This is a genomic window from Alteromonas sp. IB21 (genome assembly GCF_016405965.1).
Taxonomy (GTDB): domain Bacteria; phylum Pseudomonadota; class Gammaproteobacteria; order Enterobacterales; family Alteromonadaceae; genus Alteromonas.
This window is the reverse complement of the sequence record NZ_JAEFCD010000002.1, coordinates 173,015-230,685: the sequence shown is the minus strand read 5'-3', so window position 1 is coordinate 230,685 and position 57,671 is coordinate 173,015. Positions and strand designations below refer to the sequence as shown.

The following is a 57,671-nucleotide window of genomic DNA, read 5'->3' as shown; positions in this document are numbered from 1 at the left end:
GACGCTCGGAGGCATCGATGTGACTTGTGTCACGGCGAGTATATTCCCAGTCTACACATGGAACCGCTTCTAGTGCTGCATCCCACGCAGGGCTGTTATCCATACCCGATTCCCACGGATGATAACTTACAACCAACCCTGTATTTTCAGGATCTCTCTGCTTATACCACCATAAGTGGTAATCGATAAGCTGAGGTACGATAGTGTTTATCTGAGACTCAGCAAGTGCACGATCTTTTGTCTCCTCAAACAAAACCTTGATAACGGAAGCCAGCACGGGAGGTTGTGTGATAGACGTACTATCCGGTGAGTTTTGTACGCCCCAAATATCAGGACCCGGGAAGTAAGTATCTGAATGCTTGTGGAAAACAACATGGGGCACCATTCCTGACTTCCATTGCGCGCTGAGCAATGACGTAGTTTCTTCCCAAGCTCTAGGCTCGTCAAAAGGAAGCCAGCCTAAAGCCACAATAGCTGAATCCCAGTTCCACTGAAATGGATACAGTCCGTGCGTAGGCACCGTATAGCCACCAAGGTCGTTTTTAATTAGCGTTGCTTTCGCTTCTTCAATGAGATGCGCATCACGGTTTTCTATATTCATCATTACTTTTTACCCAATATGAGTTTTAGATTTAGCAATTATTACACAAAGATTTAAAAATAAAACCCATTTTGGGTTGAAAGTGATAAATTTGTGTTTTATTGTAAATGGGAAGTTAATCATGAGGTGTTGTGTTCGGCAGTGTGTGAAGCCCTACTAAAACACTCAACATAATTAAAAACGGTTGGAGATACACAGTGAATAAACTACTTCTTGCGACGACGATTTCGTCGCTATTAGCTGGCAATGCAATCGCTCAGGACGCAGAAAAAACGGATGCTGATCAAGGCGCCAAAGCTAAAAAAGATTATGAACAAATCGTTGTTACGGGCACCAGTCGTGCTCGTTTGGTGGCGGAAACGCCGCAGTCGACTACATCTATGGACGCGCAAGAAGTAGCGAAACTCTCGATGAGTAGCCAAGCCGATGTTCTTCGCTATGTACCGGGTATAAAGGTAGAAGGCGGTGGTGGTGAAGTCGCCACTAACTTGCAAGTGCGAGGCTTACCTTCATCAGGTCAGTTCCAATTTACTCCCTTACTTTATGACGGCTCACCCACTTTGAGTGCGTTTGGTCTTAATTCATCTGCATACGATGTTTACTTTAGAAACGATTTAGGTATTGAGCGCGTTGAGTTTGTGCGCGGTGGTGTATCTAACCTGTTTGGCCAAGGCTCTGTCGCTGGGGTTATTAACTACCTTTCTAAGAAAGGAACTGAACTCTCAGAAAGTACAGTTCAGCTGGAGTTATCTGACAACAATCGCAAGCGTTTAGATTTCGCGACAAGCGGCCCTTTGAATGAAAAGGGTATGTATTACGCTATGTCTGGTTTTTATCGTTATGATGAAGGCCCTATTGACACTGGATTGCCCACCGAAGGTTACCAAGTTCGCGGTAACATTCACAAAGAGTTTGATGACGGGAGCGGTTACTTCACTATCTATGGTCAAGCCATTAACGATGAAGTGCAATTTTTTCTCCCTCTGCCGCTTGACGCTCAAAGCCGAGAGCGTGTTGCTGGCAACGACGGGCGAGAAGTAGAATCAACCCAAACCTTCTACGCATCTGGTTTGTCTTATGACACTGCAGATGGACGCTATCGCACGCCGATTGAGGAGGGCGTTGCGACAAGAGGCGGTTCAGTGTCTATGGAATTTTCAAAAGACTTGGGTAATGACTATAGCGTACTTGCTCGAGCAAAGTATGCCAGCTATGACCATCAGTTCAATTTGTTCCTAGATGGCGATGGCATTATCAATGTTCCAGAGACACAAAGCGAATATTTAGCAAACCGAGGGCTTGATGAGTTAGGTACACCAGCTTTTACTTACGCGGGAACAGACATTGCGCTACCCGAAGATGACCTATTATTTGCAAACCGCATTCTAGATAGGGACAGACCGGCGACAGATTTCTCGTCTGAGTTGAATATCGTTAAATATCTCGATATTGGTGATTTCTCCCATAGCATTACAGTTGGTACCTTTTTCTCAAGCGCTGAGGCAGAAGATAATAACGTAATTACTCGATATCTTGGTGAGTTTAACAATCAAGCACGTTTGGTCGATTTATCGATTACAGATGCTGACGATAATAACCTAATAGTCAGTCAAAATGGCGTAACAGGCCCTGGCATTAGTTTTTCTGATACGACGATTTCTGCGCGAAGAAATGCCTTTTATATTGCTGACCAAATGCAAAGTGATGATTGGATCATTGATGTTGGTCTACGCTGGGAAGAAATAGACGGCACGATTACACGAGAAGGCAGTCAAACGGTTGTCGTTAACGACGATCCTATGCTTTATCAAGACTTACAGGTGAATGTAACGGGTAGCGGTGCTTTAACTCACGGTAACGTTGATAACTCAGAACTTGCTTATTCGATAGCAGCGCTCTACAAGCTGGCCGATAACTTCAATGTTTATGCTAACTACTCAAGAGGGTTCTTCTTCCCAGAGCTTCGCGGCGTTGCGTTTAACCCTAACGGTCAACCAGGGCGTTACGAAAGTGAAATAGTGAAACAAGCAGAGGTAGGTGCCAAGTTCTTCTTAGATGATTTTGTGGGAACGGTAGCGTTGTTCAAAACTGATCTTGAAGACAGACGCTCTGTTGACTTCGTGAACGATGAAAACGGTGTGGCCATAGAAGTTCCGGTTTTCCAATCAACAGAAGCCTATGGTGTTGAAGTTGTTGGTAGCTATAACATTACCGATGACCTGATTTTCGATGCTAACTTTACTTACACAGACCATGAATTTACCGAATACGATTCTGACCCTTCTGTAATAGGTAACGAATTAAGAAGAAAGCCAAAGGTGATGTTTAACTCAGCGCTGCGCTATACGTTAGACGACTGGGATATCTCTTTTTACCATAACTACCACGGTAAAAACTTCACTAATGACGCTAATTCTGTTGAGTTAGACGACTTCCATGTATTCCGTTTAGACACGGGCTATACATGGGAACTCGGGCAGGGTGAGCGACTTCGTGCAAGTATAGCTGTATGGAATCTATTCGACTCAGATGGTATTACTGAAGGGTCTCCTCGTCTAGGTAATAGCCAAACAGCGGGTGAATCTTACTTTGTAGGCCGCCCCATATTACCGCGCCGCGTGTCGCTGCGTTTGCGTTATGATTTTTAGTCGACGTTGACACTTCCCCTTCGCTGATGGCTCTTAACGGGGGCTATCAGCTTTTTAATTCGCGACTTGAAAAATAAGAACAGCATATGAATTTTTTAGATTACATTGTAGTGATAGGCTACCTAGGCGCTTTACTGTATATGGGGTTCGCCTTAAGACAGCAAGAAGACAAAGGTGATTATTTTCTCGGTGGCAGAACGTTAGGGTGGAAGCCACTAACCCTTTCCGTAATGGCCACGCAACTCTCTGCAATTAGCTTTATTTCTGCCCCAGCTTTTGTTGGATTGCGGGATGGCGGCGGTATGATCTGGCTGTCTTACGAGCTGGGTATTCCTATTGCTATGATTCTGCTGCTAGGTACTATCCTTCCGTCTTTATATAAGTCGGGTGTGGTAAGCATATACGACTATCTAGAGCAAAGATTTGGGCGTTTAACCCGCGTTTTAATTAGTGTTGTTTTCCAATTTAGCCGTGCATTTGCTACCGGCATTATGATTTATGCGGTGTCAATTATTTTGCAAGGCACAATGGGCATTGAAGCGTGGCAGGCAGTAGTGCTTACTGGCATTATTACTGTGCTTTATTCGTTGCAGGGCGGGATGAAAGCGGTAGTTTATGCTGACGCCATACAAATGATTATAATTGTACTGGGCACCATTGCGTGCATCGTCATTGGTCTTCAAGCACTGGGTGGCTTTGACGTGCTCGTAGCGCAGGCACCAAAAGAGCGATTAATAGCAATAGACTTCTCTTCGCTAGGCTTCAGTGGGGACGGCTTCGGTTTCTTCCCCATGCTGTTTGGAGGAATCGTCCTCTACGCATCTTACTATGGCTGTGATCAAACACAGGCTCAGCGTGCGCTATCGGCAAGAAACGAGAATGACCTCAGAAAAATGATTGTGGCAAACGGTATCATTCGTTTTCCCATAACATTACTTTATTGTTTTTCTGGGTTAATTGTCGGCACACTTGCCCTAACCAACACTGACTTTTTCAATAAAATTCCCGCTGATAACCCAGACTGGCTCATGCCGACTTTTATCCTAAATTATCTTCCGCATGGATTAATTGGCCTTTTGATTGTGGCTATTTTATCTGCCGCCATGTCGTCGTTAAGCTCTGCCATAAATTCACTATCGGCGGTGACCGTTGAAGACTATTGCCGCATAACCGATACAGAACTTGAGCACAAAAGTTATCTTCGGGTAGCTAAAATAACTGGTTTGATATGGGGGGGCGTTACGCTTGTTCTTTCTCTTTTTGCGGGAAATATTGCACCAACAATAATTGAAGCTATCAATAAAGTTGGCTCTGTATTTTATGGGCCTATACTCGCGCTCTTTTTACTTGCCGTAGCAAGTAAAACGCTGAGCGGACGACACGTTAATTTGGGGCTTATTGCTGGTGTAGGTACCAACATTATAATTTGGCTTTTCGTACCAGATATATTCTGGTTTTGGTGGAACGTTATCGGCTTTGTCGTTACTTGTGCAGTCTCTATCCTCGCAAGATTTATATGGCCTTCGTCAACATGTGTGGATGATGTTAAACAGCTAAGGTTTCACTCCATTCTTACCAAAAGCGACATTACTATATTGTTGGGCTTTTTTGCACTTATGCTGACTGTGTGTCTACTACTTCCCTCACTATTTACATAGGGTCCCGAGGGGCCCTTTCCAAAGGTTTTTCATGAATAGATCATTTCTTTTATCCTTATACGAAGAGGCGGTAAGAGTTAGTAAGCCTAGATATTGTTTACCAGAGCACTTTTCATCGTTTGCTCGAAACAAGCGAGTATGCATTTTGGGAGCAGGGAAAGCGGCTGCGGACATGGCGGTCGAGGCTTATAAATACTTTGGCGATAACGCTTACGGGCTGGTGGTTACTCGTTATGGCTATGAGAATACCGAACCCACGGGCAACATTGAGGTTCGCCTTGCTGCACATCCAGTGCCTGATGAAAATAGTGTAGAAGGGGCTAAAGCGTTATTGTCTTTGGCATCTAAGGTGAAGTCTTCAGAGGACGTTATCTTTCTTATTTCCGGTGGAGGATCGTCGCTTGCTTGTGCGCCACCTCACGGTATTTCGCTCGATGAAAAACTTGCGCTGCACAAGTTCTTATTGCGAAGTGGTGCAAGCATTGAAGAAATGAATACGGTAAGAAAGCATGTTTCAGTTATTAAAGGAGGGAGACTAGCCGCCGCTTCGAAAGGGAAAAATACAAGCCTAGTTATTTCAGACGTGGTAGGAGATGACCCAGCTTTTATTGCTTCAGGCTTAACCGTGCAAGACACTACAAAACCTGAAGACGCGATTGCCATCCTAGACAAATATGACTTTTGCAACGAGTCCCGTATTCGCGATTACTTAAACCATGCATTACCGCTTCCGAAGGTTTCTGGCGGTTATACCTTGGTGGCTAATGCGCAAAGTGCCATTGATGCAGCAGTTGGAAAAGCAAAAGCTGCGGGTTGGGATACTGAAATCATTAGCTACACAGAAAAAGGGGAAGCACAAACGGTAGCTAAACGTCACGCGCAAATTGCACGAGAGTATAAGAAAAAAGGGAAACCTATTTTATTGCTTTCTGGCGGTGAGCTTACCGTGACATTGGGAGATTCAAAAGGCGAGGGTGGACCAAACCAAGAATACCTTATGGCACTTGCACGTGAACTGGGCGGAGAACCAGGAATTAGTGCCTTAGCGGCAGATACAGATGGCGTTGATGGCAGCAAAGATGTCGCGGGCGGTTACATCGACGAGCATACACTGGCAGAGGCGGAGAAAAAGGGGCTGGAGGTAGACGCGTTATTAAAAGAGCACAACAGTTTTAGCTTTTTCGATGTGCTTGATGCACATATAGCGATAGGTCCAACGCGAACCAATGTTAATGACTTTCGAGTGATTTCTGTTTCAACGTAGTGGGAACTGGGCGTGAGTTACGTATAATGTGCCTAGCTTAAATCGAATATGTTGAAAGTGGGATCTATGCTGACATCGGCGAGAAATAATCAATTGCTGCGCGGTAATTTTGAGCTTGGTAAAGGTGAAAAGTTGCTGCAAGACAATCCCAAAGCCATCGTCAAAGAGGTGTTTTGGACTCACGGCATCACGCAAAGAGCAATATCTGTTGCCACTAAAATTCCCCAGCAAACTGTTTCTCGTTTGGTCATTACGCTTATTGAAGATGGCCTTATCAGAGGAGTCGGTGATTCAGGTAAAGCTTCCTCAGGATTAGAGCCAAACCCAGAGTATGCTTACAGCTATGGTTTGTCGATATTGCTTGATGCTATTTCTATTGCTTTGATGAATTTCAAAGGTGAAGTTGTTGCAACTAAACACGTTGAATTAGACGACATGGGGATTGCATCTGTACTTTCAAAAGCGGTAGCTGAATTTGACGCAATGTCTGCAAAACACCAGATAGACAACGAACGCATACTTGGTATTGGCGTTGGAATTTCTGGTTTTTTTAGTTCTACTGATGGAAAAATGAACACCCATCATGCTATTGAAGAGTGGGCTGACATTAACATAGCTGAGACTGTTGCCGACGCATTTAATTTACCCACTTGGGTGGTAAACGATGGAACCGGTGCTGCCGCTGGTGAGGGCATTGCGGGGGTTGGCCGGAAGTATAAAAACTTCGTTTATTTCTTTGTTTCTAGTGCTTTTGGTGGGGGCTTAATTAACAACGGTGACATGATTCGAGGTACCCATGGAAATGCGGGGGAATTGGGCGACATGTTGCCTGCTAAATTGTATAGCCACCCCAACCTTAAGCTTTTAGAGCGCATACTCTTGAAAAATGGCGTCGATGTACCGTCTATGTATCGATTGAATGAAGTTTTTGATCCTGAGTGGCCTGGCGTTGATGAATGGATTTACAAGGTTCAAGATTCATTTGATTTAGTCGCTACAGCAAGCTCTGCCTTGCTTGATAGCCAAGCAATAATAATAGGCGGCCACATACCCACTAAGCTCGCTCAAAAGGTAATACCTAGAATTGATGTATACGCACAGTTTAGGCGAGGGGCCAAACGTCCTATGCCTGAAATAGTTTGCGCAGGCGTTACAGAATGTCCAGTTGCAGTTGGCGCTGCAACACTGCCTATAAGAGACTGGTTTTTGTAATATAATTTATGCGGGTTGTGATACTTTTTGTGATTTACTTCTAAGAATAATTTGGTCTTTACCCGCATGTTTCGCTTCGTATAAGCGAGCGTCAGCAACTTCTAATTGAGATTCCAAGCACTCGTGCTCTTCGGCACACACACCGATGCTACATGTGACATTGAATTTATGATGAGTAAACTTAGTCGTACGCACGGCATCCATGAATGTAGCGAGCGCTGAAAGGTAAACTTTTGGTGGTCTTACCGATACTACAGTGAATTCTTCACCACCGTAGCGGACTATCAGGTCGTCCGGGAAGTAGTCTTTTAGAAGCGCAGCGAACTCTTGTAACAGCACGTCGCCGGTTTTGTGACCGTAAGTATCATTAACGCCTTTGAAATTGTCGGCATCTATCATGGACACGATGACGTTTGTTCTAGCGCCCTTATTATCAAATAGTTCTTCGGCTTTTTCATAAAGAAAACGGCGATTATAGACCCGGGTAAGTGGGTCTAAATTGGCTGAGTCGCGGATAGTTTGAATCATTTCCTGCGATTCAAGGTTCTGCATAATACGACAATAGAACTCTTCGTGATAAAAGGGTTTTGAGAGAAAGTCATTTGCTCCACTTTTTATAAATTTGGAAGTAAGCACGCTATCGCCGGTGGCAGAGAGCCCAATAAACACTAAATCTTGCATTCTTTTTTCATGACGTATTGCTTTAACCAATTCATAGCCATCCATATTAGGCATACGATGATCAGCAATGACCATTTTAATGTCGCGATGGTTATCAAGCTCATCGAGCGCTTCTAAACCATCGCTTGCTTCGTGAACTTGAAACTTGAATTTGCGCAGCAAGGAGCAGATATGGTTTCGGCTCGTCATAGAGTCTTCAACAACAAGCACCTTTGTGTTTAGATTTTTTCTTAAACGATCAACCAGCTTAGATACCTGTAAGTAAGAGTAGCGAGACTCTTTTGTGATGTAGTCCAACACGCCCTGATCAAGCAGTTGCGCGCGGGTAAATTCATCGAAGTTACCGGTCAATACGATAGTCGGCACGTTGTGAGAAAGGGCTAATTCAACGCTTTCGCCACGTGGCGCGTCAGGAAGATTTAAATCAACAATAGCAGCCAGATATTCAGTGCCGCTCTCGAGTGCGATTTTGGCCTCTGCCAAATCTTCACAAAGATCACAGGTAAGATGAGGGTTTTCCTCAATAAGTTTATTAACGATCTTGCGGACAGTAACGCTGTCTTCTACTACAAGCACTTTATACATGTGAGCTTCTCTTGATACTTATCACTCTATTTTACTTAATAATCATAAAAAAGCCCTCTTGTAGAGGGCCTTTCATACGAATGTCTATATTGTAACGCGTTGGGGTAGGCGACGGCCATTAACTCTGTTCAACAGGAACACGCACAGTTCCTTCCATAAGTACTCGTGCACTTCGGCTCATTACAGCTTGATTGATATGCCACTTGTCGCCTTCAAATGACGCTTTCGCACCAACGCGTAACGTACCCGAAGGGTGCCCAAAGGTAACCGACTCTCTGTTCTCCCCACCTGCCGCTAGATTAACCAACGTGCCGGGAATAGCGGCTGCTGCAGCTATAGCAACGGCTGCCGTGCCCATCATCGCATGGTGCAGTTTACCCATAGACAGGGCGCGAACGAGTACATCAATATCAGAGCCCAAAACATCTTTACCGCTAGACGCCTTATATCCTCGTGGCGGAGCAACAAACGCCACCTTGGGCGTGTGCTGCCTGTTTGCGGCTTCACCCACGTCTTTAATTAGGCCCATTTGAACAGCGCCGTATGCGCGAATTGCTTCAAACTTTGCAAGTGCATCAGCATCACTGTTGATATCATCCTGCAGTTCCGTGCCTGTATATCCGATATCTACAGCGTTGATGAAGATAGTGGGGATCCCCGCGTTAATCATGGTCGCTTGAAGTGAGCCTACACCCGGCACTTCAAGTGTGTCGACCAAGCGTCCGGTAGGAAAAATGGCCCCTTCTCCATCAGCCGGATCAACAAATGCTACTTCCACCTCTGCAGCAGGAAAGGTCACACCATCAAGCTCAAAATCGCCTGTCTCCTGTACTTCGCCATTGGTCATTGGCACCTTAGCAATAATCGCTTTATTGATATTGGCCTGCCAAATGTTCACCGTGGCAATGCCATTTTGTGGAATTTTGCTGGCATCGACGAGGCCGTTGCTAATGGCAAAGGCGCCCACTGCAGCGGTCAGGTTTCCGCAGTTACCGCTCCAGTCTACAAATGGCTTGTCTATGGCTACTTGACCGAATAGATAGTCGACATCGTAACCTTTACGCTCGCTTTTGCTTAATATAACGGTTTTGCTGGTGCTTGATGTCGCACCGCCCATACCATCGGTTTGTTTTCCATATGGATCAGGGCTTCCGATAACACGCAGAAGCAGGGCATCGCGCGCAGGCCCCGGCTTTTGCGCAGCTTCTGGCAAGTCAGTTAAATTAAAAAACACACCTTTACTGGTACCGCCACGCATGTAGGTAGCCGGTACGCGAAGTTGTGGCGCATACATTGTCATGTTTTTTTCCTCAGCTAGCTTCAGCTTCCAAGAAGTCCTTTGCGAAGCGTTGTAGTACACCGCCTGCACTGTAAATAGAGACTTCTTCTGCAGTGTCTAAACGACAGGTTACGGGTACTTCTAGTTGCTCGCCGTTTTTACGGTTTACTACCAGCGTCAGTGTTGCGCCCGGCGAAGGTTCTCCGCTTACATCGTAAGTTTCTGTACCGTCGAGCTCTAGTGTTTTACGGGTTGTGCCAGGCTTAAACTCTAGCGGCAACACGCCCATACCAATAAGGTTAGTACGGTGAATACGCTCGAAACCCTCTGCTACAATGACTTCAACGCCCGCAAGGCGTACGCCTTTCGCTGCCCAATCTCGCGATGAACCCTGACCGTAGTCAGCGCCTGCTACAATGATCAGCGGCTGTTTGCGGTTCATATAGGTTTCAATGGCTTCCCACATGCGCACGACTTTGCCTTCTGGCTCTACGCGGGCTAGTGAACCTTGTTTGACTTCGCCGTTTTCCAGCACCATTTCATTGAACACTTTGGGGTTCGCAAGGGTAGCGCGCAGGGCGGTTAAGTGATCTCCACGGTGGGTGGCGTAGGAGTTGAAGTCTTCCTCAGGTAACCCCATTTTCGCTAAGTATTCCCCCGCGGCACTGCTTGCCATAATGGCGTTAGAAGGCGATAGGTGATCGGTGGTGATGTTATCACCTAAAATGGCTAACGGACGCATACCCTTCATGGTGCGCTCGGCATCCATTGCACCTTCCCAATAAGGCGGGCGGCGAATGTAGGTGCTCATTTCACGCCAGTCGTAGAGCGGATTAATGTCTTTACCGTAATCCACACTCAAGTCGAACATAGGCTCGTACACTTTTCTGAAATGCTCAGGCTTGACAGATTTAGCAACAATAGCGTCAATCTCTTCATCGCTTGGCCAGATATCTTTAAGCGTTACTGGGTTGCCATCTTTATCAGTGCCTAACACGTCCTTTTCGATATCAAAGCGAATGGTACCGGCTATGGCGTATGCAACGACCAAGGGTGGTGATGCCAAGAAGGCTTGCTTCGCATAGGGATGAATACGCCCATCGAAGTTACGATTGCCCGAAAGTACCGCTGTGGCGTATAAATCGCGGTCGATAATTTCTTGCTGAATTTTAGGGTCTAGCGCGCCACTCATACCGTTACAAGTGGTACATGCAAATGCCACAACGCCAAAACCTAAGTCTTCCAATTCGCTCATTAAGTTGGCCTCTTCAAGGTATAACTTAACGGCTTTAGAACCAGGCGCCAGTGAACTTTTCACCCATGGCTTGCGGGTTAAACCGCGCGCGTTTGCATTTCTGGCAAGTAAGCCTGCTGCAATCACGTTTCGCGGGTTAGAGGTATTAGTACAGCTGGTGATAGCTGCGATAATCACCGCGCCATCTGGCATTTTACCTTCTTCTTCAGTCCACTTAGCTGCGATACCGCGACTTTCTAGGTCGCTAGTGGGTAAGCGTGCATGCGGGTTAGACGGCCCGGCCATGTTTCTGCCTACGGCAGACAAATCAAACGTGAGAACTCGTTCGTACTCGGCAGTTTCTAAGTCATCAGCCCAAAGCCCAGTGTGTTTAGCGTATTTCTCGACAAGCGCAATTTGCTTTTCTTCACGCCCAGTTAAGCGCAAGTAATCAATAGTTTGCTGATCGATATAGAACATCGCCGCTGTGGCGCCGTATTCGGGTGTCATGTTCGAGATGGTCGCCCGATCGCCAAGGGTTAAGTGCGATGCACCTTCACCGTAGAATTCAAGATATGCAGATACTACACGCTCTTTACGCAGGAATTCAGTTAACGCTAATACGATGTCGGTAGCCGTAATACCTGGCTGTGGCTTACCGGTAAGCTCGACCCCTACAATATCAGGCAAACGCATATAAGACGCACGGCCCAGCATAACGCTTTCCGCTTCAAGGCCGCCCACGCCTACCGCAATTACACCAAGTGCATCAACATGCGGGGTATGGCTGTCTGTGCCCACGAGGGTATCTGGGAAGGCTACGCCGTCACGGCTTTGAATAACTGGCGACATACGCTCCAAGTTAATCTGGTGCATAATGCCGTTACCCGGCGGAATAACATCTACGTTTTTAAACGCGGTTTTTGTCCAGTTAATGAAATGAAAGCGGTCATCGTTTCGTCTGTCTTCAATAGCACGGTTCTTTTCAAATGCGTCTTTTTCAAAGCCCGCGTGCTCTACGGCGAGGGAGTGGTCCACTATTAGCTGAGTAGGCACCACTGGGTTTACTTTCGCAGGGTCGCCGCCTTTCGCCGCAATGGCATCGCGAAGGCCCGCTAAGTCTACAAGGGCCGTTTGACCAAGAATATCGTGGCATACCACACGTGCTGGGAACCACGGAAAATCGAGGTCGCGCTTGCGGTATATCAGCTGTTTGAGTGAATCGTTTAGCATGGCAGGGTCGCATTTGCGTATCAAGTTTTCAGCCAACACACGTGACGTGTACGGCAGCTTGGCGTATGCACCTGGCTCTATGGCATCAACCGCTTCACGAGTATCGAAGAAGTCGATACCCGCATTTGGAAGCGGTTTACGGTAATCAATATTCATAAACCACCTATTCTCTTAGCGTTCGCTGATTGCAGGAACAGGGCGCAATTCTTCGCCCGTGTATTCTGCTGATGGGCGAATAATACGGTTGTCAGCGCGCTGTTCCATTACATGTGCAGCCCAGCCTGTAAGGCGAGACATAACGAATATTGGGGTAAACAGCGGCGTAGGGATTCCCATAAAGTTATAGGCAGAGGCGTGGAAAAAGTCTGCATTACAGAATAGCTTCTTCTCGCGCCACATCACTTCTTCACAGCGCACAGAAACAGGGTAAAGCACCTCATCGCCCACATCGGCAGCCAGTTTTTCAGACCATTGCTTGATAATTTCGTTACGCGGATCAGACTCAGAATAAATCGCGTGGCCAAAGCCCATGATCTTCTCTTTGCGCTCTAGCATGCCCATCATTTTTTCTTCAGCGTCATCGGCTGACGTGAAGCCTTCTATCATTTCCATTGCGGCTTCGTTTGCACCGCCGTGAAGTGGCCCGCGAAGAGAACCAATCGCGCCGGTTACGCAAGAATGCATATCAGAAAGGGTAGAGGCACATACGCGCGCTGTGAATGTAGACGCATTGAACTCGTGCTCGGCATAAAGAATGAGAGACACGTGCATCACCTGTTCGTGAAGCTCACGTGGCTTTTCGCCGTGAAGCATGTGAAGGAAGTGACCGCCAATGGAGTCGTCATCGGTTTCCACATTAATGCGCACTCCATCGTGTGAGAAGCGATACCAGTAACAAATAATACTTGGGAAGCACGCTAACATGCGGTCTGTCACATCTTGCTGCTGATCAAAGCTAGTTTCCATTTCAAGGTTACCTAGCATTGAACAGCCAGTGCGAAGCACGTCCATAGGGTGGGCGTTTTTAGGAATGCGTTCAAGCACGTCTTTCAGTGCGTCAGGAAGACCGCGCATACCGCGAAGTTTGGTTTTATAGTCATTAAGCTCAGCTTGATTTGGCAAGTGACCTTTTAAGATAAGATAAGCGACTTCTTCAAACTGACACTTTTCTGCTAAATCTTTCACGTCGTAGCCGCGATAGGTTAAACCTGAACCTGATTTACCTACCGTTGATAAAGCTGTTTTACCTGCAACTTGGCCGCGTAAACCCGCGCCACTTAACTGTTTAGCCATCTTGTTGTCTCCGGTCTTGTATAATATGTAAGGTACTTTTTAAAAATATTTCTGATTAAAACGGTTAAAACTCAACTTAAATTGGGTGCGAGGCACCGAAATAGCGGGGGCGGTGCACAGGGCGTCACCCCTTTGAGGCATGGATGCCGAAACGGAGCCCCAATGGATAGGTTCACGGCGCGGTAACGCCCTGTGTACTGCCCCTGCTCCAAGGAGCTTCACCCCTGCATCCTCTTGCCCGCCAACTTCAAGCGGAATTTATCTCTTTACTGATTTTTGCCTTCTGCAAATAGGGCATCTAGCTTTTGTTCGTATTCGTGGTAACCAAGGTAATCGTATAGTTCCATGCGTGTTTGCATGGTGTCGACGACAGCTTTTTGGTCGCCATTTTCAAGTATAGATTTGTACACCATTTCTGCAGCTTTATTCATGGCGCGGAACGCACTTAGCGGGTAAAGCACCATATCGGCGCCCCATTCGCCCAACTCTTCTTTGTTCCATAGTTCGGTTTTGCCGAATTCAGTGATATTGGCAAGAATAGGAACGTCTAGCGCTTCAGCAAACGCGCGATAGTGTTCTTCGGTTTGTACCGCTTCGGCAAATATGCCGTCAGCACCTGCCGCTACGTAAGCTTTTGCACGCTCGATGGCTTTTTCTAGCCCTTCTTGAGCAAACGCATCGGTGCGCGCCATAATGAAAAAGTCGGGGTCGGTTCTGGCATCGACGGCGGCTTTAATGCGATCTACCATTTCCGCCGTACTCACAATTTCTTTATTAGGGCGATGGCCACAGCGCTTTTGTGCGACTTGGTCTTCCATATGTACAGCGGCCGCGCCTGCTTTTTCCATATCGCGAATGGTTTTGGCAATATTAAATGCACCGCCCCAGCCGGTATCAATATCGACCAAAAGCGGTAGGTCACAGGCGCTGGTAATACGCTGAACATCTGCAATCACGTCATTAAGCGAGGTCATACCTAAATCTGGCAAGCCATACGAAGCGTTAGCTACGCCACCACCGGAAAGATAAATGGCTTGATGGCCTATGGCCTTCGCCATCATGGCCGTGTAGGCATTGATAGTGCCCACGATTTGAAGAGGTTTGTTGTTCTCTAAGGCGGTTCTGAATTTCTTTCCTGCACTCATGATAGTCACTCGCTTATTTGAAAGTAGGGTAGAGGTGTAATAGGTAAGCAGAAGCCTTATGGGTATTAGTCATTGTTGAGCTTCTTCTCGATATTATTTTTTGAATAAAGAATGTGGCGACGCATGAGCATTTCTGCTAACTCTTCGTCGCGATTGGCAATGGCGTTAACAATGTGTCTGTGCTCATCAAACGCCGTGCTTACCCGAGGTCCTGCCATACCAAGCTGTACGCGGTACATACGAACCAAATGGTAGAGCCCATCAATAAGCACGCTGATAAGGTGGTCGTTTTTGCTGCCAGTGACAATTCGGTAGTGAAAGTCGACATCACCGGCTTCTTGATAATAGCTGTGGCTGTCTTTCACCTTATCGAAATGACTATCAAGCAGCGCTTGCATGTCGGCAATTTCAGAATCACTCATATAGCGGGCAGCTAAACGTGCCGCCATACCCTCTAACGCTTCGCGCACCTGATAAAGTTGAATGAGGCCTTCGGGTGAGAGTGCAACTACGCGCGCCCCTACATTAGCTTTGCGTTCTACAAGATGGCAGGTGGCTAGGCGATTAATAGCCTCGCGAATAACTGCACGGCTGACCTCATACTTTGTCGACAATTCCATTTCACTTAGCTTACTGCCTGCGGGAATAATGCCCTCCACAATGTCCTTCCTAAGCTGAAAGAAGGTACGGTCGGCATTGGTTATGGCTTGTTCACTCTTCGCTAACACAATATTCAGTCGTCATTTAATCAATGTCGACAATATAGGCCTGTTAAGAAGGTTTTTCAACCTTTGGGTGCTTATATTGTCGACAAAATTGTAAGATGTTAGTCGTACGTTCATAGTAGAAAACCATCATCGCGTTCCCGTAGTGATAAGAATTGAAGGTATGCACCGATCACAAGAAGTGTTGGATGTTGAACTTGTCTTTTTTGTGTAAATTGATTGATGAAACGCTTGTAGAGTTCGCCCACTTCGTAGCAATAATACGTGGTTGAATTTTGTCCAACTGGTCAAGCTTTTGATGCCAGGTGCTTAGACATCAATTTTGAGTGGTTGTACCTCTTAAGTTTTTAAAAAGTATATGTTTTATCCTTTTATTTCTATACTGATTAAGTATTTGAGTACTTAACCATTTAGTCTGTTATCGAAGTTTTAATTCAGTGAAAGTGCAATAATTTACTTTGCAAGATCGCAAAGTAACGGTAACATATCGTTCCAGTCTTCAGGCCTAAATTCTTTTTCTGAATTTTAGGGGGCTGGAAAAGTAATTCCGACTTTTAAAGCAGAGTTTTATTGAAAGTAAGTTTGTAATGTTTTATTGCGACTTACTTTTTTATTGTCTGCTATCCAGTACTAGCACACGGTAAAGTGCACCTCTTTAATCAGTGAGTTTAGGCTTTCAAAGTTCCAAAGAAGAATTTGAAGCAACCTATAAAAAACAATTTTAATACCTAACACTCACGCAAAGGGGTTACACCATGAAAACCAATACTGACGTGTCTAAGACACTCGCCAGTAAGCTTTCACCTGTCGCACTAGCAGTAGCGATGACCGTTCCAGCTCTTTCAAACATTGCTGTTGCTCAAGAAGCTGAAGTAACAGAAGAACAAAAGTTTGAAGCCATTACCGTTACCGCAACAAAACGCCCTCAAGTTATTTATGAAGTGCCTATTGCAATCAGTGCTTTTGACGGCGACAAGCTAGCTGCCCAAGGCATCACAGACCTAACAGACGTAGGTAAGTTCGTACCAAACCTTAACGTTACCGGTTTCTCTGCAGGCCACACGTCTTCTGTAAACCCTTTCATTCGTGGTATCGGTCTTCAAGATCACCTTATCACTACCGACCCTGGTGTTAGTGTTTACGTTGATGGCGTTTACCTAGGCCGTCAAGTAGGTCAAAACTGGAGCTTAAACAATATCGAGCGTATTGAGGTGCTTCGTGGCCCTCAGGGTACACTATATGGTCGTAACTCAATTGGCGGTGCTATCAACATCATTACTAAAGAGCCAGATCAAGGTGACGTGACTAAAGTAAATACCGAATTTGGTACCCGCGGCCGCGTTAAAGCAGACATTTTTGTTAACCATGGTCTGACTGAAACTGTTGCGTTCAACATGAATCTAGCGTTTAACAAACGCGATGGTCTCGGTGAATTCATTAACGTACCAAATGCTGAATACGATGTGGGTGAAACTGAAGATATTTCAGGTCGTGTTTCACTTAAGTGGGAACCTTCAAACGATTTCCGCATGGTGCTAACCGCAGATGCTAACAATGGTGACGGCGGTCTACGTCCTTACACTGTGCTCATCGATGAAGTGGGCTCTGCGCGCTATTTCGGTGGCGGTAACGGCTTAGGTGTTGAGTTGCGTAACACAGATGTTACGCCTGAAGGTGCTGACATTTATGATAATGCTACAGGTACAGAAGCAGTCACTGGCGTATCAAATGAGGCCCGTGGTCTTTCACTGACTACCGAGTGGGATATCAATGATGATTACACTGCAAAGGTTGTAGCTAGCCAACGTACGTCTAAGTACAAAGCGGGCCTTGACGATGACGGTACGGTTTTCTCATTAGATCAGTTCCCTGAGCGCGGTGAAGCTGACCAAACCTCTATTGAACTTCAGCTTAACGGCTACATCAACGAGTACACTGACTTTGTTGCTGGTCTTTACTATTTCAATGAAGAAGGTAGCAACCGCCAAGGCGACGACTCTAACTTCGACGGCGGCCCAAACTTACTTGAGCTAGACCAAGAAACCACGTCTAAAGCGGTATATGTAAATGTACGTCGCGACCTAACTGATGAGCTAAGCGTGTCAGGTGGTCTTCGATACACCGAAGACGAAAAAGAAGCGTCTGCTAACGTGTTTTCAGCACTCGGTACAATATTCGACTCAAACGAATGGGATGAAGTAACCTGGGAGCTAGCTACCAACTATACGTTTGAAAACGGCATGACAGGTTACGCGACTATTCAGTCTGGCTATCAGTCGGGCCAGTTCCCAGCACGTCCTTACTGCCTAATCGGCCAGTTTTTCGGTGCGGGTGGCTTCGATGATATCGAAGGTGCGCAAGCTGCCGTACGTGCTAATAACTGCTTCACAGCGTCAGACAACATTACTGCAACTAACTATGAAGTTGGTATTAAAGGTCGTGTAAACGACTACTTTGACATCAGTGTAGCTGTATTTAACACTGAGTTTGAAGACTTGCCTTACCAAGTAAGTCGCGTAAGCGAAGGCGGTTTCGACACAGCAAACCTTGTGGTTGAACAAACATCGCGCGGTATTGAAGCCGATGCAACGTTCAACTATGGCAACTTCAGCATGATGACCAGCATTGGTTATATGGACGTTGATGTGGAAGAGCAAGATGGGTTTAACCCGGTAGCACCACTGACTCCAGACCTTACGCTAGCAATTGGTCCACAGTACACCTTCGAACTTGATGGTGGCGATTCAATTCGCGTGCGTGCTGACTACTCTTACCGTTCAGAAATGTACGGTGAGCCAACATCTGCACCAGAGCGTATGACAGAGCTTGATAGCCGTGCGTTAGTTAACTTTGATATCGCGTATACACCAGCGAATGAAGCGTACACAGTCGCACTTTACGGTCGCAACATTTTCGATGAGCGTTACGACAACGCGCGTTTGAATACAGGTGACTATATCCTGCAAATTCTAAGCAATGACGCGAGCGAGTTCGGTGTTAGATTCTCCACTGAATTCTAATAGCTACAACCAGTTACAATATAAAAGCCAGTCGTAAGACTGGTTTTTTTTGCTTATTTTTTCTTGTTTTATCTTCATTATTAGCTTAGCTTTAAGACTGTTCTAAAAATGCACAATAAGTAATAATGAGTTTAAAGGTACTTTCCCGCATCAGCGTAATGATAGCCACATCGCTTCTTTTTAGCTGCACTTACACTGTGTATTTACCTGACGATGAAGAAGATCACACCACTAGGGGGGAAAGAGTCGCGACTGCTAAACCAGAGTTTGGTAATCAATGTCGCTATAGTGGTGATGGCGAATATGGCGTATGTCCTACGTCAAATGGTGAAATGGTTGGAACCTCGTGTTCGTGCCCCACACCGTCAGGGCAAATTATGGGAACGGTGTCGAAATACTAAAGGCGCTTATAGTCGTGAGACCTATCAATCATACGGAGTTGAAGCGTGGGGTTGTTTACCAGTTTTAAGAAATCGAGATTAGAGAACAAATTCAAGAAAAAGGAATGGGTAATTATTCAGCCTATTCCGTTCGCTCAATTTGAACAACTTATTGTCGACCATGTTGACAGTGGTTGGGAGATTGAGGATGACTACGAACGACTAACCGAAACTACCGCTAAATGGCAATGTGAGTTGCGCAAAGGAACCAGTATTTTAACCTGTATTTGGACAGCTAACCACCGAGGTATTGTATATGGGCCTGAACGGGTGCTTACCGGACTATCTGAAAAGCTAAAAGTCTCTACATCTAAAAGCATCACGACACCTTGGTTTTAAATTAGCATTTTTGGCCATCGTTAGAGCCAGCCTTTTTGTTTCGCTATGCGGGCAGCGTCTACTCGGTTTGTGGCGTCTAGCTTAGATATCGCTTCTGACAAGTAGTTTCTTACGGTTCCTTCAGATAAAAACAGCGACCGGGCTATATCTTGAGTTTTCAGCCCTTCTGATGCCAGCTTAAGCGCCGACATTTCTTTTTTTGATAGCGGGTTGTTGTCATCTAATGCCATGATCGCAAGCTCGGTGGAAATGACCTTTTCTCCGGCAGATACAGCGTGAATTGCCTTTATTAAATAGTCGCTATCCGATTCTTTTAAAATAAACCCTTTTACCCCTAAGCTTAACGCCCGCTTGATATAACCTGGTTTTGAAAATGTGGTTAGTCACAAAGATCATCAATAGGATGTGACGTTTGTCACTATATGGTCAGGACAGCCTGAGTGAAAAAGGTCGAATGACAAAGAAGAAACGCAATAAGGTTGAGACACTATGTGTGTACTGAAAAGGTTATTGCGTCTGCCGCCCTTTTTTCGCTTTGCGTTTATTTAACACAGACACACCGTCTTCTTTTGACAATAATAGGCTGTCATAAATACTGACAAGGGCTATCGCTCCCATAAACAGCATTGCGATAGAAAATGTTTGCAAGTTAGGTGTATCAGGGCTTTGTTCCAATATAAGCGCTGCAACAGCGATGGCAAGGGCTGAAAGCGTGATGCCTAAGCCGCGGTTCATTTGCATTAGAATTGCGCCCAACGTGTTTGCGTCTCGCATTTTATTGGGTGGAACGTCGGCAAAAGCAATGGTGTTTATTAGCGTTAAGTGCATTGAGCGAGTGATACCGTTAACAAACAAAATAGCGGCAATAGTAAATGACGATGTCGTGTGGTTTATCATCGCCAGCGCCACAAAGCCAAGGGCGATGAGCACACCGTTTACTACAAGCACGCGTTTGAAGCCGAAGGTATTCATGATCCACGTTGTCGCTGGCTTTATTGCTAGGTTTCCAGCAAAAAGCCATAGCAACAAAGAGCCAGCCTCTACAGGCGAGTAGCCTAGCCCTAGCTGTAGCATTAGCGGCACAAGAAACGGGGCACTGCCAAGTGCTACACGCACAACAGAACCACCGTAAACAGAAAGCCTGAACGTTTTGTGCTGCATGGCACCAAATGAAAATAGCGGGTTTTTGGCTTTTTTGACATGCCGTATTGCAAATACCATGAGCGCTAGGCCAATGGCGATGATGCCTAGCGATTGAAGAAGTTTATCGCTGGCGCTGGCAAGAAATTCAATGCCTGCCATAAACAGCGCGAAGCCGACGCCGGTAAGTAGAAAACCTTTAACGTCGAATTTACCCACATCGCCTTTGGTATTTCTAAGCAGATAGAGAGACGCGATGATGGCAATGATACCCAGTGGAATATTCATATAAAAAATCCACTGCCAGCTAAAGTGAGTCGCTATATAGCCGCCTAACACGGGGCCTAATAGCGGTGCACTCAAGGCGGGCCATGTGATAATGGCTACGGTTTTTACTAGTTTTTCTTTGGGCAAATCCCGCAGAACCACTAACCTGCCCACGGGGACCATCATGGCGCCGCCTAAGCCCTGCAGGATTCGAGATAGGGTAAATTCGAATAAGGTTGTGCTTAAGCCACACAGCACCGACGCCAGAGTAAAAACGGCAATCGCCGCTATAAATATTGTGCGAGCACCAAATTTGTCAGCAGCGTAGCCGCTTAAAGGAATGAAGAGCGTAACGGCCACTAAATAGGCCGACACGCCAATAGAAAGGTGGGCTGCCGGTACATTAAAGTCAGCAGCAATAACGGGAAGCGCCGTGGTAATAACCGTGGCATCTAAAATTTCCATAAAGAGTGCCCCTGCAACCAGAAGGGCAGTGGCTAACTCTCTATTGAACAATTTCAAAGGCTCTAACGACGCGAGCTACACCCGTGATATTGCGAGCAATATCTACAGCGGCAGTGGCTTCAAGGTTAGTTAATCTGCCCATTAAAAAGACTTCTGAATCTTGTACAACCACTTTAACTTGAAGAGCAGGAACGCGCTCATCTGCAACAATTTTGGTACGCACCTTTGATGCTAGCCAAATATCGTTAGCTTGTGTTCCCGCGCCGATGGGGTCGCCTATGCGAATTTGATTGTGTATCTTCTTGATATAACTCACTTCCTGAGCGCGCCTAACGGCTTCATCGATGAGACTTTGACTTGGCGCTTGCCCAGTTAACAGCGCTACGCCGTTATATAAGTCCACTTGAAGGTTGGCTTGCTCTTTCAGTGCGTCGCTTTTAGACCATTGATAGGATACCGCTGCATCTGCGTTTTGATCGTCAAGCTGCGTACCCACAGTACGTCTGTCATTAGCGACTTTTGCAGCCATCGCGCCCGCTGCACCTACCGCTACTACACAGCCTTGTAAGCTTAGTACGAAAGCAAGAACAGCCCCAAGTAATCCTAAATATCTTGCGCTTTTAATCATAGTGCTTTGTTTACTCGTCACCATGGTCAGCAGGGAATAAGCTATCATCAATACATTCACATAAATTGTGAATGACTAATAAGTGTACTTCTTGGATACGAGCAGTTCGGTTTGAAGGTACGCGAATTTCCACGTCGTGCTCACTCAAAAATCCCGCCATTTCGCCGCCGTCTTTACCGGTTAAGGCAACAATGGTCATATCACGAGAGAGGGCTGCTTCCATTGCCGCAATAACGTTACGCGAATTACCGCTTGTAGATATGGCTAGAAGAATGTCACCTGGTTGACCGAGCGCGCGAACTTGCTTAGCAAAAATCTCGTCGTAGCTGTAGTCGTTTGCAATGGAAGTAAGTGTAGAAGTATCTGTACTCAACGCTATGGCCGGCAAGCTAGGGCGGTCGCGCTCGTAGCGGTTCAACATTTCAGAAGAGAAGTGCTGTGCGTCACCGGCAGAACCACCGTTTCCGCAACTAAGTACTTTATTCCCGCGAATAAGCGCTTCAACCATCATATTGGCTGCTTTTTCGATAGACTCAGGCAATATTTCTGAAGCTGCAATTTTAGTTTGAATGCTTTCTGTAAAGTTCGCTTTAATTTGTTCAATCATACTTCTAATCTCTTTTTAAAAAGACGGGGAATTATGGATATGAAAAAAATTACGGTAATTTGAGTAACAACTTATACCTAAATACACCGAAATCGTATGCTTTGTTCTTTTAACAATGCGTAAAGAAATATCTCTAGCCTACGTTTTTCAACCATTGAAGGTTATGCCCGTCTATGGCAATAACGTCGATCCGTAGGGGAGTAGACGCTGAATTAATACCATTATCTAACAAATAGAACTCAAACGCAGCCTGAATTCTTTGTAGTTTTTTAGCAGTAACAAATTCCAGCGCACTGCCGAACTGGTTTCTTTTTCGGTATTTAACCTCAACACATACAATGGTGTTTCCATCTTGCATAACCAGATCAAGTTCACCGCGTCTGGTGTAGTAATTTCGACACCTTAGTTCAAGGCCTTGTTCTATCAAATAATTACAAGCCTTATCTTCTCCCGCATTCCCTTGCAGTTTTGACATTGTATTTACTCCGAAAGCATTCTTACTTTTTCGTTGCGTATAATGGCCTGCGGCTGTTTGCGAACAACTTCACCTCGTTGGTTTAACGACAAGTTACCCGTCAGTCCGTCGTGCGAAAGGTACTTCAGCGTATTAAGCATGCCTAACTGAGGCAGCAACTGATAGGCATCAAAGCCAAATGCGAATAACCGCTTCTGCATGGTATTTTGGTTTTGCCATGCTTGTTGTACTTCTTGTTCTAATGGTTGCCATTTATGTGACGGCATTAACCATGGCATGTCTATAAAGTGAACGTTTTGTAAATCACGCCATTGGTTCTTACCGCTGTCGTAATCCATCGAGCGCGAGGTGGCATAAACAGGCACCTGCTTACCATCGTATGGATTTAAGCTCGCTTCGATTATAGGGTTAAGCAATTCGGTGTCTTGAGGTGATGAGAACGCAACGATGGCGTCGATGTCCCGTCTACTGCGGGGCATATTGTATACCTCGTCATTTGTCATATACTCAATTTGATTAATGCGCTCGTTGCTTTGCGCAACATCTAACGCTTGAGTAATGCCCTCGCGAAGGGAGTTGCTGTCGTTGAATGTGACTGACGTAATATTAGCGCGCTGCTTGTTTTCGGCGCTGTTGAGCGCTTTCCAGTGGGCTTTAAACGTGTCGTCCATTCGCTGATAAAGACTATTCTGCGCAGCAATGACAATAGGAGCTCTATACCCCTTGTTAAAGATGAGTTCGGCAAGCTGTTTCGCCTCATCTTCTGGGGCAAGTCCATAATAATTCAATGAGACAGGTAAATTTAACTCACTCACTTCATCTTGTGCCTTTGGCTCTGCCAAGTCCACGTTACCCGCGTCACTGTCAACGTCTACTCGTTGAGTAGCAATAGAACTTGGCGTAGGTTGAGCGATTGAACGCTCTGGTAACTCGTCGGGGCGATTAAGCGCCAATACATTAACCCCAACGGGGAGATTAGGTATTACGCTTTCGATCGTTTCCTTTAATAAAGGACCTATAATAAATTTAGTGTCGGCAATTTTGGTGATTAATTCCTGACTATCTGCGCCGTTGGTATCTATAAATCGCAAGCGCGGTAAAAGATGTTCATCTTGGCGCTTTTCTACATCGGTATAATACGCCGCCATAATGCCGTCTTTTACTACTTGACCTGTGCGCGCCAATCTTCCGGAAAGTGGCAGCAGCACCGCGATATCGTTAGCGCCAGCGTCGGTCAGCTGCGCGGCTTTAACAACGTCTTGCGGCAACGTGTTTTCAAGCACGTGACCGCGATAAACTTGTTGGAACTGCTGCAAATTATTGGCAAGTTTGATGGGGGATGAAGCGTATTCTTCGGTGAGTTCTCGCAATGTAATAAATGGAGTTAGTGCTGGATACTCTTCTCCAATAGCAATAAGCGATTCTTTAGGCAAAGAAGTCATCCATTCCCATACTTGCTTTACTTTTTGCTCGTCTGGTAAATGCGTTTTTAATACGCTATTTGCCGCTGCCGCAAAGTTTCCCAACCGAGAGTAAAGCTGTGTTTGTAGTTCCGCTTTCTGGTAAGCCGTTTCGCCTGTTTCAATGACGTTATCAAGCATTGCCAGCAAATCTTCTGGGGCTGCATCGGTTGTTCCCGCATAAGCTTTGGTTATTAGCAACGAATAATAAGACTGGTTTGCTTCTGAAATGCCGTCTTCTTTAACTTCAAAGAGAACTTGTTGTGCGAGAACCGGCTGTTGATTCTGGATGTATAAGTCAGCAGCTTGGAGCAACAAGGTATCGCGCTGATTTTTGTCGCGTGTACGGGCCCACACTCTTTTAGCTTCAAGTAGCTTATGTTCTGGCGTTACATTATCATCAACTTGGGTAGTCTCTATAGGTGAAGGCTTCACTTGCACAGGTTTAGATTGAGATCGAGGCGTGCTTCCACAGCCTGCTAGCAACAGTACAGAAGCGACGGCTGACAGCGTAAACATTTTTCCAGCTTGTCCGATATGACGCACAGTTTCATTCCTTTTACATCGTGATAGGTCAAGTTTATCTTAACCACAGTGAAAATCTACGCTTGCCAGCATAATCTGGACTAATGGCGTGTTACACTTATCGCATTATCTTTATCTTTAACGAAAGACTACACCACTGTTATGACAGACACCGCCACCCTATATATTGTTCCAACGCCTATCGGTAACTTAGATGACATTAGCGCCAGAGCCATTCGCATCCTTAGTGAGGTTACCTGGATTGCGGCAGAAGACACCCGCCATAGTGCCCGTCTTTTACAGCACTTTAGCATTGGAACTAAAACACTTTCGCTGCATGAGCACAATGAAGATAAGCGAACATCAATGCTATGTGAGCGTTTAAAAGGCGGAGAGTCGGTGGCGCTAATTAGTGATGCCGGTACGCCGCTTATCAGTGACCCTGGCTTTGTGTTAGTGCGTAAATGCCGAGAACAAGGCATTCCTGTGAGTGCTTTACCTGGCCCATGCGCTGCTATAACGGCGTTAAGCGCGTCGGGGCTTCCTACCGACAAATTTATGTTCGAAGGTTTTTTACCCGTTAAAACACAAGCGAGAGAAGGTGTGCTGTCTTCTCTTTTAGACAGAACTTTCACTACCGTTTACTACGAGGCGCCACGCCGAATTTTAGACACGGTTACCGATATCCAGCGTGTGCTTGGAGAGCGTCAGATAGTTGTAGCAAAGGAACTTACTAAAGCCTTTGAAACTTACGTCAGTGGTAGTGCACAAAATGTACTTGATTATTTGAATGCTGAGCCCGCTCATCAAAAAGGTGAGTTTGTCGTCATGATCGGGCCCGCTCAAATAAGTGAGCAGGCAATTCCAAGTGAAGCGATGTCGCTGTTAAACGCACTTTGTGAGCATATGCCGCTGAAAAAGGCAGCAGCTGTAGTCGCCAGTCATTACGACTTGAAAAAGAATGCGCTTTATCAAGCCGGACTCGATGCAAAAGCGTAAGTCGTCGCAAGCAAGATTGATCTTAAGTGTCTCTGTCGAATACAAAGTAAGAGATTCAATATTTGCCCTAATCACGCGAAGGGCAAAATGCTAAAGGAGGCGCAGATGACTAAGACACTAAAGATCACCATGTCGGAAGGCAAATGGTTGGTAGATATATTTTCTCAAGCCAACGATTCTGGCGTTTACGATCTAATTCACCCTAATACCTCCACTGAGGTATCGTTAAATGAAGGTGAAATGTACGGCTTTCGCTACAGCCTGCAAGGCAAGCCGGGTGCAACGTTTAAAATTGAATTAGATGATGAAGTGTTAGCTGAAGGCGAGATAGATAAATCTGAAACTGCGTCGGGAAGCGGGGTGGTTTAGTCGTAAAGTTGAGACAAACAAAACCCGCCAGTTGGCGGGTTTTGTGTTTGTAACGTGTTTACGACAAACGGCCTTTAAAGTCTTCGTAGCTAAATTCACGTACTAATTCGAAGTCACCATTTGAACGCAAAATGCCAATAGCAGGGTGCTCTACGCCGTTGAAAAACGTAGTTTTCACCATGGTGTAGTGCATCATATCTTCAAATTGTAATCTATCACCTGCCTTGAGCTTGGCGTCGAATGAATAAGTATCAATAACGTCACCAGCAAGACACGAATTGCCGCCTAGCTTCACGTTGTGTGCTTTTTCATTTGGCATACCGGCGCCCAAAATTGTAGGGCGGTAGGGCATTTCTAGTACGTCTGGCATGTGTGCTGTCGCTGAAATGTCCAAAATAGCGATATCACCTTCATTTTCGACCATATCAACAACTTCGCAAATGAGCGGCCCGGTTTGCCACGCAACAGCAGAACCTGGCTCAAGGATAACATCTAAATGAGGGTAGCGAGCTTTGAAGTCTTTTAGGGTTTTGATGAGGTGATCAACATCATAACCTTCACGGGTCATAAGATGCCCGCCGCCCAAGTTCAACCATTTTAACTGGCCAAGCCATTTACCAAAACGCTTTTCGATAGCTTCAAGGGTACGTGCAGTAGCAAAAGAATCACACTCACAAAGGTTATGGCAGTGAAAACCCTCGATACCCGTCAGGTCCACGCCTTCTAGCTCACTGGCGCGTATACCTAACCGTGATCCCGGCGCTGCTGGGTCATATAATGGCGTATCTGCTTCCTGGTGTTCAGGATTGATTCGAAGGCCTAACGACACGTTTGCTAGTGCGTCTTTATGCGTATTCCACTGAGACAAGCTATTAAAAGACAGGTGATTGACCAAGCCAGCCAGTTCCTTTGCGTCGTTAGCTTTGTAAGCTGGAGAATAGGCATGAACTTCTTTGCCCATTTCAGCGGCAAGCTTTGCTTCCCATACCGAACTGGCTGTCGCGCCATGCAAATACTGTTTGATAATGTCAAAGCAAGACCACATCGAAAAGCCTTTAAGCGCAAGAATAATCCGCGCGCCAGACTCATCTTGAACTCGTTTCATCAATTCAAGGTTTCGAATTAATTTAGCCTCTTCCAGTACGTAGCAAGGAGAAGGAATATCAGTGCGTTGGGTTAAATCGGTCAATGGGATAAAGCTCCAAAAATATAACGACTTTCAATATTCGTGAAATTCCTACTGTATTACACATACACTCAGAGCTCAAAGTTAAGATGGGTGAGGTCAATAACAGAGGTTTCAATTAAAAAAGGCGCTTAGAAAAAGCGCCCTATGTTTAATTATTTAGTGAAAGGGCTACTTTCACATTCAAGTACGTGCCAAGGTAGGCCGTGCTCGTTAAGCATGTCCATGAATGGGTCTGGATCGAATTGTTCCATGTTCCATACACCTGCTTCTTTCCACGTGCCGTTAAGCATAAGCGCCGCACCGATCATCGCCGGAACACCTGTGGTGTAAGATACCGCTTGCGCGCCCACTTCTTCGTTACATTTCGCGTGGTCACAGTTGTTGTAGATAAAGATCGTTTTTTCTTTGCCATCTTTAATACCTGTGATGTAGGTACCAATGCACGTCATACCGCTGTAACCTTCAGCAAGTGAGCCAGGGTTAGGCAGCACTGCCTTTAAGAACTCTAGAGGTACAATCTTCTGACCTTGGAATTCAACTGGCTCAATGCTAGTCATACCAATACCTTCAAGTACACGCAGGTGGTTTAAGTAAGCATCGCCAAACGTCATCCAGAAGCGCGCTCGCTTAAGGGTTGGGAAGTGCTTAACAATAGATTCCAGCTCCTCGTGGAACATCAGGTAAGACGCACGAACGCCGATGTTTTGGTAGTCTAGGTCTTCACGTACAGTCAGTGGGTCGGTTTCTTTCCACTCACCGTCTTCCCAGAAACGTCCGCGCTGAGTGATTTCACGAATGTTGATTTCAGGGTTGAAGTTGGTCGCGAAAGCCTGACCATGATCGCCGCCATTACAGTCAACGATATCAAGGTAGTGGATTTCGTCGAAGTAATGCTTCGCCGCGTATGCCGTGTATACGTTAGTTACGCCAGGGTCGAAACCACTGCCAAGCAGGGCCATAATACCCGCGTCTTTAAACTTATCTTGGTAAGCCCACTGCCACGAGTATTCGAATTTCGCTTCGTCTTTTGGCTCGTAGTTAGCAGTGTCTAAGTAATCAGTGTTCGTTGCAAGACATGCATCCATGATTGGAAGGTCTTGATATGGCAACGCTAGGTTGATTACTAGGTCTGGTTTTACTTCGTTGATAAGTGCTTCAACTTCCTTCGCGTTATCTGCATCAACAGCGAAGACACCTTTAACGCGATCCGCTCCTACTTCTTGCTGTAGCGCTTCACACTTAGATACCGTGCGGCTTGCTAAGTAAATTTCGTCAAAATGTTGTGGTAAACGTGCACATTTTTTCACGGTTACCGACGCAACACCGCCAGCACCAATAATTAAAACGCGAGACATAATAACTAATCCCTAATTTTGCTAATGAATTTTGGGCTGAATGCTAGCAGACCAACCGGATTTGGCAAGCAAAGACAGCCCATGACAGTACAAAAAATTTTAATCGTAACAAACAATGTGAAGTGAAATAGACCGCGAAGGAAAACTCCTTTTTAAGTCAGAATTTTCACCTCACCAGTTCTGCTTCTAAGTTGTATCACGTCAAATTTCTCGGTGATGTGAAACCTAGAGTAGGTTTACACAAGACAACCTGTAAAAACAACAAATAGTAAAGTTGCTAATGTTACCGTGTAACAGCATCGATAGGTGGTGATATGACAACTTTGCCATCTACCTTGTAGTAAGGATAAAGAATAAGGCGTTCTTCATGGTCGGGTGTGGCAGTTGCAATCGCAATTGCGTCTAACGTCTTGCTATTTTGTGTGTTGACGGTGGCGGCGTAGACCAAAACGCTGTAACTGTCTGTATCCGTTGTCGTATCAATAATACGCCACTGTAACTGTTCAATGAGTTGAGACTCGCGTTTCTTACCTCGATCCTCCTCATTGAAAATACAGCCAATCCGACCTTTCTCATAAATGGCCGCAAAAGGATAAAATACATCACAAACGGGTAACATATACTCACATAACTGCAGTGACTTAGAAACCAGAATGTTCAACGGCGTTGGCAATGAAACTGGACGGTCGATCATAGCTTATCTCCTGTGAGTTAGCGTTGCTAGACACGCGTTAATACCTACGCTTTCAACGTCACAATAGTTTAATAATCGACAAAGGGGTAGAAAGAATTAATGTGTCGAGAGAAAGTTAAGCGTTTATCGCCTTTCGTAGGCGAACCCTGACTCACATTCACCTTCTTTCAAAATAGGCGACATTACTCTTGATTCACTAAACGCTTTTTATACTTCATCGGCGTGGTCGAAAACCACTTTTTAAAGGCATGAGTAAAGGAAGACTGCTCCTGAAAACCAAGTAAGTCTGCGGTGTCGGCAATCGTGTGGTTTATTAATAGTTTATCCACGCGCGCTTTTCGCTAGTCATTTAATATTTGCTGAAAACTCGTTCCACTGAGCTTAAGTTTCCTCTGCAGGGTCCTGGAACTGATAAAAAGTGCATTAGCAATGCGTTGCTGATCGCAGTTTTTAAGTGTTGGATTAGCCCTCAAAAGAGCAATTGCTTTATGTTTTATTTCTTCCTGTTTATTGTTTGTAAGTTGGGAAACAGCGCTTTTGTTTTGATCCAAAAGTTCTTTTTCGGTTACTTCTACAAGCGCATTAAACATCGCTTTGTTTTCGCTTGTAAAGGGAACGTGGAGCAGGTGCCTAGGGAAAATAATAGCGTTGGTTTCAGCATTGCCCATTACCTGACAGCTAAACCATTCCTGCAGTATTTCTTGCTCTGATTTGTCCAGTGAGAAGGTGAAGGTTATCGCAGTAAGTTTACAAGCTGGGCCTAAGATCTTGTATACCGTAGCAACCCAAGCAGTTGTATTGCGCAGCACCATCTGTTTGCAGTCGATACATCGCGGCGTCCATTGTATGCGCGTGTTATCAATCTCATAAAGCACGGTCGTGGTACCGATATCTGCCACTAATGCATCAAAGCGCGTCAATGCTTGAATGGCTTGTTCGAGGTTCTCGCAACTTTCAACCAAATACCCCAGCACACCATAATCTTTGGCCTGAATATGTTTCCCTAGTGCGAAGCCGAACAAGGAGTCACCAGTTAAATCTGCCCCTTTGTTGAGTAAATTAACGTAATCTTCCATCGATACCCTGCTGCAAGTTAAAGGATCAGGGCGCAGGGGTGCGGGTATCTCCTGATAGTCGATTCCTAGACTAACCAAGAAACTCACAACGCTTTGTTGATAGGCTGACGATACGGATGGCATCTCTTTGTCGCAAAATAACAAAAATACTGGCGTATTAGCGCAAGATAGGTAGCAAATGTCAAATTATGCTATTTGTTGTTCATACAAAGTAAGTACGACATGGTTAACGTTTATTATCAGAAATATATTGCAACAACGCCGCGGGCACTTCGCGACACCTTACTCGACCATCAAAATCTAAGCGACTTTTTCAATGCGTCGTTCAAGGTTCTTCAGCCGGAAGATGATAATGAGGTAAGCGGTGGCAAAGGCTGCGTGAGAGCGGTAACTATTTTAGGCGTGTGCTTTAAAGAGAAAATTGTTCACGCAGACGACCAATACATTGAATATACCGTAGTTGGTGATTTTCCCGTTAAACAACATACCGGCGTTATTACGTTTACGCCCCATGAAAACTGCACCCTAGTCACTTATCGCATTACCTGCAGTGCACCTTGGTATTTACCCGCTTGGTTGCTGCAACGCCTTCTACAAAACGATGTTGAGCAGTGTTTGAATAAGTTAGGAGCCCGTTTTGATCCCTGTTGAACTTGTATTACTTGGCTTAAGCCCAGTTTTTCTCCTTTGTGTTTTAATTGAATATAAAAAAGCTCGGCAGTTTTATAACGTTAAAGACAGCGTGAACAATGCTCTTTTAGCCTTGCTTCACCAAGGAGCCGATGCATTAGTGCTGCTTCTTCTCATGCCAGCATTCATTTGGCTTCACCAGTATTCGCTGTTTAAGATTGAGCTTACTGCTATTTCTCTCATTGCTGGCTTTATGCTTCAGGATTTTTTGTATTATTGGTTTCATCGGGCCTCACACAACATACACTGGTTTTGGATGGCGCACGTGGTGCACCACAGCTCGACGAAAATGAATTTCACCACGGCTTTCAGACAAAGCGTTCTATACCCGTTTGTTGGTATGTGGCTGTTTTGGATACCAATGATTTTAGTGGGGTTCTCACCAAGCCTGGTATTTGCAATTGTTGCAATAAACTTGGCCTATCAGTTTTTTGTTCATACGCAAACCGTTGGAAACTTGGGGTGGGTTGAATATGTGTTTAATACGCCTACTCATCACCGTATTCATCACGCGACAAACAAGCCCTACATCGATAAAAATTACGGTGGTGTGCTCATTATCTGGGATAGGTTATTTGGCACCTATGCTAAAGAAGATAAAGCAATAACGATAAAGTACGGCATTGTAGGAAAAATGCCCAAGGACAACCCCCTTAGCGCTAACTTTAGTCAAATAGGTGTGTTGCGTGAACAGCTTCGGCAGGCAAAAGGAGTTAGAGCAAAGCTAAAGAGACTGTTTGGCTATCCTGTTGCTGATTAGCTAGATAGTTCAAAAAATTTTATCTTGCACCCTGCAGACCGCCAGTGTGCAAGATAATAATGCGTGTACCGTCTTTGAACTTACCTTTAGCCAGCATATCTTTCACGGCCCAAAAGGCTTTTCCTGAATACACTGGCTCAATTTCAAAGGGCATCGTTTTATTAAAATCGTCACAAAAGGCAACGAGTTCAGACGGTGCTTTTGCATATCCGCCCCAGTGATAATTGTGTTTAATATGCCAAAACGGGTGAGTGGTTTGCGTCGGTAAATTTGCAGTGTTTTGGTTCGACTCAATATGGCGGTTATTTTCCCTTTTGAGCGAGTTAGGAAGGAATTGTTCTACCAATTCCTCTAAATAGCCTTCGCCTTTAAGCACGCCAATACCTATAGCATTACAAGCAGAAGAGGGCATATCTTGAAGCTCTGTATAAGCGCACTTGTTACGTTTATCTAGAGCTCGGATAATCCCAGCTAAAGTGGCACCGCTAGCGACTGGGGCAACCATAACATCAAATTCAAGGTCGATTTCATTCATCATGTCTTGAAGACCTGCAAGTGCCCGAGTTTGGCTTCCTCCTTCGGGAATAATAAGGGCGTCAGGATATTTGTTATGAAGTTCGTTTAAATACGCGCTTTCATTACGTCTTTGGTAAGTTTTTCTATTGACGTATTCGATTGTTGTTTCCCATTGAATGAGATCTTCAATCATTGGCGAAGGATTAGCGGAATAATTTCCACGAACAATCGCTGTAAAAGGAATGCCGAGCTCAAAACAAACAAAGCCCAAAGCGTGAAGATGGTTAGAAAATCCACCGCCGAAACTTATTATGGCATTAGGAAAAGGTTGCGTTAGCGAATGATTTAATTTTCGCCACTTGTTACCTGAAATTATCGGGTGTATCGCGTCGTCTCTCTTCACATAAAGCGATACGTTCTCTGCGCCTTTCCATTCAGGAGAAATAGACACTAAGGCGGAGGGGAGAGTAAGCGATGTTTTGAAAGCTTCAAGCGGTAGCACGTAAAGAACCTGGTCTTATTTGATCAAATGCATATTGGCGAGAGTATAACCAGATATAAACGCAATAAAAAACCTGTAATTTTTATTACGCTGATATAGAGCATACATATGGCAACTATAATAACTCACGTTTTTTTCATATCCCTTGTGATGGGAGCAATATTTATGTCGAATAAGACATTGGCACAGGACGTAAATTCACAAAAGGCGAGCGCTGAGCGTATAGAAGAGCACGTACCTAAAGCAAAACTAGTGGGTAAAGGCATGTTTTCCTATTACTTTTGGGATGTTTACACTGGCGAATTATTTGCCCCTGAGGGCACATACAACAATGCGCCACCATTTGCTTTGCGTTTAACTTATCAAAGAGACCTTGAAGGGAAGAAAATTGCTGAACGTTCTATTGATGAAATGACGAAGCAAGGGGATGTGTCTTCAGATAACGCTCAAAAATGGCTGGCTTTGATGGAAAAAATATTTCCTGATGTCAGTGAAGGTGACGTTATTACCGGCATCGCAACTGAAGATGGCAAAAGTATTTTCTATGTGAATGGCGAAATGTCTGACGAAATCCAAGATTCCGCTTTTACTCAGCGGTTCTTTGATATCTGGTTGAGTGAGAAAACTTCAGAGCCAAAGTTTAGAAAAAAGTTGCTCGGCAAGGGGTAAGAAGGCCCAAACTCTTTCTTGAACCCTATATATTTTAATTGATTACGTAGGACATTATTCGATGATAAAAAGTGCGTGTAAACTCGTTTTAGGCCTTAGCCTCGCTACATTGAGTGTTGCTGGACTATCAGGCTGCTCTGTCTCTGTTGAGGGTGAAGACTATCAGTCAGTGACGCCTGCGTTTAATATCGAGCAGTTTTTTGACGGCAATGTGAAAGCTTGGGGAATTGTCCAAAATCGCTCTGGAGAAGTTGTACAGAGGTTCGTCGTTAATATTGATGGTGCTATTGACGGCGAAACGCTAACGTTGGATGAAACGTTTGATTATGGCGTGGGTGACGGACCTAAATCTCGCACTTGGAAAATTGTAAAGCAAAGCGACAACACCTTTATTGGCAGCGCGGGTGATATTGATGGGCCAGCTAAAGGCACCAGCTACGGCAATGCATTCAACTTTCACTATCAGATGGATTTACCAGTTGACGATACCACCTATTCGGTAACGTTCGATGATTGGTTTTGGGCGTTTGACGACAGCACTATGATGAACCGTTCATACATTCGCAAGTTCGGCCTAGTTATGGCAGAGGTGACGATATTTATGCAGAAGCAGCCATAAGGCTGCTTCAAATAACCGTATTTAAAAATCGCTTCACTGGTCCCCCAAATTAATAACTCGCTATTTGGGGAAACAAAACACCACGCCTAAACCGTGCCCTTTCATTAAGGGGTCGTGTACGAACCACGTTTGTCCGTCGTGTAGCTTTACTATCGCGGAAACGAGAGATAAACCTAACCCGTTCCCTTTACTGGTTCTACTGCCATCGGCCCGATAAAATCGGCGTTCTAAATTTATTATCTCGTGTTCACCCACACCTATGCCTGCATCATTTACGGCAATCACAATATGTTTGGGCGTGGTTGTTAGCTGAACAGTAACCATACTATTTTCATTCGAATATTTGATTGCATTATCTAATACATTAGCCACTGCTTGGAACAGCAAATTGGGGTCGGCAAGCATTGTTACGTCATCAAGGTTGCTCGAGAGTTGAATATTTCGTTCCTCGGCAAGGGGATGATAAAGATCAACCACGTCCTCGACGATAGCGCGTGCATCTGTGCTGCAGAAGCCTTCTTTTTTATTCGTGGTCTCAAGACCACTTATGCGCAAAAGGCTGTTAAACATATTAAGCAAGTTGTCAGCTTCTTGCGTTGTCTCATTGCGAAGTTCGTCGTCTTCAATTTTTTCTAACGTGTTGCGAAGTCTGGAAAGTGGCGTTCGCAAATCATGAGCAATGCTATCTGTAACCGACTTGATGTTATTCACCGAACTCTCAATAGTGTCAAGCATCTGATTGAAAACGAAAGAAAGGCTGCTTAAATCATCCCAGTTACTGTCGATCTCTAAGCGCTCTTCAAGACTACCGGTTTTGATAATTTTGTCGGCGGTCTGCGACATACGGTTAATTCTATTTACGACATAAACGGCGATGGCGAAACTCAAAACACTTAACGTACAAAGCAATATAACGATTATCCAGCTAAAGGTTTTACCGAACCATTGCGCGCTGTACAAGTCGTCGATACCTCGCCCAACGTAAAGTTCGTATTCACCTAACCTTGTTTCTCTCATTAGCGCTTGGTGGAGTATTTTCCGAGAATTACTGTTTTCGCGAGTAATAACGATTTCAGCCGTGTCAAAACTCGCCCCTTTGTGACGCTCTAGCACAAGTGGAACGGAAGACAAATTACCTGCTACTATTTGACCATCTTTACTCAACGCAATAAATGAGCGTAAATTATTGAAAACGCCCCCTTGGGAACTGGCGTTGGACGCGTCAGGGGGGAGATTATCTGACCTGATGGAGGCGATTACCGCTTCGATACCAAGCTTCTCGTGAAGTGTGATTAATGCGTTTGTTTTGGCGTTAACCGCAGCGTTAGATTCAGAAATAAATAGATCGCTGCTAGTTAAGCGCCAAAAATAAACGATAAGAACGATAGCAATGCAAGCTAAGGTAGTGAGCAATACGCCTACACGAAAGCTAGAGCTTCGCGTAAAGTCGCGGATCGCTATCATGCAAGCTCGTCCGCTATGCGGTACCCTGTGCCTCTTACTGTTTCGATGAGTGGAACATTAAACGCCTTGTCTACTTTTTGACGTAAACGGCTTATGTGCACATCAATCACGTTTGTTTGTGGGTCGAAATGATAATTCCAAACCTGTTCAAGCAGCATACTGCGCGTTACTACTTTACCTTTGTGGCGGAGCAAGCATTCAAGCAACTGGAACTCTTTGGACTGTAAATCAATCTCTTGGTCACCACGCAGTACTTTACGGTTGACCAAATCAAGGGTTAGATCGCCCACCTTTATCAGCGTTTTATCCTCGCTTTCTTTATTGCGACCGGCTAGCCCCTCAACACGAGCAAGCAATTCTTCAAAAGCAAATGGCTTTGTCAGGTAGTCGTTTGCACCGGTACGAAGGCCTCGCACTTTGTCTTCAACTTGGCTTTTTGCGCTTAGCAACAAAACGGGAGTGGTGTTGCCTTCCTCGCGAAGCTTTTCTAAAACTGAAAAACCGTCGAGTTCAGGAAGCATGACATCTAATATCACGGCGTCTAGTTCGCTTTGTGACGCTTCACGGTAGCCAGATGCTCCATCACCAACTGTAATACATTCATGCCCTTCGCCCAACAGTCCATTAGCAATGTGCGAGGCAACTTTAGGATCATCTTCTACAAGTAGCACTTTCATTATTACGCTTCTTATGGTTATCAACATTCAAACGCTTGTTTGGCATTGCTATTACCTGATACATCGGTTTTTTAACAGCAAGCGAGTTCAAGCAGTCAAAAAGCATTAACGCTTTATGGTTCTTTTACGTACATGGAGCAATGAAACGATCACTTTTAAGCTTTTGTGCATATAGCGTTTTTTTCAATTGTTAATTTCATTCTTGAAAGGCGCACTATTTATTACTCTCCTCTCTCAAAGCGCATAGTCGCGCTGTATGGTGTAAAGTGCTGTACATCACCCCGTGCACATTTTTCCTGTACTTCATGCCAATATTCAGGCGTCATCAAGTCGCCGTGAAGGGATTTCAAGATATCTTTGAACTTACGTTTTCCTACAATGAAATGTTCAAATTGCTCAGGAAACACATCGTTAGGACCGACAGACAAGGTGTCGATTGCATAAGGATCATCAGATTTTGGCAGCGCTCTAAAATTACGTTCGTTCATTAAACAAATTTCATCGTAATCATAGAAAATAACGCGGCCGTGGCGCGTAATACCGAAATTTTTATGGAGCATATCCCCTGGAAATATATTAGCCATCGCTATTTGTTTGATACATAACCCCAACTCATCAATAGCACGTGTGATTTTTTCTTCATCAGTTTCTTCTTGCAGGTACAGATTGAGCGGGGTCATTTTTCGCTCTATGTACATGTGCTTAATGATGAGTTCAGATTCTGTAAATTCCAGGCTCGATGCACAAGTTTCCTTGAGTTCATCGATGAGTTCAGGTTCAATTCTGTCTAAAGGAAACCTAAAGTTTACGTATTCGTGAGTATCTGCCATTCGGCCCACGCGGTCAGACATCTTGACCAGTTTGTAGCATTCCTTAACGTGATCGCGAGTAATTTTTTTGCTCTCTGCAAACTCATCTTTAATAATCTTAAACACCACGCCGTAAGACGGCAGGTGAAAAACCATCATAACTAAACCGCGAATGCCGGGCGCAGCTTCAAACTTATCGTCAGATTCGTCCATGTGCTGTAAAAAGTTTCGATAGAAAACCGTCTTACCATGTTTGTAATGTCCCATCGACATGTAAAGTTCGAAATGCTTTTTGTTCGGCAAAAGCTCTTGAAGAAAAGCGGCGACTTCGGCAGGGTTTTGGGTATCAGCCATAAAATAGCTGCGAGCAAAACCAAAAATAACGCTTAAATCTTTTCTGTCAGTAAGCAAAGCGTCGACGAACATATGGGGCTCATTGTATCTTCGCATGGCAATAACAAACGGCAGTGTTTCTTCGGGCATGCAAATTCGGCCAATCAAATAAGCGGCTTTACCACGAAAAAAAGTGGGTTTTAAAATTTCAACTGCCTGAACGCTGGCAAGCTGTTCTTTGTTTAACCGCGCGCGAAGTGCCTCTTCTAGATGCTGTAAATCCCGCTCGAAGTTTTCAAACGGAATGTTGTATCGATAGATTTTGAAAATCGACTCATACATTTCGCGAACCGTCGTTGTCGTGTCAAAGCTGTTAATGACTTTGTCTCGGTCTTGGCCTGGCAGGAAACAGCGGCTTGGCAGGACAAACATCATGTCGTTGTCAATTTTTCTATGTTTGAAAAAGCGGCCAATAACCGAATTGTAAAAGGTTTCGGCAAGCTCAAACTGTGGGTGGCCTTCGAGTTGCAAAGCGAATACTTTCTTAAGTTCTTGCCAAAAAGCATCGTCTTTTTGATGAACTTGCGTTAAGTGGTATATCTCGGCTACAGCGTCAGAAAGGCTTTGTTCATAAATAGTAATACGCTCTTTTGATGCAAGCTGCGTCTCTTTCCAGTTTCCCTTTTCAAACCTCTCCTGAGCGCCACGTGTAATACGTGTAAACCACCGATAGCTCTTATCGAAATGAGACAAAATCTGGTAGGCAACTTTTTTAACTAATTGCTTATCATCGCTAGCGGCTAACTCTTGCATTGGCGTATTTCCTTGGTCTGTTACCTACTAGATTTACCATAAATCCCTTCTTTTTCAGAGAAAACTTTGGGTTATAACCGGAATAAGTTAGGCATTATTAGAGGCTTTTTATATTTTATTATACTTTCGTTTAAGGTATTCTGTCGGTCGATTATCAACCATTTATAAGTTTGTTGTTGATGGGTTTTAATATTCTTATTTGTGATGATTCTTCGCTGGCCAGAAAGATGGCGAGAAATAACTTGCCAGAGGGATTCGCTGAAACTATCTATGAAGTGTCAAACGGTATGGATGCTTTAGAGGTGTTAGCACATCACACCATCGACTTGGTTTTGCTTGACCTTACCATGCCGGTTCTAGATGGCCTCGGTGTATTAAGCGAAATTAAGCACCGTAAGCTTGAGGTGTTCGTTATCGTGATTTCTGGCGATATTCAGCCGCTGATGCAAGAAAAAGTGATGTCGTTAGGGGCGCTATCCTTTATAGAAAAGCCAATTAAACGTGATGCGTTGAAAACCATTCTTTGTCGTTTTGGTTTTATTCTGCCTGAAACCTACCAGACTGCAATTGCCGTTTAAATTATCCGTTTACAAAAAAGAGCGAACCTTGGTTCGCTCTTTTTCGTTGTGTACCAGCACGAATAATAGTGGTGGTGGAGAATAGTTAATCTGAGAGATACTACACTGGCGTTATTTAGAAAATAACGGATGTGCAGTTACACAAATGCTTACTATTAATCAAACCAATGACGGGTTTTGTTAGCAAACCACACTAGTGAAAGCATAACCGGAACTTCCACTAATACGCCTACTACAGTCGCTAAAGCCGCACCGCTGTGAAGCCCGAAGAGAGAAATTGCCACGGCAACCGCTAACTCGAAAAAGTTAGACGTACCAATCATACATGCCGGTGCTGCAATATTGTGCGGTAGCTTCATGCGCTTTGCTGCAAAGTAGGCAATGGCGAAAATACCGTACGTTTGTATTAGTAGCGGTATGGCAATAAGCACGATATCTTGGGGCTGCGATAAAATGGTTTTCGCTTGAAGACCAAATAAAATAACGATAGTCAGTAGTAAGCCAATGACTGAAAATGGTTTTAACTTGCTAACCAATGTGTCAACTACGCTATTTTTCGACATTGCCGCATTCCCGTTAGCGCTTTGCTTTTCCATGTGACGGCGCGTGATGTAACCCGCTACCAACGGCAGTACTACATAGAGAGCGACAGAGAGCAGCAGGGTGTCCCAAGGAACCGTGATGTCTGTTACGCCTAGCAGCATGGCAGTAAGCGGTGCAAAGGCAACTACCATGATTAAGTCGTTAATCGATACCTGTACTAAAGTGTAGTTCGCATCCCCCTTGGTGAGGTGACTCCACACGAACACCATAGCTGTACAGGGGGCAACGCCCAGTAAAATCATGCCGGCAATGTATTCTGTCGCAGTTTGTGGATCAACCCAGTCGGCAAAAATGCCCTTAAAGAAAAGCCAACCTAGAAGCGCCATAGTGAAAGGCTTGATAAGCCAATTTACTACCAGTGTAAGCACCAAGCCTTTTGGTTTTTTACCTACGTCTTTGATTGAGCTAAAGTCGATTTGTACCATCATTGGATAAATCATTAACCAAATAAGTACTGCCACTACAAGGTTTACGTGTGCATATTCCAGCGCTGCAATAGACTCAAATACGCCTGGTACGGCATAGCCCAAGCCCACTCCGGCAATTATGCAAAGGCCAACCCATACTGATAAATATCGTTCGAAGAATCCCATTTCAATTTACCTTATATGGATTTTTGGTTGACGCGTTTGCTCACTTCTTCTGCGCTTTCAACACGCTCAGAATAGCGATCGACTAAAAAGTCTTTATTGTCACGGGTTAATAAAGTGAATTTCACAAGTTCCTCTACTACGTCTACGATGCGGTTGTAGTAGGGAGAGGGTTTCATTCGGCCATCTTCTTCAAATTCGAGAAACGCTTTTGCTACCGAAGACTGATTAGGAATAGTTAACATGCGCATCCAACGGCCCAAAATTCGCATTTGGTTTACCGCATTAAACGACTGTGAACCGCCTGATACCTGCATAATGGCCAGTGTTTTACCTTGAGTCGGGCGCACGCCGCCAAGGCTAAGCGGTACCCAGTCAATCACGCTTTTCATAATGCCGGTCATGCTGCCGTGACGCTCGGGTGAACACCAAATTTGGCCTTCAGACCACATCATTAGCTCGCGGAGTTCTTTGACTTTGGGATGTGAGTCGTCTTCAGTATCGGGTTGTGGCAATCCACGAGGGTCAAAGATCTTGGCTTCTGCGCCAAAGTATTCAAGCAATCTAGCCGACTCTTCAATGACCAAGCGGCTATAAGAGCGTTCTCTAAGCGAACCGTAAAGTAACAAAATGCGAGGCTTATGCTCTGAAAACGTCGAGGCAAAGTTGGCCATGATAGGCTTGTGCATTTGTTCCATTACCGCGTTATCAGACGGTGATTGTACAGAAGGTGTGCTGTTGTTTGATACCTCCTTGCTCATTATTTCGCTCCTAACGTTGATAGCGCCTCTTTAAGGGCCGCTTTATCTAGATTTTTTTCAGCCAGCTCAGCTAACGCGGCAACACGCTTTTCGATAATATCGATTGTGGTATTGAACGCCTTAGCTTTTTCTTCCTCTGTGCCTTCTAACTTCGAGGGGTCTTCCAAGCCCCAGTGAACTTTAAGTGATTTACCGAAATACACGGGGCACGATTCGCCAGCTGCCGAGTCGCATACTGTTACCACAAGGTCGGCATTGTAGTCTTCAAACTCGTCCCAAGATTGGCTTCTAAGGCCCTCGGTATCAATACCACGGTCAGCCAAATATTTAAGGGAGAGCGGGTGTACTTCACCTACAGGCTGGCTGCCTGCACTACGCGCTTCTACATTGCCGGTAGAGGCATTAGTGATAGCTTCGCACAGGATGCTGCGACAACGGTTATGCGTACAAATATATAAAATCTTCATATAACACCTTGTTTAATTGGTCGAAGCTATTTTGAATAGCCATCGAAAAACGTAAAAAACTTCTAAAAAGCAGACCTTTGATGAGGTTTTATGCTGCAATTAACACCAATGACGTAAGCCAGAAAATTCGGGCGTCAGCAACTCGTGCAAGACAAATTCGCTAAGGCTTCGCTGAAATATTCATCGTTATAGTTAGCGGTATTTTTAATGACGTCGCGTGCCCAGGCCGGTAGGTCAGGGTGGAGTTGGTAATACACCCATTTGCCCTTTCGGGTATCGAGTACTAGACCGCATTTTCGTAAATCAGCGAGATGACGTGATATTTTTGGCTGGCTTAATTGCAGCGCGTCGGTAAGGTCGCATACGCATAGTTCGCCTTTTACGCTGAGCATTAAAAGCGTTTTTAAGCGGGTGTCTTCAGATAGGCATTTAAAAAATGTTAAGGGCGACAGTAAACACTCAGACATAAATTACGTCACATATGAAATTTCGTATGTGATGTATCGTATATGAAATTTCATATGTGTCAATTGTGTATCTGAAATTTCACATATCTTTGTTATTAAAGAGTGGGTTTACACGAGTATTCAACCGCTTAAATAAAAAACCTAACCCTGTTCTGGCAAGGCAGCGTCGAAGGACATCGCCACTTGGCTGTTGTTTAGCGCATTGTAGTGAGTGATAACGTCGCTCATAAAGGCGTACCATGTCGGATTAGGATGCCAAATAGCCATAAGATCTTTCTTGGCGTTTTGTTCATTTTCCCCAAGTACGTTGATTCTGTATAAGTATGTAAAAGCAGCACCTCGCCAATTCAGTTTACAGTGGGTCAGTACCTTGTCTTTACTCACATCTACGCTTTGCATAAACGCTGCGTAATTTAAAAAGTTAGCGAGCGTAGGGCCTTCCCAATCAACAGGCACATTAAAATAATCAAGCCCTAATTCTGAGGTAGTTAAAATTTCACTGCTTCGATCTCCTGGGATCAAGTCTATAACGTGAGTTAGCCCTTTCTCTTTTAGCAAAGAAAAATGAGCAGCATCGGGCAAGCCAGAAGAATACATAAATGGCACGTTTTCTTGGTAATTGGTGAGTGTTGCAAGTGTAGGTGCTGTTTCCATCTGCGTGTCATTACTCGCTTGCTGAATTGAGTTGCCCTCATGATAAGCGTTTGCGCATAAACTCAATCCTAGCCCTACGCTAATAAATGCGGTCGTGACAACGCGAAGTAACGTAGACTTTTGAAGCGATGGTGTATTTTTCATTTTTGCAAGTACTGCTGGTTGGGTCTTTTTCATCATTCAGAGCTCACTGTTGACACCGATGTGATTATGATTGCTACGTTACACGCTTGCTACCTATTGTCCAAGTAGTAAAAGCTGTGAATAAGTCTTAAACAATAGCGTTTACATTAGGAACTAGGTTTAGTCTTGGGAAGTTCCTGATCTAGTCTAATGAAGAGCCAAGCTCGGTGTGAGAGATAGAACCAGAGCCGTGCTCAAGGCGTTAGAGCAGGGAGTGATATAGCATAGGTTTAAAAGGAGAGGGGCTCCTCTCCTTAGATGTTTTTCAATGGTTCGTATTATTTATCCATATGCACAACAGAGCGGATGCTTTCGCCTTTATGCATTAGGTCGAACGCTTCGTTGATCTTATCAAGACCCATTGTGTGAGTAATAAACTCTTGAAGACCAAAGTCGCCGTTTAAGTATTGCTCTACAATGCCCGGCAGCTCTGAGCGACCTTTAACACCACCAAACGCAGAACCACGCCATACACGACCTGTCACTAATTGAAATGGGCGCGTTGAAATTTCTTGCCCAGCGCCCGCAACACCGATGATCACCGACTCACCCCAGCCTTTATGACAGCACTCTAGGGCTGAACGCATCACGTTTACGTTACCGATACACTCAAATGAGTAGTCAACGCCGCCGTCGGTCATTTCAACAATCACTTCCTGAATAGGCTTGTCGAAGTTGTTGGGATTTACTACATCAGTTGCACCAAGTTGTTTGGCTAAATCGAACTTACTTTCATTGATATCAATACCAATAATGCGACCAGCACCGGCCATGCGAGCACCAATGATAGCTGATAGACCGATACCGCCTAATCCAAAGATAGCAACCGTATCGCCCTCTTGTACTTTTGCGGTTTTTAGTACTGCGCCCATGCCTGTAGTTACACCACAACCCAGTAGGCATACTTCGTCCAGTGGTGCATTTTTATTAACTTTTGCTAGCGATATTTCTGGTAAAACCGTGTACTCAGAAAACGTTGAGCAGCCCATGTAGTGGTAAATTGGCTCGCCATCTTTAGAAAAACGGCTTGTGCCGTCTGGCATTAGGCCTTTACCTTGGGTTTCGCGCACTGCTTGGCAAAGATTAGTCTTCCCCGATTTACAGAACTTACACTCGCCGCATTCTGCGGTGTAAAGAGGAATAACATGGTCGCCAACTTCTACACTGGTTACGCATTCGCCAACCATTTCAACAATACCGCCACCCTCGTGACCCAGAATTGAAGGGAATACGCCTTCTGGATCGTCACCCGAAAGGGTAAACGCGTCAGTGTGGCATACGCCGGTAGCAACGATCCGAACGAGAACTTCACCTTTTTTAGGCAGCTCTACGTCAACTTCCTCCATTTTTAACGGCTCACCCGCGGCCCAGGCTACGGCGGCTTTAGACTTAATGTGGGTTTGACCTTCTTGCAATGAATCTTTGAACGATGCCATGTTATGACTCCTTTATATCAATTATTTGATAACGCTTTATAAGCCAAAGTATAGGAGACAAATTACTATTGATAAATACACTTTTAGTAAATCACTTTTGCATATTTGTAATAATGGCGAAAGATGACTAGTATCGGGGGAATGGAGCGCAACGTGCGTGTTAATAGCTGACGAATTTACGAGTAGCATTGATGAAATATTTAGAGGGCATAGCAGAGTTTTGCGCCGTTGCTGAGGTAGGTAATTTCACCGGCGCAGCTAATAAGCTTGATACGTCGGTGGCACAAATAAGCCGAAAAGTGGCGTCTTTAGAAAAGCAGCTTGGCGTAAAATTACTGCATCGTACTACGCGAAGCGTTTCACTCACCGAAGCCGGTACTTTATATTGTGAACAAGCACTGCCAGCATTAAAAGCGCTTGAAGATGCACAGCTATCAGTAAGCGCATTGCAAAACTCACCGCAGGGTTTAATTAAACTCACAGCGCCTGTAGCATTTGGCGAAGCATTTATAGCACCGCTACTCAATGCATTTATGCAGAAGTATTCAGGCATTAGCGTGCAGTGCATTTTCTCGAATGAAAAGCTCGATATCGTGGATATGGGCCTCGACTTAGCCATTCGAATTGGAAAACTTGAAAACTCGACGCTGGTGGCCAAAAAGCTAGCAACACGTCATCTTTTTGTTTGTGGCAGTAAAGCGTATTTTGAAGAGCACGGTCAACCTCAAACTATCGACGAGTTAAAAAATCACTCCTTATTGGTAGGTTCACAACCTTATTGGCGATTTATGGTGAACAACAAAATTCAGTCTGTTGGTGTGCAAGGTCGGGCTCGCTATAACAGCGGTAATGCTTTATACAGCGCAGCTATTGCCGGGTTGGGGCTAGCCCAGTTGCCAGGCTTTTATGTGCGAGATGCTTTGGCTTCTGGCGAGCTCATCGAAGTGTTTCCTGAGTACAAAGATAAGCAAGAAGCGATATGGGCGGTGTTCCCTTCAAACCGTAATGTCGCGCCTAAAATTAGATTATTAGTGGATTTTCTGGCTCAACATATCGTCTCAGATAGTTAGCAGGCTGCCTGATTTACTGATCGAAAAAAAGCCAAAATCTCTACACACTATAACGTCTGTCGGCCTTTACATTGTTAAAAAGGGCCGCAGTTTCAGTGCAAATAACGATATAGGTGAATAGGTGCATAAGGATGAAGGGCAAATTCAGATACGCGGTGCTCGCGTACATAACTTAAAGAATATCAACGTTGATATACCTCGAGATTGCGTTGTAGTTTTTACCGGCGTATCTGGCTCAGGCAAGTCCTCGTTGGCGTTTGGTACGCTGTACGCCGAGGCGCAGCATCGTTATTTAGATTCCATATCGCCCTACGCCCGGCGTCTAATAGAACAAGTCGAAAAGCCAGAAGTTGATGCCTTGGAGGGATTACCGCCAGCCGTTGGCTTACATCAGCGTCGCCAAGCGCCGTCAGTGCGTTCATCTATTGGCAGTATAACTACCCTTTCTAACAGCCTGCGTATGCTTTATTCCCGAGCAGGGGATTACCCAGAAGGCCAAGCTATTATATATGCAGACGGCTTTTCACCCAACACGCCTCAAGGCGCATGCGAGCGGTGCGACGGTATCGGTAAAGTGTTTGATACTCAAGCTCAGCTTTTAGTGCCTGACGATACCCTAACCATTCGAGAAGGGGCTGTGGCGGCTTGGCCCGGTGCGTGGCAAGGTAAAAATCTTGTCCGGGTGCTGCTGTCTCTTGATATTGACGTGGATGTGCCGTGGCGTGAATTGCCGAAAGCGACGCGCGATTGGATCTTATATACAGACGAGGCGCCACAGGTGCCTGTCTATCGAAATTACAACCTAGAACAAACGCGCAAAGCGCTAGCAGAGGGCGAACCTGCTAGCTATAAGGGAAAGTTTATAAGCGCTAGGCGTCACGTTTTAGATACCTTTACAACCTCACAAAAAGAAAAAGTTAAGCAGCGTATTTCCCGTTTCCTCTCCGTTACACCGTGCCCCCGTTGTCATGGTAAAAAGCTTAAGAAAAAAGCCCTTAACGTTACGGTAGACGGTGTCGATATTATTGACTTTTCAAGGCTACCGCTGCGCGAGGTTAATGAAAAAATGAATAAGCTGCGGGGTTCAGTAGCAGGTGATACTTCAGAAAGGGCACAAGTCATAAGAAACATAGCGGACGATGTGATCGATAGAATTAAGCCTATTATCGCGCTAGGTCTGCATTACCTTTCATTAGATAGAAGCACTACTACTATTTCGGTTGGCGAGTTACAGCGACTGCGCCTCGCTACTCAGCTAAAATCCAATTTATTCGGCGTGGTTTTTGTTATGGATGAACCTTCGGCTGGGTTGCACCCTCGCGACGTCGAGTCCTTGGTTAATGCGCTTCATGATATTACTAAAGCGGGTAATTCTCTGTTGGTTGTTGAGCATAACCCCTATGTGATTAAAGGGGCTAACTGGGTAGTAGATATTGGCCCTAGTGCCGGTAAAGAGGGTGGTGAGCTCATATTCAGTGGGCCAGTTGATGAACTCGCGAACATAGAGACCTCGCCAACCTCAGAATTTGTTTTCAATGACAAACCCCTCGTATCAAGAGAAAAATGCAACTCATTATTGACGCTAAGTCTTAAAAACGTGAGCAGAAACAATGTAAACAACATTGATATTGATATTCCCCTTGGCGTTATGACAACGGTTACTGGCGTTTCAGGCTCTGGAAAGTCGAGTCTTATTAGCCAAGCATTGGTAGAGCTAGTGAAAGAGGGATTGGGTAGCGTTAGAGATAAAACTGACGGTGAAGTTAACGAGGTCGCGTTACTTTCAGCCGAAGATAAGGTTACCCAAGAGGGCTTTATCGCCAGCGGATTAGAGAATATTAGTCGCTTAGTGGTTGTAGATCAGTCTCCTATAGGCAGAACGCCACGCTCGACGCTCGCAACCTACACGGGTATGTTCGACCAAATCAGACGCTTATTTGCTAACACTGACGACGCCAAAAGCCGTGAGTATGATGCCGGTCATTTTTCTTTTAATGTGACCAAAGGCCGATGCCCCAACTGTGAAGGACTAGGTGTTGTGTCGGTAGAATTACTATTTATGCCAAGTGTGTATTCACCTTGCTCGGCCTGTAATGGTTCACGGTTTAAGGATGAGGTTTTAGATATTCACTATAAAAAATACTCTATTGCCGATATTTTATCTCTTACAGTAAACGAGGCGCAGGATGTATTTGAGGATAACAGCGTAGTTTTGCGAGGGCTTAAAACATTAATTAACGTTGGCCTTGGTTATCTTACACTGGGGCAAAGTGCCACCGAGCTATCAGGAGGGGAGGCCCAGCGTATTAAGTTGGCCTCTGAACTTAAGCGTGCGCAAAACAATAACACCCTTTATGTGCTGGACGAACCGACCACAGGTTTGCACCTTTCAGATACTGCACTGCTTTTGGAGCACTTAAGTACGCTTGTGGATAGCGGTAATACCGTGGTGATGGTTGAGCATAATATGCAAGTGGCCGCCGCTAGTGACCACATTATTGATATGGGGCCAGGAGCTGGCGAGGACGGTGGACAAATCGTGGCGTGGGGCACACCAAAAGACGTTGCGAAAAATAAGGAAAGCGCAACTGCGCCCTTTTTGAAGCAAGCTTGCAAAATAAATTAGTCGGCAAAGGCCGCCGGTCGCTCATTTGTTTACTCATTTTGCATGACGTACCTTTGTCATAGCAGCAAGCACCGTGCAATACGGCTTTGAGAAGCCAATGTGTAGTATCACACTTAAACGGCGTAGTGAGGTAAAACGGGTTTGTACCTTAAAAAGAAATGTTTTTGAAAGAGTGTTTCACTTTTTGCAATACAGTGTGGTGAAAACTGCGGTTGACTTATAGACGTCTATACGGCAAATTGCTTGTATGAAAAAGATTCTACTTACTCGCACCACCATGATGTCGATTACCACCTTAAAAAGGGCGGTCGCTGGCTAGTGCAAGTAAGCAAAAGACAACGAAAGCCCGCCTAACACAGAGCGGGCTTTTTTTTACACACGTTTTAGCATGCGTAACCTTAAGGAGCAGCATATGAAAGTCTTAAAGTTTGGGGGTTCTTCTCTAGCCGATGCACCGCGATACATGCGCGTTATGGAAATTAGCACGGCAACCCACCAAACCGACGGTGCTGCGGTTGTACTCTCTGCCCCTAAGGGGGTAACGAACGCGCTTTCACTATTGTGTGAACAAGCAGCCGCGGGTGAAGATTTCCAACCGTTATTAACTAAACTGAACGACACGGTTACCGGCATTGCCAACAACCTTAACGAAGAACTCGACGGCTTTGCCCACGCAAGCGTGGTAGATTTTATCAATAGTCACCTCAGTGTATTAAAGCAGCACCTTGAAGGCATCAAACTTTTAGGTGTGGCGCCTGATAATGTAGCTGCGGGTATCCTAAGTATCGGTGAATATATCTCGGTCACCCTGTTTAGCGCTATGCTATCCGCCAAGGGAATAACTAATCGCGTTATCGACCCGGTTAAGTATGTGCTTGCTGAAGGTGACTACCTAGACAGTATTGCCGATGTGTCACTCAGCAAAGCGCGTTTTTCAGATGTGCCTTGCGATGGCAGCGAATTCTTAGTTATGCCGGGCTTCGTTGCCGCAAACGAAGCGGGCGAAAAAGTAACGCTGGGACGCAACGGTTCAGACTATTCTGCGGCCATTTTAGCGGCCTGTATCGATGCAAGCTGCTGTGAAATCTGGACCGACGTAGACGGTGTGTATAATGCTGACCCGAACCAAGTAGAAGGTGCGGTACTGCTTGATAAATTGACTTATCAAGAAGCTATGGAGCTGTCTTATTTTGGTGCTAAAGTACTTCACCCGAAAACCATTGGCCCTATTGCCCAACATCATATCCCTTGTTTGATCCGTAATACGCTCAATCCTGCGGCGCCGGGTACGCTTATTAGTAACGAGAAAAGTGAAGTATGGACGTCGGTTAAAGGTATTTCTCAGCTCGACAATGTAACTATGTTTAACGTTGCAGGCCCTGGTCTTAAAGGCATGGTAGGCATGGCAAGTCGCGTGTTTGAGGTCATGTCGAATGCGAATATCTCTATCAGCTTGATTACCCAGTCTTCTTCAGAATATTCAATCAGTTTTTGTATTCAAAGCAAAGATGCTAATCGCGCGTTGACCCTACTTGAAGATGCATTTGCGCTTGAGCTTCAAAATCAGCTTCTTGATCCTATCGAAGTGCGTCACGACTTGGCCATTGTTACCTTAGTAGGTGACGGTATGCGTCAAACCAAAGGCTTGGCAGCCCGTTTCTTTAACTCGCTAGCGCAAGCGCGAGTTAACAACGTAGCCATCGCACAGGGCTCTTCTGAGCGCTCAATCTCTACGGTTATTGAAAGCAAGCGCGCTAAAAAAGCAGTAAAAGTTATTCACCAGAATTTTTTCTCTGACCGCCATACCATAGACGTGTTCCTAGTGGGGTGTGGCAACGTTGGCACTGAACTGCTAGGGCAGATTGAAAAGCAACAGCCAGCATTGTTAAAGCGCAATATACAGCTGCGAGTTTACGGCATTGCCAATAGCCGCAAGCTGCTGTTAAACAGCCAGGGCATTGAGCTTAGCGGTGATTGGAAAGCAGCCCTTGAGTCAGCAAGCGAAGGATTAAGCGTAGAGCGCTTACACCAGTTTGCGAACGACAATAGCTTGGTAAACCCGGTTATTGTTGACTGCACCAGCCATGAAGCTATTGCCAATCAGTACGTTGATATGATGGAAAGTGGTTTCCACGTAGTGACGCCGAACAAAAAGGCGAATACCAGTGCCATGGCTTATTACCGTAAGCTGCGCAAAACGGCACTTTCTACTAACCGCCAATACCTTTATGAGACGACAGTGGGCGCAGGCCTTCCGGTTATTGATAACCTGCAAAAGCTGTTTAGCGCAGGTGACGTTCTGCATCGCTTTGAAGGGATTTTGTCAGGCAGCTTGTCTTATGTGTTTGGGAAACTTGAAGAAGGCATGAGCTTGTCGCAAGCGACACAAACAGCAAAAGATAACGGTTTCACTGAGCCTGACCCACGTGACGACTTAAGCGGCATGGATGTGGCGCGTAAGCTGCTTATTATGGCCCGAGAAGCCGACTTGGAACTTGAACTTTCCGATATAGAGATTGAGTCAGTATTGCCAGCAGGTTTTGCTGAAGATTGTTCCATTGACGAATTTATGCACCAGCTCCCAGAGCTCGATGCTGCAATAAATGAAAAAGTGGAAGCAGCCAAAGCAGAAGGCAAAGTGCTTCGTTATATTGGCAGTATAGAAGACGGTAAATGTAAAGTAAGTATTCAAGCAGTGCCGGCGAGCAACCCGCTTTCACAGGTAAAAGATGGCGAAAATGCACTGGCTATCAACAGCGATTACTACAGCCCAATCCCTTATGTAATCAGGGGTTATGGTGCAGGCGGTACGGTAACGGCTGCAGGGGTGTTTGCTGACATTCTGCGTACTATGCCGTGGAAACAAATGGCCCATTAATGGCTAACTAACGCTTGGTATGCTTAACGCAGTGAATAAGCGCTTAAAATAAGAGATTCGAAGGTGCGACTTAGGCCAGTAATGTTATGGCATTGATTTACGGCGCTGGGTCGCAAGCGAAGTAAGAGAAATAATATGAAAGCACTCAAGGCCTTTGCGCCGGCATCAATTGGAAATGTAAGCTTAGGCTTTGACGTACTTGGCGCGGCGCTTGCGCCTGTTGACGGCACTAAGCTAGGTGATGAAGTTGAAATAAAAGCAGCTCAATCATTTTCGTTAGAAACAGTAGGGCGCTTTGCCCATAAGCTTCCAGGTGATGCAGATAGCAATATTGTCACCAAGTGCTATCACTATTTTTGTGAGCAAATGGAAAAGGTTGGAAAACCGACTTCTCCGGTAGCCCTAACGCTTCACAAAAACTTGCCTATTGGTAGCGGCTTAGGTTCAAGCGCCAGTTCAATAGTGGCGGCGTTCGCAGCGCTAAATGCTTACTTCGATACGCCGTTTGACCAAGATACGTTACTTATCATGATGGGCGAGCTAGAAGGTCAAATTAGCGGTAGCGTTCACTATGACAACGTAGCACCGTGTTATTTGGGCGGCATGACGCTAATGACGGGGAGCGACGCGCCTGTCACACTGTCATTACCTCTGAACGACGACTGGTACTACGCCATTTGTTATTCGGGCATTAGCGTGTCGACAGCGGCTGCACGAGATATATTGCCTAAGCAAGTGGATATGGCGACGGCGCTAACCTTTGGCCGCCAGCTTGGCGTATTTGTACACGCGTTACATGCAGGCAACTTTGACTTAGCTGCGTCGGTCATGAAAGATGTTATCGCCGAGCCCTACAGAAAGTCGCTACTGCCAGGCTTCGATGAAGCCCGCGCGTTTAGCGAAGAAACCGGCGCGCTGGCGTTCGGTATTTCCGGCTCAGGCCCAACGGTGTTTGCGGTTTGCTCATCGAAAGCGCAGGCAGAAAAGGTCGCAGCCTATTTAACTGAGAACTACATTCAGAACGAAGACGGTTTTAGTCATGTGTGCCAAATCCCTAGCCAGGGCACGCTAATTTCTGAATAATTGACGCAATAACTAAATCTGCCTAATTTCACTACATAGAAAACTGGGCAGGGCAATGCTTGAAAGCCAATGCGAATAACGCGGGCAAGGCGAGCAAGCATACAAACAATTTAAGAGTTTGAAAGGGCAGTGTACTCGCCCAATAAAAAAGGTAACAGCAAGTGGAATTGGTAAATTTAAAAGATTCATCGGACACAGCGAATTTTGCTGACGCGGTAAAGCGCGGCTTAGGCAAAAACCAAGGGCTTTATTTTCCAGAGCATATTCCTACTCTAGACAATATTGATGAACTGTTGGAAAAACCGTTTGTCGAGCGCAGCATTGACGTACTTCGTGCGCTGATTGGTGATGAACTAGGCAATGGCGAGCTAGAAGAAATTGTACAGGCTGCGTTTGCTTTTGGTGCGCCAGTTGAGCAAGTGAATGACAACGTGTACTGCTTAGAGCTTTTCCACGGTCCAACGCTGGCGTTTAAAGACTTCGGCGGCCGCTTTATGGCGCAAACCCTTTCGCGCATCAGCGAAGGCAAGCCAGTGACTATCTTAACCGCAACGTCAGGCGATACAGGCGCTGCTGTCGCTCATGCATTCCACGGTATTGAAAATATCAACGTGGTTATCTTGTTCCCCAAGGGCAAAATCAGTGCGCTACAGGAAAAGCTATTCACCACGCTAGGCGGTAACATCCATACCGTGGCAATAGAGTCTGACTTTGATGCGTGTCAATCGTTGGTGAAAACCGCGTTTGATGATCCTGACGTACGTGAAGGCCTTCACCTAAACTCAGCAAATTCAATCAACATTAGCCGTTTATTAGCCCAGGTTTGCTACTACTTTGAAGCGGTTAGCCAACTGCCTAAAGAAAAGCGCGACCAAGTTGTTGTCTCGGTACCTAGCGGAAACTTTGGTAACCTTACGGCAGGTATGATTGCTAAATCGTTAGGCCTACCAATTAAGCGCTTTATTGCAGCGACTAACTTGAACGACACCGTGCCTCGCTACCTTAAAACCGGTGAGTGGGACCCTAAGGCGACCGTAGCGACAATGTCTAATGCCATGGATGTGAGCCAGCCAAATAACTGGCCCCGTATTGAGGCCCTTATTGAGCGTGGTTACATTGACAAAGCGTGCCTTAAAGGTGAGATGGTCGATGAAGAGTATACTCAGCTTGCTATGCGTCAATTAGCGCAACAAGGCTATACCAGTGAACCACATGCCGCCATTGCCTACCGCGCGGTAAATCATGACTTAGAAGCCGGTGAAATTGGTTTGTTCTTGGGCACTGCACATCCAGCCAAGTTTAGAGAAACCGTAGAAAACGTGTTAGGTAACCCTATCAGCTTACCTAAGCCGTTGGCCGACGTGGCAGGTGAAGATAGTTTAGCCGTAGACTTACCAGCGTCTTACGATGCACTTAAACAGCATATGATGGACTTATTGAAGTAATGACATCATTGGTTTCAACATGGCAGAGCGCGCTTGGTGAAGAAAAGCAAAAAGACTATTTTGTTGAATTGCTTGAGCGCGTGAAGCATGCGCGAGAGGCGGGATGCGTCATATACCCGCCTCAGCCTGATGTATTTAACGCACTTAAATACACGCCGCTCGACCAGGTTAAAGTCGTGATATTAGGGCAAGATCCTTATCATGGACCTAATCAAGCCCACGGTCTCTGTTTTTCGGTAAAAGCAGGCGTTAAAACACCGCCATCACTTAAAAACATGTACAAAGAGTTATTGACCGACATCGACGTCTTTGTCGAACCTAATCACGGTACGCTCACGTCATGGGCAGAGCAAGGTGTGTTGTTGCTAAATACTGTTCTCACTGTCGAGCAGGGCAAGGCACATAGTCATGCAAAGTGGGGGTGGGAAACTTTCACAGATAAAGTTATTGATGCCGTCAATGAACACTGCAAAAACGTAGTGTTTCTTTTGTGGGGGAGTCACGCGCAGAAGAAAGGTAAGCACATAGACCGTGAAAAACACCAAGTCTTACATGCGCCTCATCCGTCGCCACTCTCAGCACACAGAGGTTTTTTAGGTTGTAAACACTTCAGTCAAACTAACCAATACCTTGTTGCCAAGGGTAAAGACCCCATCAATTGGCAGGTATAGCATTAGCTTTTAGGCTAAGCACCTAAATAAAGCATACTGGAAAGTAAAAAGGCCGCCTGTGTAACAGGCGGCCTTTGATTTATCTTTCCAGTGTTTCTAGCTCGTACTCGAAACCACAGTCGAGTTCAGCGAGTTCTTTTTCTAATTTGTAGCGATCTTGTAGCGCTTCGATTTCTCTCCACTTACGTTTTTTACTTTTGGTTCTTGCTGGGCTTGCTTCGATGTCTAACATGGCAAATAGATCTGACTTATCCACTGGGATCTCCTTTTTATACCACTACAACTAATACAGAGTTTTTTGTTTTTAAATTCCCTCTGTACGATTTTGTATCACAGCCGCCACTAAAATAAAATAGTTTAGTTTACTTTTTATTAACAAATTGTGACGATATGATGACAACGGTAAGGAATGTCCAGTGTGTTCAACGCGTAAACAAAAGCTGTATGTATATGATACTATTTGTTTTATTAGTGACCAGATGCATAGTGTTACGGATGTCAAAAAGTGTCTAGCGTATAGCAGATGAATACCGCAACTAAAAACGGCCAGCTTTCGAAAAAGCTGGCCGTTCAGTTTGTTATTTGCACCAAGTGGGTGATTTTACATCACCTCTCATTCCTTATTTTGGTGCATTCGCTGCTCTGAATTTGGCGATCAATTGTTGTGTTGAAGCGTCGAAATTATCTTTGTCTGCTTCGCCTTGAATGCCAGCAAGTACTTGGTTTCCTAGTACTTTACCTAACTCTACGCCCCATTGGTCGAATGAGTTAAGGTTCCAGATAACACCCTGAACGAATACCTTATGCTCATACATTGCAACCAACGCGCCAAGTGTTTTAGGCGTGAGTGAATCAAATAAGAAGGTGTTGCTTGGCTTGTTACCCGGCATGGTTTTGTGAGCCGCTAAACGCTTACGTTCTGCGTCGTCTAGGCCCCTGCCATCTAAGTCCGCATAACACTCTTCAAAGGTTTTACCCTGCATCAGTGCCTGAGTTTGACCAAAGCAGTTAGACGCGAGCATAGCGTGGTGCGTGTCATCTTGGTTTGGCACTTTAAGCGGCAGCATGAAATCAGCTGGAATAACGCCTGAACCTTGGTGAATAAGCTGGTGGAAGCTATGCTGACCGTTTGTCCCTTCACTACCCCAAATAATTGGGCCGGTAGGGTAGTCTACGCTTTCACCTTCTTGGGTTACTTCTTTACCGTTACTTTCCATATCTAGCTGCTGTATGTAGGCAGGTAGACCGCGCAGGTAATGGTAATAAGGCAGTAATACGTGAGACTGCGCATCGAAAAAGTTTCTGTACCAAATACCCAAAAGGCCAAGCAATACAGGCATGTTTTCTTCTAAAGGTGCAGTAGTGAAATGGGTATCCATATCAAACGCACCTTCAAGCAAGCCTTTAAAGTTTTCAAAACCAAGGGCAAGCGAGATAGGTAAACCGATAGCTGACCACAGAGAGTAACGACCGCCCACCCAGTCCCACATTGGGAAGATGTTGTCTGCGCTAATACCGAAGTCGGTCGCTGCTTTTACATTTGAAGACACTGCTACAAAATGTTTTGCGATATCTTCCTGGGTACCGCCAGATTTTAAGAACCACTCTTTTGCGGTAATGGTATTTTGAAGTGTTTCCTGAGTAGAGAAAGACTTCGATGACATCACCACCAAGGTCTCTTCAAAATCAACGCTAGATAGCACGTCGTGAATATGACAGCCGTCAACGTTGGCAACGAAGTGTACTTTCACAGCGTCAACCGTATGGGGTTTAAGCGCCTCGGTCATTATTTTAGGCCCGAGGAACGAGCCACCAATACCAATTGCCACTATGTGCTTAATAGGCTTGCCGGTGTACCCTTTATGCTCGCCGCTGTGAATAGACGCGGTAAACGCTTCAATTTTTTCAAGCGTTGCATATACTTCAGGCATTACGTCTTCGCCGTCTACCAACACTTTGCGGTCAGAGAAGTTACGAAGCGCCGTGTGAAGCACAGCGCGACCTTCTGTTGAGTTGATTTGCTCACCAGAAAACATCGCGTCGCGAAGGGTTTCTAACTTACAGGCACGAGCAAGATCAAATAGGCCTTTTAACGCGTCTTCGTTTACGCGGTTTTTCGAGTAGTCTAAAAAAATACCGCAAGCTTCAAGCTGCATCTTATCTGCGCGGCTTGCATCTTGTGCAAACCAGTCGCGCATATGCGCACTTTTCACTGATGCGGCAATGTCAGATAAATTTTTCCATTCAGGAAGAGAAGTTAAAACACTCATTGTTTCAATAGCCCTTATGCGCTTAGTTTTTCGCGAAGCGTAGCTTCAAGTTTTTCCTGATCGGCAGCAAAGTTGCGAATGCCTTCAGATAGCTTTTCAGTTGCCATCGCATCTTCGTTCATTGCCCAGCGGAATTCGCTTTCTGTTAAACGGTCACCCGGTGTTTTCGTTGCGCCATTGTCTTTAAGCTTCACTTCCAAGTCGCCAGGCTCGTTAGCCAGTTCTTCAAGAAGAGCTGGGCTGATGGTTAAGCGATCGCAGCCCGCTAGCGCCTGAATTTCGCCAATGTTACGGAAGCTTGCGCCCATAACTACCGTTTTATAACCATGTTCTTTGTAGTAGTTGTAGATTTTCGTTACAGATACTACACCCGGATCTTCATCTGGTGCGTAAGATTCGGTACCGGTTGCTTTCTTGTACCAGTCTAAAATACGGCCTACGAAAGGCGAAATAAGGTATACGCCCGCTTCGGCACACGCTTGAGCTTGGGCAAAGCTAAATAGCAAAGTAAGGTTGCATTGAATACCTTTTTTCTCTAGTACTTCTGCCGCTTGAATACCTTCCCACGTTGATGCAATTTTAATTAAGATACGTGACTTGTCGATGCCAGCGTCTTCATAAAGCTGAACTAAGCGCTCTGCTTTTTCGATGGTTGCAGCGGTATCAAACGATAGGCGAGCATCAACTTCGGTAGAGATTCGGCCTGGGATAGTTGCAGATATTTCTTTACCAATGGCAACTGCTAACTTGTCTGAAGCATCAGTTAATTGCTGGTCGGCGTCGTTAGACTGAAGTTTTGCCCATGCTACAGCATCATCAATTAGGCTTGCATATTGAGGAAGACCAGCCGCTTTTAAAAGTAGCGACGGGTTGGTAGTGGCATCGACTGGTTGATACTTTTTAATGGCATCAATGTCGCCCGTGTCGGCAACTACGGTAGTGATATCACGTAATGAAGCTAACTGATTGCTCATAATTCTCTCTATTCTTTATTAATAATAAATTTGGACAACTCGCTAGAAAAGCCAATTGAATAAAACGGTTCGCTTGCGCGTATGTAGGGTCTTGCGCCTGCGTTTTCTTTTTGCAAAATGCTTCTTCCATCAAGGAAGGAGGCAAAAATAAATTTAGCGCTTTGGTCATCAAGACACATATCTAGAGGATGCATCTGATTTATAGTTTGAATAATTATTTGTAACGCTATTTATATCAAACCCGTGTGACAATTCATACAGAAGATAATGACAAAATGGCTAATCGGATTAGTCTGTTAAGCCAATTTGCTTCTTTCTTATGCCATTTGGCTTCTCAGCGCGTATGAAGTGGTACAATAAAGGCGTAAAATTTAAGGAGTCGAAATGTTAGTTGTAGTATCCCCAGCGAAAAATCTAGATTTTGAAAGCGACATTCCAGTGAGTCAGTTTACTCAGC

51 protein-coding genes and 1 pseudogene (2 of these 52 running past the window's edge) are annotated in these 57,671 nt (G+C 45.2%); 21 read left to right on the top strand and 31 right to left on the bottom strand.

Features of this window, described 5'->3' with window-relative positions; translation table 11 throughout:
• Positions 1 to 604 carry the 5' end (the start) of an MGH1-like glycoside hydrolase domain-containing protein gene (locus tag JC525_RS02785; RefSeq protein ID WP_198814294.1) on the bottom strand. Its footprint begins 698 nt before the window's first position, so 604 of the gene's 1,302 nt are visible here — the first part of the coding sequence; it begins with the start codon at positions 602 to 604; its stop codon lies off the left edge, out of view.
• Positions 605 to 798: 194 nt separating this feature from the next.
• Between JC525_RS02785 and JC525_RS02780 the strand changes: the two genes are divergently transcribed.
• From JC525_RS02780 to JC525_RS02765, 4 genes are all read left to right on the top strand, one after another.
• Positions 799 to 3,249 carry a TonB-dependent receptor gene (locus tag JC525_RS02780; protein ID WP_198814292.1) on the top strand — a complete coding sequence of 817 codons (2,451 nt, stop codon included), beginning with the start codon at positions 799 to 801 and terminating at the stop codon, positions 3,247 to 3,249.
• An 86-nt stretch (positions 3,250 to 3,335) separates the two neighbouring features.
• Positions 3,336 to 4,907: a sodium:solute symporter gene (locus JC525_RS02775; protein WP_198814290.1), complete on the top strand. Its 1,572-nt coding sequence runs from the start codon at positions 3,336 to 3,338 to the stop codon at positions 4,905 to 4,907.
• 31 nt (positions 4,908 to 4,938) lie between these two features.
• The gene (locus JC525_RS02770) at positions 4,939 to 6,171 is read left to right on the top strand and encodes a glycerate kinase type-2 family protein (protein WP_198814286.1); all 1,233 of its coding nucleotides are present in this window, start codon (positions 4,939 to 4,941) and stop codon (positions 6,169 to 6,171) included.
• Between the two features lie 69 nt (positions 6,172 to 6,240).
• Complete coding sequence (locus JC525_RS02765; protein ID WP_198814470.1) at positions 6,241 to 7,383, top strand: ROK family transcriptional regulator; 1,143 nt, start codon at positions 6,241 to 6,243, stop codon at positions 7,381 to 7,383.
• A gap of 6 nt (positions 7,384 to 7,389) precedes the next feature.
• On the opposite strand, the gene JC525_RS02760 is transcribed toward JC525_RS02765, so the two are convergent.
• From JC525_RS02760 to JC525_RS02735, 6 genes are all read right to left on the bottom strand, one after another.
• Entirely contained in the window at positions 7,390 to 8,649 is a 1,260-nt protein-coding gene (locus JC525_RS02760; protein WP_198814285.1) for a diguanylate cyclase, read from the bottom strand.
• Positions 8,650 to 8,767: 118 nt separating this feature from the next.
• Positions 8,768 to 9,949, bottom strand: coding sequence for a 2-methylaconitate cis-trans isomerase PrpF (gene prpF / locus JC525_RS02755; protein ID WP_198814280.1), 1,182 nt, complete (start codon positions 9,947 to 9,949; stop codon positions 8,768 to 8,770).
• 10 nt (positions 9,950 to 9,959) lie between these two features.
• Entirely contained in the window at positions 9,960 to 12,551 is a 2,592-nt protein-coding gene (acnD, locus tag JC525_RS02750) for a Fe/S-dependent 2-methylisocitrate dehydratase AcnD (RefSeq protein ID WP_198814278.1), read from the bottom strand.
• A 15-nt stretch (positions 12,552 to 12,566) separates the two neighbouring features.
• Positions 12,567 to 13,688: a bifunctional 2-methylcitrate synthase/citrate synthase gene (gene prpC, locus JC525_RS02745; protein ID WP_198814276.1), complete on the bottom strand. Its 1,122-nt coding sequence runs from the start codon at positions 13,686 to 13,688 to the stop codon at positions 12,567 to 12,569.
• A gap of 266 nt (positions 13,689 to 13,954) precedes the next feature.
• Positions 13,955 to 14,833 carry a methylisocitrate lyase gene (gene prpB, locus JC525_RS02740; RefSeq protein WP_198814274.1) on the bottom strand — a complete coding sequence of 293 codons (879 nt, stop codon included), beginning with the start codon at positions 14,831 to 14,833 and terminating at the stop codon, positions 13,955 to 13,957.
• 65 nt (positions 14,834 to 14,898) lie between these two features.
• The gene (locus JC525_RS02735; RefSeq protein WP_198814271.1) at positions 14,899 to 15,561 is read right to left on the bottom strand and encodes a GntR family transcriptional regulator; all 663 of its coding nucleotides are present in this window, start codon (positions 15,559 to 15,561) and stop codon (positions 14,899 to 14,901) included.
• Between the two features lie 752 nt (positions 15,562 to 16,313).
• On the opposite strand from JC525_RS02735, the gene JC525_RS02730 reads away from it, so the two are divergent.
• The 3 genes from JC525_RS02730 to JC525_RS02720 all read left to right on the top strand — a co-directional run bounded on the left by JC525_RS02730 (position 16,314) and on the right by JC525_RS02720 (position 19,357).
• Positions 16,314 to 18,578 (top strand): TonB-dependent receptor, encoded by a 2,265-nt coding sequence (locus tag JC525_RS02730; protein WP_198814269.1) that lies wholly within the window; start codon positions 16,314 to 16,316, stop codon positions 18,576 to 18,578.
• Between the two features lie 125 nt (positions 18,579 to 18,703).
• Positions 18,704 to 18,979, top strand: coding sequence for a hypothetical protein (locus JC525_RS02725; RefSeq protein ID WP_198814260.1), 276 nt, complete (start codon positions 18,704 to 18,706; stop codon positions 18,977 to 18,979).
• A 45-nt stretch (positions 18,980 to 19,024) separates the two neighbouring features.
• Positions 19,025 to 19,357, top strand: coding sequence for a hypothetical protein (locus tag JC525_RS02720; protein ID WP_198814258.1), 333 nt, complete (start codon positions 19,025 to 19,027; stop codon positions 19,355 to 19,357).
• 20 nt (positions 19,358 to 19,377) lie between these two features.
• On the opposite strand, the pseudogene JC525_RS02715 reads toward JC525_RS02720, so the two are convergent.
• The 6 genes and pseudogenes from JC525_RS02715 to JC525_RS02690 all read right to left on the bottom strand — a co-directional run.
• Positions 19,378 to 19,740 (bottom strand): annotated as a pseudogene (locus JC525_RS02715) (response regulator transcription factor); the annotation flags it as partial.
• A 124-nt stretch (positions 19,741 to 19,864) separates the two neighbouring features.
• Entirely contained in the window at positions 19,865 to 21,229 is a 1,365-nt protein-coding gene (locus tag JC525_RS02710) for an MFS transporter (protein ID WP_198814256.1), read from the bottom strand.
• A gap of 40 nt (positions 21,230 to 21,269) precedes the next feature.
• A complete protein-coding gene (locus JC525_RS02705) occupies positions 21,270 to 21,857 on the bottom strand; it encodes a BON domain-containing protein (protein ID WP_198814468.1) in 588 nt (195 codons plus the stop codon).
• 10 nt (positions 21,858 to 21,867) lie between these two features.
• Positions 21,868 to 22,464, bottom strand: coding sequence for a phosphoheptose isomerase (locus JC525_RS02700; RefSeq protein WP_105929513.1), 597 nt, complete (start codon positions 22,462 to 22,464; stop codon positions 21,868 to 21,870).
• Between the two features lie 133 nt (positions 22,465 to 22,597).
• Positions 22,598 to 22,939 carry a YraN family protein gene (locus tag JC525_RS02695; RefSeq protein ID WP_198814254.1) on the bottom strand — a complete coding sequence of 114 codons (342 nt, stop codon included), beginning with the start codon at positions 22,937 to 22,939 and terminating at the stop codon, positions 22,598 to 22,600.
• 5 nt (positions 22,940 to 22,944) lie between these two features.
• Positions 22,945 to 24,945, bottom strand: coding sequence for a penicillin-binding protein activator (locus JC525_RS02690; protein WP_198814252.1), 2,001 nt, complete (start codon positions 24,943 to 24,945; stop codon positions 22,945 to 22,947).
• A gap of 141 nt (positions 24,946 to 25,086) precedes the next feature.
• Between JC525_RS02690 and rsmI the strand changes: the two genes are divergently transcribed.
• The gene (rsmI, locus tag JC525_RS02685) at positions 25,087 to 25,923 is read left to right on the top strand and encodes a 16S rRNA (cytidine(1402)-2'-O)-methyltransferase (protein WP_198814250.1); all 837 of its coding nucleotides are present in this window, start codon (positions 25,087 to 25,089) and stop codon (positions 25,921 to 25,923) included.
• Positions 25,924 to 26,028: 105 nt separating this feature from the next.
• A complete protein-coding gene (locus JC525_RS02680) occupies positions 26,029 to 26,292 on the top strand; it encodes a hypothetical protein (RefSeq protein ID WP_198814248.1) in 264 nt (87 codons plus the stop codon).
• 58 nt (positions 26,293 to 26,350) lie between these two features.
• Here the strand turns inward: JC525_RS02680 and nspC are convergent, their stop codons facing one another.
• From nspC to JC525_RS02660, 5 genes are all read right to left on the bottom strand, one after another.
• Positions 26,351 to 27,481 (bottom strand): carboxynorspermidine decarboxylase, encoded by a 1,131-nt coding sequence (gene nspC, locus JC525_RS02675; protein ID WP_198814246.1) that lies wholly within the window; start codon positions 27,479 to 27,481, stop codon positions 26,351 to 26,353.
• A 152-nt stretch (positions 27,482 to 27,633) separates the two neighbouring features.
• Positions 27,634 to 28,836: a saccharopine dehydrogenase family protein gene (locus tag JC525_RS02670; RefSeq protein ID WP_198814244.1), complete on the bottom strand. Its 1,203-nt coding sequence runs from the start codon at positions 28,834 to 28,836 to the stop codon at positions 27,634 to 27,636.
• A 283-nt stretch (positions 28,837 to 29,119) separates the two neighbouring features.
• On the bottom strand, positions 29,120 to 29,530 hold the full coding sequence (locus JC525_RS02665; protein ID WP_198814242.1) for a hypothetical protein: 411 nt from the start codon (positions 29,528 to 29,530) through the stop codon (positions 29,120 to 29,122).
• A gap of 182 nt (positions 29,531 to 29,712) precedes the next feature.
• A complete protein-coding gene (locus JC525_RS20075; protein ID WP_332874069.1) occupies positions 29,713 to 29,859 on the bottom strand; it encodes a helix-turn-helix domain-containing protein in 147 nt (48 codons plus the stop codon).
• A gap of 12 nt (positions 29,860 to 29,871) precedes the next feature.
• Positions 29,872 to 30,606 carry an AraC family transcriptional regulator ligand-binding domain-containing protein gene (locus tag JC525_RS02660; protein ID WP_233094905.1) on the bottom strand — a complete coding sequence of 245 codons (735 nt, stop codon included), beginning with the start codon at positions 30,604 to 30,606 and terminating at the stop codon, positions 29,872 to 29,874.
• A 222-nt stretch (positions 30,607 to 30,828) separates the two neighbouring features.
• On the opposite strand from JC525_RS02660, the gene JC525_RS02655 reads away from it, so the two are divergent.
• A complete protein-coding gene (locus JC525_RS02655; RefSeq protein ID WP_198814240.1) occupies positions 30,829 to 31,257 on the top strand; it encodes an SRPBCC family protein in 429 nt (142 codons plus the stop codon).
• Complete coding sequence (locus tag JC525_RS02650; protein ID WP_198814238.1) at positions 31,244 to 32,056, top strand: sterol desaturase family protein; 813 nt, start codon at positions 31,244 to 31,246, stop codon at positions 32,054 to 32,056. Before JC525_RS02655 ends, JC525_RS02650 begins: the two co-directional genes overlap by 14 nt.
• Before the next feature lie 19 nt (positions 32,057 to 32,075).
• Here the strand turns inward: JC525_RS02650 and JC525_RS02645 are convergent, their stop codons facing one another.
• Positions 32,076 to 33,074: a 1-aminocyclopropane-1-carboxylate deaminase/D-cysteine desulfhydrase gene (locus JC525_RS02645; RefSeq protein ID WP_198814236.1), complete on the bottom strand. Its 999-nt coding sequence runs from the start codon at positions 33,072 to 33,074 to the stop codon at positions 32,076 to 32,078.
• Between the two features lie 165 nt (positions 33,075 to 33,239).
• Between JC525_RS02645 and JC525_RS02640 the strand changes: the two genes are divergently transcribed.
• Together JC525_RS02640 and JC525_RS02635 are read left to right on the top strand one after the other, a co-directional pair.
• The gene (locus tag JC525_RS02640; RefSeq protein ID WP_198814234.1) at positions 33,240 to 33,743 is read left to right on the top strand and encodes a chalcone isomerase family protein; all 504 of its coding nucleotides are present in this window, start codon (positions 33,240 to 33,242) and stop codon (positions 33,741 to 33,743) included.
• Positions 33,744 to 33,804: 61 nt separating this feature from the next.
• Positions 33,805 to 34,362 (top strand): DUF3833 domain-containing protein, encoded by a 558-nt coding sequence (locus tag JC525_RS02635; protein ID WP_198814232.1) that lies wholly within the window; start codon positions 33,805 to 33,807, stop codon positions 34,360 to 34,362.
• Positions 34,363 to 34,422: 60 nt separating this feature from the next.
• On the opposite strand, the gene JC525_RS02630 is transcribed toward JC525_RS02635, so the two are convergent.
• The 3 genes from JC525_RS02630 to aceK form a co-directional block, all read right to left on the bottom strand.
• On the bottom strand, positions 34,423 to 35,826 hold the full coding sequence (locus JC525_RS02630) for a HAMP domain-containing sensor histidine kinase (RefSeq protein ID WP_198814230.1): 1,404 nt from the start codon (positions 35,824 to 35,826) through the stop codon (positions 34,423 to 34,425).
• The gene (locus tag JC525_RS02625) at positions 35,823 to 36,503 is read right to left on the bottom strand and encodes a response regulator transcription factor (RefSeq protein ID WP_198814228.1); all 681 of its coding nucleotides are present in this window, start codon (positions 36,501 to 36,503) and stop codon (positions 35,823 to 35,825) included. Before JC525_RS02625 ends, JC525_RS02630 begins: the two co-directional genes overlap by 4 nt.
• Positions 36,504 to 36,724: 221 nt before the next feature.
• The gene (gene aceK, locus JC525_RS02620; protein ID WP_198814226.1) at positions 36,725 to 38,458 is read right to left on the bottom strand and encodes a bifunctional isocitrate dehydrogenase kinase/phosphatase; all 1,734 of its coding nucleotides are present in this window, start codon (positions 38,456 to 38,458) and stop codon (positions 36,725 to 36,727) included.
• A 179-nt stretch (positions 38,459 to 38,637) separates the two neighbouring features.
• Between aceK and JC525_RS02615 the strand changes: the two genes are divergently transcribed.
• A complete protein-coding gene (locus tag JC525_RS02615) occupies positions 38,638 to 39,036 on the top strand; it encodes a response regulator (RefSeq protein WP_198814225.1) in 399 nt (132 codons plus the stop codon).
• Positions 39,037 to 39,191: 155 nt separating this feature from the next.
• Here the strand turns inward: JC525_RS02615 and arsB are convergent, their stop codons facing one another.
• The 6 genes from arsB to JC525_RS02585 form a co-directional block, all read right to left on the bottom strand.
• Positions 39,192 to 40,232, bottom strand: coding sequence for an ACR3 family arsenite efflux transporter (arsB, locus tag JC525_RS02610; protein ID WP_198814222.1), 1,041 nt, complete (start codon positions 40,230 to 40,232; stop codon positions 39,192 to 39,194).
• Between the two features lie 11 nt (positions 40,233 to 40,243).
• Positions 40,244 to 40,927 (bottom strand): arsenical resistance protein ArsH, encoded by a 684-nt coding sequence (gene arsH, locus JC525_RS02605; protein WP_233094941.1) that lies wholly within the window; start codon positions 40,925 to 40,927, stop codon positions 40,244 to 40,246.
• A 62-nt stretch (positions 40,928 to 40,989) separates the two neighbouring features.
• Positions 40,990 to 41,457, bottom strand: a complete 468-nt coding sequence (locus JC525_RS02600; RefSeq protein WP_198814213.1) for an arsenate reductase ArsC — start codon at positions 41,455 to 41,457, stop codon at positions 40,990 to 40,992.
• Between the two features lie 134 nt (positions 41,458 to 41,591).
• On the bottom strand, positions 41,592 to 41,924 hold the full coding sequence (locus tag JC525_RS02595; protein ID WP_198814211.1) for a metalloregulator ArsR/SmtB family transcription factor: 333 nt from the start codon (positions 41,922 to 41,924) through the stop codon (positions 41,592 to 41,594).
• A 141-nt stretch (positions 41,925 to 42,065) separates the two neighbouring features.
• Positions 42,066 to 42,758, bottom strand: a complete 693-nt coding sequence (locus tag JC525_RS02590) for a hypothetical protein (RefSeq protein WP_233094903.1) — start codon at positions 42,756 to 42,758, stop codon at positions 42,066 to 42,068.
• Positions 42,759 to 43,039: 281 nt separating this feature from the next.
• Positions 43,040 to 44,197, bottom strand: a complete 1,158-nt coding sequence (locus JC525_RS02585; protein ID WP_198814209.1) for an S-(hydroxymethyl)glutathione dehydrogenase/class III alcohol dehydrogenase — start codon at positions 44,195 to 44,197, stop codon at positions 43,040 to 43,042.
• A gap of 191 nt (positions 44,198 to 44,388) precedes the next feature.
• On the opposite strand from JC525_RS02585, the gene JC525_RS02580 reads away from it, so the two are divergent.
• The 6 genes from JC525_RS02580 (at position 44,389) to ung (ending at position 53,970) form a co-directional block, all read left to right on the top strand.
• Positions 44,389 to 45,267 (top strand): LysR substrate-binding domain-containing protein, encoded by an 879-nt coding sequence (locus JC525_RS02580; RefSeq protein ID WP_198814207.1) that lies wholly within the window; start codon positions 44,389 to 44,391, stop codon positions 45,265 to 45,267.
• Positions 45,268 to 45,388: 121 nt separating this feature from the next.
• Positions 45,389 to 47,893 carry an excinuclease ABC subunit UvrA gene (locus JC525_RS02575; RefSeq protein WP_198814205.1) on the top strand — a complete coding sequence of 835 codons (2,505 nt, stop codon included), beginning with the start codon at positions 45,389 to 45,391 and terminating at the stop codon, positions 47,891 to 47,893.
• 412 nt (positions 47,894 to 48,305) lie between these two features.
• Entirely contained in the window at positions 48,306 to 50,771 is a 2,466-nt protein-coding gene (gene thrA, locus JC525_RS02570; RefSeq protein ID WP_198814203.1) for a bifunctional aspartate kinase/homoserine dehydrogenase I, read from the top strand.
• Between the two features lie 135 nt (positions 50,772 to 50,906).
• A complete protein-coding gene (gene thrB, locus JC525_RS02565) occupies positions 50,907 to 51,854 on the top strand; it encodes a homoserine kinase (protein WP_198814201.1) in 948 nt (315 codons plus the stop codon).
• A 161-nt stretch (positions 51,855 to 52,015) separates the two neighbouring features.
• Complete coding sequence (thrC, locus tag JC525_RS02560; protein ID WP_198814199.1) at positions 52,016 to 53,299, top strand: threonine synthase; 1,284 nt, start codon at positions 52,016 to 52,018, stop codon at positions 53,297 to 53,299.
• Entirely contained in the window at positions 53,299 to 53,970 is a 672-nt protein-coding gene (ung, locus tag JC525_RS02555) for a uracil-DNA glycosylase (RefSeq protein WP_198814197.1), read from the top strand. Before thrC ends, ung begins: the two co-directional genes overlap by 1 nt.
• A gap of 79 nt (positions 53,971 to 54,049) precedes the next feature.
• On the opposite strand, the gene JC525_RS02550 is transcribed toward ung, so the two are convergent.
• The 3 genes from JC525_RS02550 to tal form a co-directional block, all read right to left on the bottom strand.
• Positions 54,050 to 54,226, bottom strand: coding sequence for a DUF3545 family protein (locus tag JC525_RS02550; RefSeq protein ID WP_198814195.1), 177 nt, complete (start codon positions 54,224 to 54,226; stop codon positions 54,050 to 54,052).
• A 364-nt stretch (positions 54,227 to 54,590) separates the two neighbouring features.
• Entirely contained in the window at positions 54,591 to 56,240 is a 1,650-nt protein-coding gene (gene pgi, locus JC525_RS02545; RefSeq protein ID WP_198814193.1) for a glucose-6-phosphate isomerase, read from the bottom strand.
• A 14-nt stretch (positions 56,241 to 56,254) separates the two neighbouring features.
• A complete protein-coding gene (gene tal, locus JC525_RS02540; protein ID WP_198814191.1) occupies positions 56,255 to 57,214 on the bottom strand; it encodes a transaldolase in 960 nt (319 codons plus the stop codon).
• Positions 57,215 to 57,598: 384 nt separating this feature from the next.
• Between tal and yaaA the strand changes: the two genes are divergently transcribed.
• Positions 57,599 to 57,671, top strand: partial view of a peroxide stress protein YaaA gene (gene yaaA, locus JC525_RS02535; protein WP_198814189.1) — the 5' portion only. The gene runs 704 nt beyond the window's last position; 73 of the gene's 777 nt are visible here — the first part of the coding sequence; the start codon lies at positions 57,599 to 57,601; its stop codon lies off the right edge, out of view.

Excerpts from the sequence above, each read along its gene's own strand:
- JC525_RS02680 (WP_198814248.1), top strand. The coding sequence starts at position 26,029 with ATGACTAAGACACTAAAGATCACCATGTCGGAAGGCAAATGGTTGGTA.
- JC525_RS02585 (WP_198814209.1), bottom strand. The coding sequence starts at position 44,197 with ATGGCATCGTTCAAAGATTCATTGCAAGAAGGTCAAACCCACATTAAG.
- JC525_RS02660 (WP_233094905.1), bottom strand. The coding sequence starts at position 30,606 with ATGGAAGATTACGTTAATTTACTCAACAAAGGGGCAGATTTAACTGGT.
- aceK (WP_198814226.1), bottom strand. The coding sequence starts at position 38,458 with ATGCAAGAGTTAGCCGCTAGCGATGATAAGCAATTAGTTAAAAAAGTT.
- JC525_RS02725 (WP_198814260.1), top strand. The coding sequence starts at position 18,704 with ATGAGTTTAAAGGTACTTTCCCGCATCAGCGTAATGATAGCCACATCG.
- thrB (WP_198814201.1), top strand. The coding sequence starts at position 50,907 with ATGAAAGCACTCAAGGCCTTTGCGCCGGCATCAATTGGAAATGTAAGC.
- JC525_RS02775 (WP_198814290.1), top strand. The coding sequence starts at position 3,336 with ATGAATTTTTTAGATTACATTGTAGTGATAGGCTACCTAGGCGCTTTA.
- arsB (WP_198814222.1), bottom strand. The coding sequence starts at position 40,232 with ATGGGATTCTTCGAACGATATTTATCAGTATGGGTTGGCCTTTGCATA.
- JC525_RS02665 (WP_198814242.1), bottom strand. The coding sequence starts at position 29,530 with ATGATCGACCGTCCAGTTTCATTGCCAACGCCGTTGAACATTCTGGTT.
- JC525_RS02640 (WP_198814234.1), top strand. The coding sequence starts at position 33,240 with ATGTCGAATAAGACATTGGCACAGGACGTAAATTCACAAAAGGCGAGC.
- JC525_RS02625 (WP_198814228.1), bottom strand. The coding sequence starts at position 36,503 with ATGAAAGTGCTACTTGTAGAAGATGATCCTAAAGTTGCCTCGCACATT.
- pgi (WP_198814193.1), bottom strand. The coding sequence starts at position 56,240 with ATGAGTGTTTTAACTTCTCTTCCTGAATGGAAAAATTTATCTGACATT.
- prpF (WP_198814280.1), bottom strand. The coding sequence starts at position 9,949 with ATGACAATGTATGCGCCACAACTTCGCGTACCGGCTACCTACATGCGT.
- acnD (WP_198814278.1), bottom strand. The coding sequence starts at position 12,551 with ATGAATATTGATTACCGTAAACCGCTTCCAAATGCGGGTATCGACTTC.
- JC525_RS02630 (WP_198814230.1), bottom strand. The coding sequence starts at position 35,826 with ATGATAGCGATCCGCGACTTTACGCGAAGCTCTAGCTTTCGTGTAGGC.
- rsmI (WP_198814250.1), top strand. The coding sequence starts at position 25,087 with ATGACAGACACCGCCACCCTATATATTGTTCCAACGCCTATCGGTAAC.
- JC525_RS02615 (WP_198814225.1), top strand. The coding sequence starts at position 38,638 with ATGGGTTTTAATATTCTTATTTGTGATGATTCTTCGCTGGCCAGAAAG.
- JC525_RS02595 (WP_198814211.1), bottom strand. The coding sequence starts at position 41,924 with ATGTCTGAGTGTTTACTGTCGCCCTTAACATTTTTTAAATGCCTATCT.
- JC525_RS02705 (WP_198814468.1), bottom strand. The coding sequence starts at position 21,857 with ATGATTAAAAGCGCAAGATATTTAGGATTACTTGGGGCTGTTCTTGCT.
- arsH (WP_233094941.1), bottom strand. The coding sequence starts at position 40,927 with ATGGAACAAATGCACAAGCCTATCATGGCCAACTTTGCCTCGACGTTT.
- JC525_RS02695 (WP_198814254.1), bottom strand. The coding sequence starts at position 22,939 with ATGTCAAAACTGCAAGGGAATGCGGGAGAAGATAAGGCTTGTAATTAT.
- JC525_RS02700 (WP_105929513.1), bottom strand. The coding sequence starts at position 22,464 with ATGATTGAACAAATTAAAGCGAACTTTACAGAAAGCATTCAAACTAAA.
- tal (WP_198814191.1), bottom strand. The coding sequence starts at position 57,214 with ATGAGCAATCAGTTAGCTTCATTACGTGATATCACTACCGTAGTTGCC.
- JC525_RS02730 (WP_198814269.1), top strand. The coding sequence starts at position 16,314 with ATGAAAACCAATACTGACGTGTCTAAGACACTCGCCAGTAAGCTTTCA.
- prpB (WP_198814274.1), bottom strand. The coding sequence starts at position 14,833 with ATGAGTGCAGGAAAGAAATTCAGAACCGCCTTAGAGAACAACAAACCT.
- JC525_RS02590 (WP_233094903.1), bottom strand. The coding sequence starts at position 42,758 with ATGATGAAAAAGACCCAACCAGCAGTACTTGCAAAAATGAAAAATACA.
- JC525_RS02760 (WP_198814285.1), bottom strand. The coding sequence starts at position 8,649 with ATGTATAAAGTGCTTGTAGTAGAAGACAGCGTTACTGTCCGCAAGATC.
- JC525_RS02635 (WP_198814232.1), top strand. The coding sequence starts at position 33,805 with ATGATAAAAAGTGCGTGTAAACTCGTTTTAGGCCTTAGCCTCGCTACA.
- JC525_RS02770 (WP_198814286.1), top strand. The coding sequence starts at position 4,939 with ATGAATAGATCATTTCTTTTATCCTTATACGAAGAGGCGGTAAGAGTT.
- JC525_RS02600 (WP_198814213.1), bottom strand. The coding sequence starts at position 41,457 with ATGAAGATTTTATATATTTGTACGCATAACCGTTGTCGCAGCATCCTG.
- ung (WP_198814197.1), top strand. The coding sequence starts at position 53,299 with ATGACATCATTGGTTTCAACATGGCAGAGCGCGCTTGGTGAAGAAAAG.
- prpC (WP_198814276.1), bottom strand. The coding sequence starts at position 13,688 with ATGGCTAAACAGTTAAGTGGCGCGGGTTTACGCGGCCAAGTTGCAGGT.
- JC525_RS02655 (WP_198814240.1), top strand. The coding sequence starts at position 30,829 with ATGGTTAACGTTTATTATCAGAAATATATTGCAACAACGCCGCGGGCA.
- thrA (WP_198814203.1), top strand. The coding sequence starts at position 48,306 with ATGAAAGTCTTAAAGTTTGGGGGTTCTTCTCTAGCCGATGCACCGCGA.
- JC525_RS02670 (WP_198814244.1), bottom strand. The coding sequence starts at position 28,836 with ATGTCTCGCGTTTTAATTATTGGTGCTGGCGGTGTTGCGTCGGTAACC.
- JC525_RS02580 (WP_198814207.1), top strand. The coding sequence starts at position 44,389 with ATGAAATATTTAGAGGGCATAGCAGAGTTTTGCGCCGTTGCTGAGGTA.
- JC525_RS02710 (WP_198814256.1), bottom strand. The coding sequence starts at position 21,229 with ATGGAAATTTTAGATGCCACGGTTATTACCACGGCGCTTCCCGTTATT.